The 54,833-nt window shown below is 69.7% G+C and carries 49 protein-coding genes and 1 riboswitch; of the genes, 31 read left to right on the top strand and 18 right to left on the bottom strand.

Going from position 1 to position 54,833, the window contains the following annotated elements:
- Nucleotides 1–208: 208 nt before the first annotated feature.
- Nucleotides 209–601, bottom strand: coding sequence for an RNA-binding regulator (rbp, locus tag AC1RCS_RS18015; protein ID WP_218297021.1), 393 nt, complete (start codon nucleotides 599–601; stop codon nucleotides 209–211).
- 296 nt (nucleotides 602–897) lie between these two features.
- Nucleotides 898–1,071: riboswitch (yybP-ykoY riboswitch) on the top strand.
- Nucleotides 1,072–1,094: 23 nt separating this feature from the next.
- Here rbp and AC1RCS_RS18010 point away from each other — a divergent pair.
- The 4 genes from AC1RCS_RS18010 to AC1RCS_RS17995 all read left to right on the top strand — a co-directional run bounded on the left by AC1RCS_RS18010 (nucleotide 1,095) and on the right by AC1RCS_RS17995 (nucleotide 4,837).
- Complete coding sequence (locus AC1RCS_RS18010) at nucleotides 1,095–1,661, top strand: TMEM165/GDT1 family protein (RefSeq protein ID WP_218297022.1); 567 nt, start codon at nucleotides 1,095–1,097, stop codon at nucleotides 1,659–1,661.
- 250 nt (nucleotides 1,662–1,911) lie between these two features.
- Complete coding sequence (metX, locus tag AC1RCS_RS18005; RefSeq protein ID WP_492246445.1) at nucleotides 1,912–3,042, top strand: homoserine O-succinyltransferase MetX; 1,131 nt, start codon at nucleotides 1,912–1,914, stop codon at nucleotides 3,040–3,042.
- Complete coding sequence (metW, locus tag AC1RCS_RS18000; RefSeq protein ID WP_492246444.1) at nucleotides 3,039–3,623, top strand: methionine biosynthesis protein MetW; 585 nt, start codon at nucleotides 3,039–3,041, stop codon at nucleotides 3,621–3,623. The genes metX and metW overlap by 4 nt, the downstream gene beginning before the upstream one ends.
- An 83-nt stretch (nucleotides 3,624–3,706) precedes the next feature.
- Nucleotides 3,707–4,837 (top strand): glycerophosphodiester phosphodiesterase, encoded by a 1,131-nt coding sequence (locus tag AC1RCS_RS17995; RefSeq protein WP_492246443.1) that lies wholly within the window; start codon nucleotides 3,707–3,709, stop codon nucleotides 4,835–4,837.
- A 52-nt stretch (nucleotides 4,838–4,889) separates the two neighbouring features.
- Here the strand turns inward: AC1RCS_RS17995 and AC1RCS_RS17990 are convergent, their stop codons facing one another.
- Nucleotides 4,890–6,224 carry an aminotransferase-like domain-containing protein gene (locus tag AC1RCS_RS17990; RefSeq protein WP_492246442.1) on the bottom strand — a complete coding sequence of 445 codons (1,335 nt, stop codon included), beginning with the start codon at nucleotides 6,222–6,224 and terminating at the stop codon, nucleotides 4,890–4,892.
- A 117-nt stretch (nucleotides 6,225–6,341) separates the two neighbouring features.
- On the opposite strand from AC1RCS_RS17990, the gene AC1RCS_RS17985 reads away from it, so the two are divergent.
- Nucleotides 6,342–6,941: a DJ-1/PfpI family protein gene (locus tag AC1RCS_RS17985; RefSeq protein WP_492246441.1), complete on the top strand. Its 600-nt coding sequence runs from the start codon at nucleotides 6,342–6,344 to the stop codon at nucleotides 6,939–6,941.
- Between the two features lie 15 nt (nucleotides 6,942–6,956).
- On the opposite strand, the gene AC1RCS_RS17980 is transcribed toward AC1RCS_RS17985, so the two are convergent.
- Entirely contained in the window at nucleotides 6,957–7,592 is a 636-nt protein-coding gene (locus tag AC1RCS_RS17980) for an NAD(P)H-dependent oxidoreductase (RefSeq protein ID WP_492246440.1), read from the bottom strand.
- 76 nt (nucleotides 7,593–7,668) lie between these two features.
- A complete protein-coding gene (locus tag AC1RCS_RS17975) occupies nucleotides 7,669–8,133 on the bottom strand; it encodes a MerR family transcriptional regulator (protein WP_218297028.1) in 465 nt (154 codons plus the stop codon).
- Between the two features lie 165 nt (nucleotides 8,134–8,298).
- On the opposite strand from AC1RCS_RS17975, the gene otnI reads away from it, so the two are divergent.
- The 5 genes from otnI (at nucleotide 8,299) to AC1RCS_RS17950 (ending at nucleotide 15,401) form a co-directional block, all read left to right on the top strand.
- Nucleotides 8,299–9,111, top strand: coding sequence for a 2-oxo-tetronate isomerase (gene otnI, locus AC1RCS_RS17970; RefSeq protein ID WP_492246439.1), 813 nt, complete (start codon nucleotides 8,299–8,301; stop codon nucleotides 9,109–9,111).
- Between the two features lie 217 nt (nucleotides 9,112–9,328).
- A complete protein-coding gene (locus tag AC1RCS_RS17965) occupies nucleotides 9,329–11,329 on the top strand; it encodes a methyl-accepting chemotaxis protein (protein WP_218339362.1) in 2,001 nt (666 codons plus the stop codon).
- Between the two features lie 130 nt (nucleotides 11,330–11,459).
- Nucleotides 11,460–12,704, top strand: coding sequence for a GGDEF domain-containing protein (locus AC1RCS_RS17960; protein ID WP_218297205.1), 1,245 nt, complete (start codon nucleotides 11,460–11,462; stop codon nucleotides 12,702–12,704).
- A gap of 174 nt (nucleotides 12,705–12,878) precedes the next feature.
- Nucleotides 12,879–14,366: a M20 family metallopeptidase gene (locus AC1RCS_RS17955; protein ID WP_218297031.1), complete on the top strand. Its 1,488-nt coding sequence runs from the start codon at nucleotides 12,879–12,881 to the stop codon at nucleotides 14,364–14,366.
- A 153-nt stretch (nucleotides 14,367–14,519) separates the two neighbouring features.
- The gene (locus AC1RCS_RS17950) at nucleotides 14,520–15,401 is read left to right on the top strand and encodes an alpha/beta hydrolase (RefSeq protein ID WP_218297032.1); all 882 of its coding nucleotides are present in this window, start codon (nucleotides 14,520–14,522) and stop codon (nucleotides 15,399–15,401) included.
- A 65-nt stretch (nucleotides 15,402–15,466) separates the two neighbouring features.
- Here AC1RCS_RS17950 and AC1RCS_RS17945 read toward each other — a convergent pair whose 3' ends face one another.
- Together AC1RCS_RS17945 and AC1RCS_RS17940 are read right to left on the bottom strand one after the other, a co-directional pair.
- Entirely contained in the window at nucleotides 15,467–15,952 is a 486-nt protein-coding gene (locus tag AC1RCS_RS17945; protein WP_218297033.1) for a YidB family protein, read from the bottom strand.
- A gap of 233 nt (nucleotides 15,953–16,185) precedes the next feature.
- Nucleotides 16,186–17,544, bottom strand: coding sequence for a M20/M25/M40 family metallo-hydrolase (locus AC1RCS_RS17940; protein WP_369640896.1), 1,359 nt, complete (start codon nucleotides 17,542–17,544; stop codon nucleotides 16,186–16,188).
- Between the two features lie 168 nt (nucleotides 17,545–17,712).
- On the opposite strand from AC1RCS_RS17940, the gene AC1RCS_RS17935 reads away from it, so the two are divergent.
- Nucleotides 17,713–18,636, top strand: coding sequence for a LysR family transcriptional regulator (locus AC1RCS_RS17935; protein WP_492246438.1), 924 nt, complete (start codon nucleotides 17,713–17,715; stop codon nucleotides 18,634–18,636).
- Here the strand turns inward: AC1RCS_RS17935 and AC1RCS_RS17930 are convergent.
- Nucleotides 18,633–19,808, bottom strand: coding sequence for an MFS transporter (locus AC1RCS_RS17930; protein WP_369640895.1), 1,176 nt, complete (start codon nucleotides 19,806–19,808; stop codon nucleotides 18,633–18,635). The genes AC1RCS_RS17935 and AC1RCS_RS17930 overlap by 4 nt on opposite strands.
- Nucleotides 19,809–20,004: 196 nt before the next feature.
- On the opposite strand from AC1RCS_RS17930, the gene ubiU reads away from it, so the two are divergent.
- From ubiU to ubiD, 7 genes are all read left to right on the top strand, one after another.
- Nucleotides 20,005–21,039: a ubiquinone anaerobic biosynthesis protein UbiU gene (gene ubiU / locus AC1RCS_RS17925; RefSeq protein ID WP_218339364.1), complete on the top strand. Its 1,035-nt coding sequence runs from the start codon at nucleotides 20,005–20,007 to the stop codon at nucleotides 21,037–21,039.
- A gap of 193 nt (nucleotides 21,040–21,232) precedes the next feature.
- Entirely contained in the window at nucleotides 21,233–22,162 is a 930-nt protein-coding gene (locus AC1RCS_RS17920) for a U32 family peptidase (protein WP_492246437.1), read from the top strand.
- An 18-nt stretch (nucleotides 22,163–22,180) separates the two neighbouring features.
- Nucleotides 22,181–22,801: a PAQR family membrane homeostasis protein TrhA gene (gene trhA / locus AC1RCS_RS17915; RefSeq protein WP_492246436.1), complete on the top strand. Its 621-nt coding sequence runs from the start codon at nucleotides 22,181–22,183 to the stop codon at nucleotides 22,799–22,801.
- An 18-nt stretch (nucleotides 22,802–22,819) separates the two neighbouring features.
- Complete coding sequence (ubiT, locus tag AC1RCS_RS17910) at nucleotides 22,820–23,347, top strand: ubiquinone anaerobic biosynthesis accessory factor UbiT (protein WP_492246435.1); 528 nt, start codon at nucleotides 22,820–22,822, stop codon at nucleotides 23,345–23,347.
- 3 nt (nucleotides 23,348–23,350) lie between these two features.
- The gene (locus AC1RCS_RS17905) at nucleotides 23,351–23,761 is read left to right on the top strand and encodes a putative zinc-binding protein (RefSeq protein WP_218297041.1); all 411 of its coding nucleotides are present in this window, start codon (nucleotides 23,351–23,353) and stop codon (nucleotides 23,759–23,761) included.
- On the top strand, nucleotides 23,754–24,350 hold the full coding sequence (locus tag AC1RCS_RS17900; protein ID WP_218297042.1) for a UbiX family flavin prenyltransferase: 597 nt from the start codon (nucleotides 23,754–23,756) through the stop codon (nucleotides 24,348–24,350). The genes AC1RCS_RS17905 and AC1RCS_RS17900 overlap by 8 nt, the downstream gene beginning before the upstream one ends.
- Nucleotides 24,351–24,428: 78 nt before the next feature.
- On the top strand, nucleotides 24,429–25,916 hold the full coding sequence (ubiD, locus tag AC1RCS_RS17895) for a 4-hydroxy-3-polyprenylbenzoate decarboxylase (protein ID WP_492246434.1): 1,488 nt from the start codon (nucleotides 24,429–24,431) through the stop codon (nucleotides 25,914–25,916).
- Between the two features lie 33 nt (nucleotides 25,917–25,949).
- Here ubiD and AC1RCS_RS17890 read toward each other — a convergent pair whose 3' ends face one another.
- Both AC1RCS_RS17890 and AC1RCS_RS17885 read right to left on the bottom strand, forming a co-directional pair.
- Entirely contained in the window at nucleotides 25,950–26,756 is an 807-nt protein-coding gene (locus AC1RCS_RS17890; protein WP_492246433.1) for a VOC family protein, read from the bottom strand.
- 34 nt (nucleotides 26,757–26,790) lie between these two features.
- Nucleotides 26,791–27,390 (bottom strand): OsmC family protein, encoded by a 600-nt coding sequence (locus AC1RCS_RS17885; RefSeq protein WP_218297045.1) that lies wholly within the window; start codon nucleotides 27,388–27,390, stop codon nucleotides 26,791–26,793.
- A 300-nt stretch (nucleotides 27,391–27,690) separates the two neighbouring features.
- Here AC1RCS_RS17885 and AC1RCS_RS17880 point away from each other — a divergent pair, with 300 nt between their 5' ends.
- The 7 genes from AC1RCS_RS17880 (at nucleotide 27,691) to AC1RCS_RS17850 (ending at nucleotide 35,559) form a co-directional block, all read left to right on the top strand.
- Complete coding sequence (locus AC1RCS_RS17880; protein ID WP_492246432.1) at nucleotides 27,691–29,400, top strand: TIGR04028 family ABC transporter substrate-binding protein; 1,710 nt, start codon at nucleotides 27,691–27,693, stop codon at nucleotides 29,398–29,400.
- A gap of 147 nt (nucleotides 29,401–29,547) precedes the next feature.
- Nucleotides 29,548–30,486, top strand: a complete 939-nt coding sequence (locus AC1RCS_RS17875) for an ABC transporter permease (RefSeq protein ID WP_492246431.1) — start codon at nucleotides 29,548–29,550, stop codon at nucleotides 30,484–30,486.
- Nucleotides 30,487–30,497: 11 nt separating this feature from the next.
- Entirely contained in the window at nucleotides 30,498–31,478 is a 981-nt protein-coding gene (locus AC1RCS_RS17870; protein ID WP_218339375.1) for an ABC transporter permease, read from the top strand.
- Nucleotides 31,475–33,184 (top strand): dipeptide ABC transporter ATP-binding protein, encoded by a 1,710-nt coding sequence (locus AC1RCS_RS17865; protein WP_492246430.1) that lies wholly within the window; start codon nucleotides 31,475–31,477, stop codon nucleotides 33,182–33,184. The genes AC1RCS_RS17870 and AC1RCS_RS17865 overlap by 4 nt, the downstream gene beginning before the upstream one ends.
- Entirely contained in the window at nucleotides 33,126–34,259 is a 1,134-nt protein-coding gene (locus AC1RCS_RS17860; RefSeq protein WP_255594847.1) for a putative FMN-dependent luciferase-like monooxygenase, read from the top strand. The genes AC1RCS_RS17865 and AC1RCS_RS17860 overlap by 59 nt, the downstream gene beginning before the upstream one ends.
- Nucleotides 34,256–34,954: a CMD domain protein gene (locus AC1RCS_RS17855; RefSeq protein ID WP_492246429.1), complete on the top strand. Its 699-nt coding sequence runs from the start codon at nucleotides 34,256–34,258 to the stop codon at nucleotides 34,952–34,954. The genes AC1RCS_RS17860 and AC1RCS_RS17855 overlap by 4 nt, the downstream gene beginning before the upstream one ends.
- The gene (locus AC1RCS_RS17850) at nucleotides 34,951–35,559 is read left to right on the top strand and encodes an alkylhydroperoxidase domain protein (RefSeq protein ID WP_492246428.1); all 609 of its coding nucleotides are present in this window, start codon (nucleotides 34,951–34,953) and stop codon (nucleotides 35,557–35,559) included. Before AC1RCS_RS17855 ends, AC1RCS_RS17850 begins: the two co-directional genes overlap by 4 nt.
- Nucleotides 35,560–35,585: 26 nt before the next feature.
- Here AC1RCS_RS17850 and AC1RCS_RS17845 read toward each other — a convergent pair whose 3' ends face one another.
- Nucleotides 35,586–36,326 (bottom strand): SOS response-associated peptidase, encoded by a 741-nt coding sequence (locus AC1RCS_RS17845; protein ID WP_492246427.1) that lies wholly within the window; start codon nucleotides 36,324–36,326, stop codon nucleotides 35,586–35,588.
- Between the two features lie 196 nt (nucleotides 36,327–36,522).
- Here AC1RCS_RS17845 and AC1RCS_RS17840 point away from each other — a divergent pair, with 196 nt between their 5' ends.
- The gene (locus AC1RCS_RS17840; RefSeq protein WP_492246426.1) at nucleotides 36,523–37,824 is read left to right on the top strand and encodes an acyl-CoA dehydrogenase family protein; all 1,302 of its coding nucleotides are present in this window, start codon (nucleotides 36,523–36,525) and stop codon (nucleotides 37,822–37,824) included.
- Between the two features lie 83 nt (nucleotides 37,825–37,907).
- Here AC1RCS_RS17840 and AC1RCS_RS17835 read toward each other — a convergent pair whose 3' ends face one another.
- The 3 genes from AC1RCS_RS17835 to AC1RCS_RS17825 form a co-directional block, all read right to left on the bottom strand.
- Nucleotides 37,908–39,062: a diguanylate cyclase gene (locus AC1RCS_RS17835; RefSeq protein WP_255590965.1), complete on the bottom strand. Its 1,155-nt coding sequence runs from the start codon at nucleotides 39,060–39,062 to the stop codon at nucleotides 37,908–37,910.
- Between the two features lie 131 nt (nucleotides 39,063–39,193).
- Nucleotides 39,194–39,955 (bottom strand): 16S rRNA (uracil(1498)-N(3))-methyltransferase, encoded by a 762-nt coding sequence (locus AC1RCS_RS17830; RefSeq protein WP_492246425.1) that lies wholly within the window; start codon nucleotides 39,953–39,955, stop codon nucleotides 39,194–39,196.
- Nucleotides 39,956–40,047: 92 nt separating this feature from the next.
- Nucleotides 40,048–41,190 carry an aminoglycoside phosphotransferase family protein gene (locus AC1RCS_RS17825; protein ID WP_370627750.1) on the bottom strand — a complete coding sequence of 381 codons (1,143 nt, stop codon included), beginning with the start codon at nucleotides 41,188–41,190 and terminating at the stop codon, nucleotides 40,048–40,050.
- A 106-nt stretch (nucleotides 41,191–41,296) separates the two neighbouring features.
- On the opposite strand from AC1RCS_RS17825, the gene AC1RCS_RS17820 reads away from it, so the two are divergent.
- From AC1RCS_RS17820 to rsmA, 3 genes are all read left to right on the top strand, one after another.
- Entirely contained in the window at nucleotides 41,297–43,732 is a 2,436-nt protein-coding gene (locus AC1RCS_RS17820; protein WP_492246424.1) for an LPS-assembly protein LptD, read from the top strand.
- A gap of 11 nt (nucleotides 43,733–43,743) precedes the next feature.
- Nucleotides 43,744–45,162 (top strand): peptidylprolyl isomerase, encoded by a 1,419-nt coding sequence (locus AC1RCS_RS17815; protein WP_492246423.1) that lies wholly within the window; start codon nucleotides 43,744–43,746, stop codon nucleotides 45,160–45,162.
- A gap of 187 nt (nucleotides 45,163–45,349) precedes the next feature.
- Complete coding sequence (gene rsmA, locus AC1RCS_RS17810) at nucleotides 45,350–46,129, top strand: 16S rRNA (adenine(1518)-N(6)/adenine(1519)-N(6))-dimethyltransferase RsmA (protein WP_218297057.1); 780 nt, start codon at nucleotides 45,350–45,352, stop codon at nucleotides 46,127–46,129.
- A gap of 377 nt (nucleotides 46,130–46,506) precedes the next feature.
- Here the strand turns inward: rsmA and AC1RCS_RS17805 are convergent, their stop codons facing one another.
- The 5 genes from AC1RCS_RS17805 to aptA all read right to left on the bottom strand — a co-directional run bounded on the left by AC1RCS_RS17805 (nucleotide 46,507) and on the right by aptA (nucleotide 53,187).
- Entirely contained in the window at nucleotides 46,507–46,932 is a 426-nt protein-coding gene (locus tag AC1RCS_RS17805) for a barstar family protein (RefSeq protein ID WP_010464776.1), read from the bottom strand.
- A 140-nt stretch (nucleotides 46,933–47,072) separates the two neighbouring features.
- The gene (locus AC1RCS_RS17800; RefSeq protein ID WP_218297058.1) at nucleotides 47,073–47,480 is read right to left on the bottom strand and encodes a guanyl-specific ribonuclease; all 408 of its coding nucleotides are present in this window, start codon (nucleotides 47,478–47,480) and stop codon (nucleotides 47,073–47,075) included.
- Nucleotides 47,481–47,634: 154 nt separating this feature from the next.
- Entirely contained in the window at nucleotides 47,635–49,980 is a 2,346-nt protein-coding gene (locus AC1RCS_RS17795) for an NADP-dependent malic enzyme (protein WP_218297059.1), read from the bottom strand.
- A 235-nt stretch (nucleotides 49,981–50,215) separates the two neighbouring features.
- Complete coding sequence (locus AC1RCS_RS17790) at nucleotides 50,216–51,736, bottom strand: CoA-acylating methylmalonate-semialdehyde dehydrogenase (protein ID WP_218297060.1); 1,521 nt, start codon at nucleotides 51,734–51,736, stop codon at nucleotides 50,216–50,218.
- Between the two features lie 86 nt (nucleotides 51,737–51,822).
- A complete protein-coding gene (aptA, locus tag AC1RCS_RS17785; protein ID WP_218297061.1) occupies nucleotides 51,823–53,187 on the bottom strand; it encodes an omega-aminotransferase AptA in 1,365 nt (454 codons plus the stop codon).
- A 209-nt stretch (nucleotides 53,188–53,396) separates the two neighbouring features.
- Between aptA and AC1RCS_RS17780 the strand changes: the two genes are divergently transcribed.
- Both AC1RCS_RS17780 and AC1RCS_RS17775 read left to right on the top strand, forming a co-directional pair.
- Nucleotides 53,397–54,299 (top strand): LysR family transcriptional regulator, encoded by a 903-nt coding sequence (locus AC1RCS_RS17780; RefSeq protein ID WP_218297210.1) that lies wholly within the window; start codon nucleotides 53,397–53,399, stop codon nucleotides 54,297–54,299.
- 78 nt (nucleotides 54,300–54,377) lie between these two features.
- Nucleotides 54,378–54,683, top strand: a complete 306-nt coding sequence (locus tag AC1RCS_RS17775) for a flagellar basal body protein (RefSeq protein ID WP_218297062.1) — start codon at nucleotides 54,378–54,380, stop codon at nucleotides 54,681–54,683.
- Nucleotides 54,684–54,833: the final 150 nt, after the last annotated feature.

Raw genomic sequence — 54,833 nt, 5'->3', positions numbered from 1 at the left:
CAATGACGCTCTCAGCGCGAAACTGACGGATCACCGCAAACTTGGAAACGGGTTGCACCCGCCAACCCATTATGCGCCACACTTTTGCCGAAAAAGCAAGCGGTGATGCCGACTGTGGTGGCGATACCGCGCGGCCATGAAAAAAGGAGCCCTGGGGCTCCTTTGTCTTGCCTTCGGCAGGCCGCGAGGTCTGCCGATGAGGTCTTTTTTAGTAGCTGCTACGGCCACCGCCGTAACCACCACCACCGCCGCCGCCGCTACGGCCACCGCCATAACCGCCGCCACCACCACCGCCGTAGCCGCCGCCACCACCGTTGCCGCCGCCGAAGCCGCCGCTACGGGGAGCACGGGGCTCCATGGGGCGGGCTTCATTGACCACGAGGTCACGGCCGCCGAAGTTTTGGCCATGCACGCCTTGGATGGCGGCTTGGGCTTCTGCATCGCTGCCCATTTCGACAAAGCCGAAACCCTTGGAGCGGCCGGTGTCGCGCTCCATCATGACCTTGGCGCTGCCAACCGAGCCGTACTGGCTGAAGGTCTGCTGCAGATCTTCGTCGCGGAAAGAGTAGGGCAGGTTGCCCACGTAAAGTTTGTTGCCCATGAAGGACTCCTGAAAAAACATGAAAACGCGATGGAGCCCGACGCAATCAACAAACCTGTGACGACTTCAAAGACGCGAAACTGACCATTCACCGCTAAGCTAACTGCTCTCCTGCAAGCAGAAAAGCGAACCCATTATTAATCACTTTATGTGGCGCGTGGGGTTTTATTTCTGGGGAAAGCCGCCCGTCGTGCACAAATCAGGGGTTTTCACGCGTGCGCGGAAGGGTTTTCCCGAGGAAAAAAGACAGGCGGTCACGGCCGGGGCACCCCCGCCAGGCTGGCGCAGGGTAAAATACGCGGGTCTTTGGGGAGTAGCCCGCCCGGTGCGCAATGCGCCGGGGGCATGCGTCAACAAACTTGGGTCCGGTGGACCTATGGCGTATGCGGTTTTCTAGCTGGGCGAGACCATTGACTGCATGCCGATCCAAATGGCCGGAGTCGGGGTGCAGTCAATGCGTTTCGAACAACATCCGGCCGGACAGGACCCCCACATGGAACCGTTTTTCATCTCCACCGCCATCGTCGCGCTCGCCGAAATGGGCGACAAGACGCAGCTTCTGGCGCTCGTGCTCGCCGCACGCTTTCGCAAACCCTGGCCCATCGTCCTCGGTATCCTGGTGGCCACGCTGGTCAACCATGGCCTGGCCGGCGCAGTGGGCTCGTGGGTGACGACGTTCGTGGGGCCGCAGATCCTGCGCTGGATCCTGGGGGCATCGTTCATCGCGATGGCCATCTGGATGCTGATCCCCGACAAGCTTGACGAAGGCGAGGCCGACGGCTCGCCGCGCTGGGGGGTGTTCGGCACCACGCTGATCGCGTTCTTCCTGGCCGAGATGGGCGACAAGACGCAGATCGCCACCGTCATGCTGGCCGCGCAGTACAACGCCTACCTGTGGGTGGTGGCAGGCACCACGCTGGGCATGATGATCGCCAACGCGCCCGTGGTGTGGCTGGGCGAGCGCATCACCCGCCGGGTGCCGATCCGCGCGGTGCACATCGTGTCTGCCGTGATCTTCCTGGTGCTGGGGCTGCTGGCCATCTTCACGCCGGTCGGCTGAGGGAGGCTGCGAAAAGCAGGAGCCATCCGCAGGCGCTTTTGGTATATTTGCCAGACGCGCCGATTTGCCACAGCTTGCGGGCGCTTTATAAATCCTGCTAAAGACTCGTCCGACCTATGTACCCGGCCTCGTTTTTAGCGACGCCGGGTTTTTTTGTCCTGGGGCGGCGCTCCAGGCCAGGGCGGCTTCCTTGTTTGTGGAGCAGCGGCGCGCGCAAGCGGTGGAACATGAGGGCTCACCAGTTCCAACTATGTCGTTCATCGCAACACCTCAGACCATGCACTTTGCGGAGGTGCTGCCGCTGCAAAGCGGTGCGTCCATCCGCGACTACCACCTGGCCTACGAGACCTACGGCAGGCTCAACGCCGACCGCTCCAATGCCGTGCTCGTGTGCCACGCGCTCAACGCCTCGCACCACGTGGCCGGCGTCTACGCGGGGCAGGACAAGAGCGAAGGCTGGTGGGACAACATGATCGGCCCGGGCAAGCCGGTGGACACCGACCGCTTCTTCGTCATCGGCGTGAACAACCTGGGCTCGTGCTTCGGCTCCACCGGCCCCATGCACAACCACCCCGACACGGGCGAGGTCTACGGCGCGGATTTCCCGGTGGTCACGGTGGAGGACTGGGTCAACGCCCAGGCCCGCCTGCTCGACCGCCTGGGCATCCAGCAGCTCGCCGCCGTGCTGGGCGGCAGCCTGGGCGGCATGCAGGCGCTCTCCTGGACACTGCAGTACCCCGAGCGCATGCGCCACGCGGTGGTGGTGGCCAGCGCGCCCAACCTCACGGCCGAGAACATCGCCTTCAACGAGGTGGCCCGCCGCGCCATCGTGACCGACCCGGACTTCCACGGCGGCCACTTCTACCGGCACGGCGTGATCCCCAAGCGTGGCCTGCGCATCGCCCGCATGATCGGCCACATCACGTACCTGAGCGACGACGTGATGAACGAGAAGTTCGGGCGGCAGCTGCGCGAGGGCCTGGAACTCAAGTACAGCACGCAGGACATCGAATTCCAGATCGAGAGCTACCTGCGCTACCAGGGCGACAAGTTCAGCGACTACTTCGATGCCAACACCTACCTGCTGATCACGCGCGCGCTGGACTACTTCGACCCCGCGCGCACCCAGGGCGGCAACCTCACGCGGGCGCTGGCGCGGGCCACGGCGCGGTTCCTGCTGGTGAGCTTCACCACCGACTGGCGCTTTTCACCTAAGCGCAGCCGCGAGATCGTCAAGGCGCTGCTCGACAACCGCCGCAGCGTGAGCTACGCCGAGATCGACGCGCCCCACGGGCATGATGCATTTTTGCTCGATGACGCCCGCTACATGGGCGTGATGCGCTCTTACTTCGATAGCATTGCAAAGGAGCTGCAGCCATGACCGAAAAAGCGGCGATGCAAGCCCTGGCACGCCTGGTGCCCCCCGGCTCGCGCGTGCTCGACCTGGGCTGCGGCAACGGTGCCATGCTCGACTACCTGCAGCGCGAGCGCGGCTGCAGCGGCTACGGCGTGGAGATCGACGACGCCAACGTGCTCGCCTGCGTGCAGCGCGGCGTCGATGTGATCCAGCTCAACCTCGACGAGGGCCTGGCCATGTTCGGCGACAACTCGTTCGACGTGGTGCTGCAGATCGACACGCTGCAGCACCTGCGCAATGCAGAAACCATGCTGCGCGAGACCGCGCGCGTGGGCCGCACGGGCGTGGTGGCCTTCCCCAACTTCGCGCACTGGCCCAACCGCCTGTCCATCCTGCGCGGTCGCATGCCCGTCACGCGGCGCCTGCCCTACCAGTGGTACGACACGCCCAACATCCGCGTGGGCACCTACAAGGACTTCGAGGTGCTGGCCACCAAGAACAGCCTGCGCATCCTGGATGCCTTCGGCCTGCAGGATGGGCAGGAGGTGCGCTGGCTGCCGAATGCGCGCGCGGGCACGGCGGTCTTCCACTTCGAACACGCGTAGCGCTTGTGCGTGTGTGCGCCCCGGCGACACGCCGCTGTCAAGCGCATCGGCTAAGGTGCGGGCTCTGTTTGTAGGAGACCCGCATGAAACGCATTGCACTGCGCGCCACGACTGCTGCCGCGTTGCTCGCCACCTGGGCGCTGGGCGCCATGGCCCAGGCCTGGCCGCCCACTCCCACTGTGATCGCCCACCGGGGCGCCTCGGCGCTGCGGCCCGAGCACACGCTGGCGGCGTACCAGCAGGCCATTGACGATGGCGCCGACATCATCGAGCCCGACCTGGTCATCACCAGGGACGGCGTGCTGGTGGCCCGGCACGAGAACGCCATTGCCATCCTGGGCGCCGATGGCTCGGTGAAGGAAGCCACCACCGACGTGGTGGACCGCCCCGAGTTCGCGGGCCGCAGAACCACCAAGACCATCGACGGCCAGTCCATCACCGGCTGGTTCACCGAGGACTTCACGCTGGCCGAGCTGAAAACCCTGCGCGCCCGCGAGCGCATCCCCGCGCAACGCCCCGCCAACGTGGCCTACAACGGCCAGTTCGAGGTGCCCACGCTGCAGGAGGTGATCGACCTGGCCAAGGCGGCGACGGCCAAAACCGGCCGCGTGGTCGGCATCTACCCCGAGACCAAGCACCCCACCTATTTCCAGTCCATCGGCCAGCCGCTGGAGACGCCGCTGCTCGCCGTGCTGGAGAAGAACGGCTGGAACCACAAGGACGCCCCCGTGTTCGTGCAGTCGTTCGAGGTGGCCAACCTGCAGGCGATCCGCAGGCTCAGCAGCGTGCGCCTGGTGCAGCTGGTGGCTCCCTCGGGCCGGCCGTATGACTTTGTGGCCCAGGGCGCGGCCAATGCGCGCGGTTATGCCGACCTGATCACGCCCGAAGGCCTGAAGCAGGTGGCCACGTATGCCAATGCCATCGGCCCTTTCAAGACCCTGGTCGTGCCGGTGAAGGACGGCCTGCCCGGCGAACCCACGCCGCTGGTCGCGCGTGCCCGCGCCGAAGGCCTGGCCGTGCACATCTGGACGCTGCGGCCCGAGAACGCCTTCCTGCCCGCCGGCCTGAAGAAGGCTCCGGCGGCGGATGGCACGGCGCGCGGCGACAGCGCGGCCGAGATCACGGCGTATCTGCGCGCGGGCATCGACGGCTTCTTTACCGATGACCCCGCCGTGGGCCGCGCCGCGGTGCGGGCGTTCACCGGCAAGCAGTGAAGCCGGGCGGCTGCCCCGGAAGGCGCGGCGTGTCGCGGCGCGGCCATGCCGCTCAGGAAGAGTCGCTTTCCACGACCGCCTTCACGGCGGCCAGGGCCCGTGGCAGGTCCTCGCAGGGGATGGAGCCCAGCGCCAGGCGCAGCGCATGCGGCACGTGTGCCGTGGTGGCAAACCCTTCGGCGGTGGACACCGCAACGCCGCGCCGCGCGAGCGCCCCGGCCACGCGGTCCGCACGCTGGTCGTCGCCCAGCGGCAGCCAGGCAAAGTACGAATGCGGGTGCCGCACCAGCGGCAGCCCGGCCAGGGCCTCGCTGGCGATGGCCTGGCGGCGGGCCGCGTCGGTGCGCTTTTCGGCCTCCAGGCGCGCCACGGTGCCGTCCTCGATCCAGCCGCAGGCGATGGCAGTGATCACGCCCGCCGTGTTCCAGGAGGTGGCACGCACGGCGCGCTCGATGGGGGCGATCAGCGCCGGCGCGGCCGCGACAAAACCAAAGCGCAGGCCCGTGGCCACGTTCTTCGACAGGCTCGACAGGTAGACCGTGCGCTCGGGCGCCAGCGCGGCCACGGGCGGCGGCGTGTCGGCCGCCAGGTAGGCGTAGGGGGCGTCCTCCAGCACCAGCAGATCGTGGGCGCGCGCCAACGCCACCAGGCGCTTGCGGGCCCCCGCATCCATCACGCAGCCCAGCGGGTTGTGCAGCGTGGGCATGGTGTAGATGGCGCGCACGGGCCGGGCCTGGCACAGGCGCTGCAGGGCGTCCAGGTCCGTGCCGCCCGGCCCGACGGGCACGGGCGCCAGGTCCAGCCGCATGCGCTCGGCCAGCACGCGAAAACCGGGGTAGGTGAGGGCATCCACCGCCACCACGTCGCCGGGGCTGAGCAGCCCCAGCGCCGCCACCGCCATGCCGTGCTGCGCGCCGTTGACGATGAGCACCTGCTCGCCGGTCACCCACAGCTGGCGGGTGGCCAGGTGCCGGGCGACGATGGCGCGCTCGTGCGGCCGCCCGCCGTAGGGGTGGTAGTGCAGCAGGGATTCCAGGTCGCCCGATGCCGCCAGCCTGCGCAGCGCGTCGCGCAGCAGGTCCGCCTGCCCCGGCACGCCGGGGCTGTTGAACGACAAGTCCGCCGAGCCGGGTGCGGGCGTGGCCAGGTCGGCGCCCAGGCCGCGCGGGCAGGAGCCATCGCGCACGAAGGTGCCGCGCCCGGTTTCGCCCACCACCAGGCCAATGGCCTCCAGCTCGGCGTACACGCGGCTGGCGGTGGCCAGCGCCAGGCCGTGGCGCTGCGCCAGGGCGCGGTGCGTGGGCAGGCGGGTGCCGGGCCGCAGCCGGCCCGCGCGGATGTCGGTGGCCAGCGCATCCACCACCTGCTTGTACCGGACCTGGCCCATGGCGCCTCCGCAGTGTATTCATGACAATTTTTTGATTGTATTGAACACCGCCGATACCATGGGTTCCACTGTTCATCCACCGCCGGCGGGGGCCGTTTTCCCGCCAGGAGAAGCGCCATGCGCATTGCCATACTGACGTTCGAAGGTTTTAACGAGCTGGACTCGCTCATCGCCCTGGGTGTTCTCAACCGGGTGAAGAAGCCGGGCTGGCAGGTGTGCCTGGCCTGCCCCGCGCCCCGGGTGCGATCCATGAACGGCGTGGTGGTGGAAGCGCAGGCGCCGCTGTCCTGGGCCCGCACGGCCGTGCTGGTGGGCAGCGGCATGCAGACGCGCGAGGTGGTGAACGACGCATCCCTGATGGCGCAGATGGACTTCGATCCTGCCCGCCAGCTGCTGGGCGCCCAGTGTTCGGGCACGCTGGTGCTGGCCCGCCTGGGCCTGCTTGGCGGCGTGCCCGCCTGCACCGACCTGACCACGAGGCCCTGGGTGCAAGAGGCCGGGGTCACGGTGCTGAACCAGCCCCTGGTCGCGCACGGCAACATCGCCACGGCCGGCGGCTGCCTGGCCGCGCCGTACCTGGCCGCGTGGGTGATCGCCCGGCTGGAAGGCGTGGAGGCCGCGGAAAGCGCGCTTCACTACGTGGCCCCGGTTGGCGAGAAGGAGGCGTACGTGGCCCGCGCCATGGGCCAGCTTGAAAAGTACCTGGCCCCGGCCTGAACGGGCGCCGCGGCGTCAGGGCGATGCGGGGGCCTGCGGCGCGGGGCTGGCGCTCGCGGTACCGGGTTTCGCACCCCCGCGCCGCCCCAGGTCCCGCGCGTGCGCCACCCAGCCCGCCAGCCGCTCCTTGCTGGCGGTGCGCACCGGCCCGAAGCTGTGCACCCGCACGGGCCGGATGCCGCAATACTCCAGGATGGCCTTCTTCATCTGGTGATGCCCCGGCATGCGCGTGACCCAGCGGAAGTACCAGGGCGGTGAATCCATGGTCACCAGCAGTTCGCCCGAGCGCCCTGCCAGCAGCCTGTCCCACAGCGGCGAGCCGGCGCGGTACTTGAACGCGTAGCCGGGCAGGAAGGTGCGGTCGATGAAACCCTTGAGCAGCGCGGGCATCGCGCCCCACCAGATGGGGTAGACCCACACGAGGTGTCCGGCCCAGCGGATGTCGGCCTGTGCGGCGGCCAGATCGGGCTCCAGGGGCTGTGTGGCGCCGTAGCCCAGGAACAGCGGATCGAACGCCAGCTGCCCCACGTCCAGGAACCGCACCTCGGCGCCCGCGTCCAGCGCCCCTTCGGCATAGGCGCGGGCCATGCCCGCGCACAGGCTGGCGGGCGCCGGGTGGCCCAGGATGACCAGAATGCGTTGTTGTGCCACAGAACCTCCATCACACACGTTGTTGTCGATGGCGCCATGGTCACCTTGCCCCACGGGGCAGAGTCAAGCAGCTGGATCAAGCCGGCGCGCGATGCGGCGCGCCCCGCGCCACCGGGGCGGTGAATTGCCGGGCGTCGCGGGCCGCGGGCGGAACCGGCGCGGCCACGGCGCAGGCCTGCGCCGTGGCGGGCACGGCCATGCCGTCGCAGGCATGCAGTTGCGCCTGCAGCTGCGCCAGTTCGGCATCGAGCGCCTGCAGCCGCAGCAGCTCCTGCGCCACCGCCACCCGCCGGGCCGCCACCCGCTGCGCCATGCGGTCCCCGCCCTCGGCGGTGTGCATCTGGTCCAGGCCATCGAGTTCCGACAGCCGAAAGCCCAGGGCCTGGGCCTGGCGGATCAGCCGCACCTGGGCCACATCGGCCTCGCCGTACTGGCGGTAGCTGCCGTTGCGCGCCACGGTGCCCAGCAGGCCTCGCCCCTCGTACAGGCGGATGGCCTTGGGGGTGGTGCCGGTGCGTCGGGCGAGTTCTCCAATGCGCATGCGTGTGTCCTTGGTGTACCGTCAGGCTGCTATTGAATATATAGCTGTTCGCGCTTGTCCATGTAGCGCCAGGGGCTGTTTTGAGCCTATTGCTTCGCAGCGGTGCGCCCAGGCCCCCATGCCGCGCGATAAGCTGCCGGGTCCCGACGCCCTCCACCGCCTGCCATGCCCCAGTTTGCCGCCAACCTGAGCCTGATGTACACCGAGCTGCCGTTCCTGCAGCGCTTCGAGGCCGCCGCGCGCGACCGGTTCACCGCCGTGGAGTTCCAGTTTCCGTACGCGTTCGCGCCCGCCGAGGTGGCCGCGCGGCTGCAGGACAGCGGCCTGCAGCTGGTGCTGTTCAACGCCCCGGCGGGCGGCACCGACCGCGCCGGCATGGCCGCCGCCTGGGAACACGGCGCACGCGGCACGGCCGCGCTGCCGGGGCGCGAGGCAGAGTTCCGCGCGGGAGTCGAGGAAGCCCTGCGCCATGCCGAGGTGCTGGGCTGCCCGCGCATCCATGTGCTCTCGGGCACCGTGCCGCCGGGCGTCGAGCGCGAATCGCTCAAGGACCTGTGCGCGGGCAACCTGCGCTGGGCGGCAGCGCAGGCCGCGCGGGCCGGGCGCGAGATCCTCATCGAGCCCATCAACCTGCGCGACATGCCGCGCTACTTCCTGAACCGGCAGGACCATGCCCACGAGCTGCTGGATGCGGTGCAGGCCGACAACCTCAAGGTGCAGATGGACCTGTACCACTGCCAGATCGTGGAAGGGGACCTGGCCGCCAAGCTGCGGCGCTACCTGCCCACGGGCCGCGTCTCGCACATCCAGATCGCCGGCGTGCCCGGCCGCCACGAGCCCGACACCGGCGAGCTGAATTACCCCTACCTCTTCGACACCATCGATGCCCTGGGCTACCGCGGCTGGGTCGGCTGCGAATACCGGCCGGCGGCCGGCACCTCCCAGGGCCTGGGCTGGATGAGGGGGAAGACCCCCTGATCCGCATTGGGCCGTCCCCCCGGGGGGGCCCCGTTTCGCACGCTATGGTCCATGCACGGGCCGCGTCGAGGTACGCAGCTTTGCGTAAGGGAATGCGTGAATAAATGTAACAAGCCTCCGGACTTAGAGTGAAGCAGCGTGTTCTCAGGCGTTTGAGAACCCTTTCTGAGACCGGCCCAGCCGGCTTTGGGCTTTCAATCTCCAGGAGACATACCGCATGGCCGCTTCCCTTGCCAACAACCGTTCCGTCGCCCGGCAGGTCACGCTGGCGGCCATTGCGCTGGTGGCCCTGGTGCTCGTGTTCGTGGGGCTGGCCATCGCCGTGCTGACCGAGCGCAGCACGCGCGCCCAGGTGGTGGCCAGCGTGGGCGACACGGCGCAGAGCGTGGCCCAGTCGCTGGACGCGGCCGACAACACCAACCGCGAACTGGTGCAGCTCACCATGCGGGGCTTTCAGCGCTACTTCGAGGGCGTGATGCACCTGGACGAGGCCACGGGCGAGCTGCGCAGCTACGGCGCGCTGGTCAACGAGGACTACGGCTCGGTCGACAAGTTCGCCAGCGAGACGGGCGGCATCGCCACGGTGTTCGCGCGCAAGGGCGAGGACTTCATGCGCGTGACCACGTCGGTCAAGAACGACAAGGGCGAGCGCCAGCAGGGCACGCCCCTGTCCCGCGACGACCCGGCCTACGCCACGGTGGCCAGGGGCGAGCCCTACACCGGCGTCACCGTGGTGGGGGGCAAGCCCTACATGGGCCACTACCTGCCGTCCAAGGACGCCTCGGGCAAGGTGATCGCGCTGCTCTTTATAGGCAACGACATCAGCGTGTTCCACGCCATGCTGCAAAAGCAGGTGGCGCAGACAAAATTCTTCGAGCACGGCGGCACCTACGTGGTCAACCCCGGCGCCTCGCTCGACAAGGCCGTGTTCGTGTACCACCCCACGGCGCGCGGCAAGCGCGTGCTGGAGGCCTACCCCGAGGCGCGCCCCTTCTTCGAGGCGCTGGCCGCCTCCGGCGACGGCTTCGTGCGCGAGGCCGCGCCCGTGCTGGGCGCGGGCGCCACCGACCCCTGGGCGCTGGTGCGCAAGACGGGCGGGGGCTGGTGGGTGGTGGCCGAGGTGGCCGACGGCGAAGCCATGGCCAGCCAGCGCCGCGTCACGCTGGCGGTGTGGGGCCTGATGGCCCTGGCCGTGGTGCTGCTGGCCATCGGCCTGTTCCTCATGCTGCGCCGGGGCGTGAGCCGCCCGCTGCAGGACCTCACGCAGGCCATCACGCTGGTGGCGCAGGGCGACCTCACCGAGGAATTCCGCACCACGCGGCGCGACGAGATCGGCGCGCTGGTGCAGGAGGTCGAAGGCATGCGCCAGCGCTACACGCAGATGCTGCAGCAGGTGCGCACGGCGGTGGACAGCATCACCACCGCCAGCGCCGAGATCGCCAGCGGCAACCAGGACCTGTCGGCCCGCACCGAGGCCACGGCCAGCAGCCTGGCCCAGACGGCACAGAGCATGGAGCAGCTCACGTCCACGGTGCGCCAGTCGGCCGATGCCGCGCGCCAGGCCAACCAGCTGGCCAGCACCGCCGCCGCCGTGGCCGCGCGCGGCGGCCAGGTGGTGGGCGAGGTCGTCACCACCATGGGCGACATCAACCAGAGCTCGCGCAAGATCGCCGACATCATCAGCGTGATCGACTCCATCGCCTTCCAGACCAACATCCTCGCGCTCAACGCGGCGGTGGAGGCGGCGCGCGCGGGCGAACAGGGCCGGGGCTTCGCGGTGGTGGCCAGCGAGGTGCGGTCGCTGGCGGGGCGCAGCGCCGAGGCGGCGCGCGAGATCAAGGCGCTCATCGGCGCCTCGGTGGAGCGCGTGGAGTCGGGCGCGCGCCTGGTGCAGAACGCGGGCAGCACCATGGACGAGATCGTGGGCTCTGTCCAACGCGTGGGCGACATCATTGGCGAGATCACGGCGGCCTCGGGCGAGCAGTCCGACGGCATCGGCCAGGTGAACACGGCGGTGAACCAGCTCGACCAGATGACCCAGCAGAACGCCGCGCTGGTGGAGCAGTCCGCCGCCGCCGCCCAGAGCCTGCGCGACCAGGCGCAGCGGCTGGCCGGGGCGGTGCAGGTCTTCAAGCTCTCGCGCGGCCCCGGCGGCGAGCCTGCGCCCGCGGACCGGCCGGCCTTGGCCGCGTCCCCCGCCCCCGCCCGGCTGCGCTGACGGGCCCGGGCCTGCGGGGGCCGGTGGCGGGCCCGGCGCGGGCGGCTTGGCAATTGATCGGTTCTCGCGCCCGATTCCATGGTTTATGCTGGGCTGAACTTCCTTGTCCGCACAACCCCACCTGCCCGCCATGGCCGCCCATGTTCCCACCATGCTGGCAATGATCATTGTCAGCTCGCTGATGATGGCGGCCTCCATGGCCGTGGTGGGCTGGGGGCGCCGGCGCGACGGCCTGGGGCGGTGGGCCGCCGCCCTGCTGGTCAATGCCATGGGGCACCTGCTGATCATGCTGCGCGGGCAGGTGCCGGACGCGCTGTCCGTGGTGGTGGGCAACCTGCTGCTGTCCTGCGTCTTCGTGGGGATGATCGCGGCGATCTACCAGTTCCAGGGCCGTCCGGTGCGGTGGCTGCTCTTGCTCACGCCGTCCGCGCTGGTCACGGGGTTCGTCATCGCATTCATCGACAACTTTCCGGCGCGCGTGAGCTTCGTGGGCCTGGCCATCGGCCTGCAGGCCGTGTGGGCCCTGGCCGCCGCGCTGGAGCGCCGCCATGCCACCGTGGGGCGCGGCCAATGGCTGCTGGTGGCGGGGCTCGGGCTGGAGGCGCTGGTCCTGGGCGGCCGCGCGCTGCTGGCCCTCAGCGCCAGCGAGGCGGCCACCGGCATCCTGCAGGGCAGCGCCCTGCAGACCCTGACCTTCATGGGCACCGTGTCGGTGGTGCTCATCAGCTCCATGGGCTTCGTGTTCATGTCGCGCGACCGCGCGGACGAAAACAACCGCATCATGGCGGCGCTCGATCCGCTCACGGGCGTGGCCAACCGCCGCGCGCTGATCGCCGCGCTGGACCGCGACGTGGCGCGCGCCGTGCGCACGCGCGAGTCCATCGCGCTGATGATGGTGGACATCGACCATTTCAAGCGCGTGAATGACCGCCACGGCCACCCCGCGGGCGACCAGGTGCTGTGCAGCGTGGTCAGCGTGCTGAAGGAGCGCGTGCGGGCGCAGGACCTCGTGGGCCGCTACGGCGGCGAGGAATTCATGGTGGTGCTGCCCGACACCACCCTGCTGGGGGCCGAGCAGCTGGCGCGCGAGCTGTGCAAGGCGGTGGAGGAATCGCGCTGCCGCGTTCGCCCCGCCGGCGCCGCCGATGCCGATGCGGGCGTGGGCATCGCCGTCACCGCGAGCATCGGCGTCTTCGGCGGCCGGCTGGAACCCGGCGACAGCTGGGACATGCTGATCGCCGCCGCCGACCGCGCGCTCTACCAGGCCAAGGAGAACGGGCGCAACCGCGTGGAGGTGGCCACGGCCCTGCGGCGCCCCGCCTCCCAGATGGCGGCGCGGGACAACCCCGAGACCCACCCGGCTTCCAGATATTGAAATGCCTCCCCGCGCGCCCTCCCTCAGGGGGCGGCGCCCGCTGCGCGGGGGCTGGGGCGCGTGCGGCGTCCGCGCCCGCCGTGAAGGTCTCTGCGCGCCCACCGTGGCGTCCGCGCGGGGGTTGTGTTGGAATGCTGTTTTTGGTCCCCCAGAGACTTTTTCAGGAGAGCCCCCATGAATGCCCGTGTCCCCCACCAGATCCTGCAACCTGCACTCGCGCTCGAGCGGGTGAGCCAGGCGTGGGACGACGACATTGTTCGCCAGTTGACCGACTACATCGCCATCCCCGCCAAGTCGCCCATGTTCTCGCCCGACTGGGCCGAGCAGGGCCTGCTCGACACCGTGGTGCGCAACGCCGCCGCGTGGGTCGAATCGCAGAAAGTCGAAGGCCTCACGCTCGACGTCGTGCGCCTGGAAGGCCGCACCCCCGTGCTGTTCTTCGAGATCGCATCCACGCAGCCCGGCGCGACGGACACCGTGCTCATGTACGGCCACCTCGACAAGCAGCCCGAGTTCTCGGGCTGGCGCGGCGACCTGGGCCCCTGGACGCCCAAGTACGAGGACGGCAAGCTCTATGGCCGGGGCGGCGCCGACGACGGCTACGCGGTCTATGCCAGCATCGCGGCCGTGCAGGAATTGAAGCGCCAGAACGTGCCCCACCCGCGCATCGTGGGCCTGATCGAGACCTGCGAGGAAAGCGGCTCGCGCGACCTGCTGCCCTACATCGATGCCCTGAAGCCCCGCATGGGCAACGTGGCGCTGGTGGTGTGCCTGGATTCGGGCGCGGGCAACTACGACCAGCTGTGGCTCACCACCAGCCTGCGCGGCATGGCCACCGGCACGCTCAAGGTCGAGATCCTGACAGAAGGCATCCACTCGGGCGACGCCTCGGGCCTGGTGCCCTCGTCGTTCCGCATCATGCGCCAGGTGCTCGACCGGCTGGAAGACAGTGCCACCGGCCGCCTGCTGCCCCAGAGCTTCCACTGCGAGGTGCCCCCCGACCGCCTGGCCCAGGCCCGCGCCACGGCCGCCATCCTGGGCGAAGAGGTGTACAAGCGCTTCCCCTGGGCCCACTACGACTGCGGCGGCGCCACCACCTTCGCCCTGCCCACCACCACCGACCCGGTGCAGGCCCTGCTCAAGCGCACCTGGGAGCCCACGCTCAGCGTCACCGGCGCCGAGGGCTTCCCGGCGCTGCAGGACGCCGGCAACGTGCTGCGCCCCTACACCGCGTTCAAGCTCAGCCTGCGCCTGCCGCCCCTGGTGGATGCCGGCCAGGCCGTGCAGGAGCTCAAGGCCCTGCTCGAAGACAACGCGCCCTACCAGGCCAAGGTCACCTTCCAGGGCACGAGCGGGGCCACGGGCTGGAACGCGCCCAGCGCCACGCCCTGGTTCGAACAGGCGCTGAACGAGGCCTCGCAGGCCCACTTCGGCGCGCCGTGCGGCCATATCGGACAGGGCGGCACCATCCCGCTCATGAACATGCTCAGCGAAGGCTTTCCCACCGCGCAGATGATGGTCTGCGGCGTGCTGGGCCCCAAGAGCAACGCGCACGGCCCCAACGAGTTCCTGCACGTGCCCTACGCCAAGAAGCTCACCGCCGCCGTGGCGCAGGTGATCGCGGCCATGGCGGCGCAGCAGGCCACCGCCGTGGCGGCCTGAACCCCACCGCGCGCATCGCCGTCCCCGCGCATGTGCCCTGGCGCTGCCTCCTCCCCCGGTGTGTGGATGCAGCCGCCCGCCTTCCCCCGCACCGCAACGCGCGCCGCCAGGGCGCTGGCCCGGCCGGCCGCGTTGCCTTGAGCCCGTTCCACCATGTCCTCTGACTCCATTGCGTCCACCCTGAGCACCTTGACCACCTTCACCGCGGGGGATGGGGAAAACCTGGCGGTGCAGGACTGGCCCCTGGTGGGGCGCGGCGTGCCGGCACGGGGCACCGTGCTGCTGGTGCACGGCCTGGGCGAACACGTGGGCCGCTACGACGCCCTGGCGCGGCGCCTGAATGCCTGGGGATTCGCCGCGCGCGGCTACGACCAGTACGGCCACGGCGAGTCGAGCGGCCCGCGCGGCGGCCTCACCTCGGACATGCGGCTGCTGGACGACCTGGCCGACATGGTGGACGCCACCCGTGCCCGCATGCCGGCCGGCCAGCCCCTGGTGCTGCTGGGCCACAGCATGGGCGGGCTGGTCGCCTCGCGTTTTGTGTCCCTGAACCTGCGGCCGGTGGATGCGCTGGTGCTCTCATCCCCCGCGCTCGACGCGGGCTTGGGCGCCGTGCAAAAACTGCTGCTGGCCACGCTGCCGCGCATCGCACCGAACCTGCGCGTGGGCAACGGGCTGGATGCGCAGTACCTCTCCCACGACCCGGCCGTGCCCGCGGCCTACCTGGCCGACCCGCTGTGCCACGACCGCATCAGCGCGCGCCTGGCGCGCTTCATCGCCACGGGCGGCCCCGCCACGGTGGCCCGCGCCGCGCACTGGAGCGTGCCCACGCTGCTCCTGTGGGCGGGCAGCGACAAGCTGGTCAATCCCGCCGGCAGCCGTGCCTTCGCGGCCGCCGCGCCCCGGGCGCTGGTGCAGTCGCACGGCTTCGAGCCCTTGTTCCACGAGCTGTTCAATGAAAGCCCCGAACTGGCCGCGCCGGTGTTCGACATGCTGCGGCAGTGGCTGGAGCGGCGCTGCCCGGCGGCGGGGTGAGCGCCGCCGCAGTGGTTTCGGGCCAGAGTGGCCGGTAGCGCTTGTCCATCAAGCGCTGAAAGCTACTATTTTTGTAGCAAACCGCCCAGCATTCCAAACAGGTCGCTGGACGTTCCAAACCCGCCCTGCGGCGCCTCGCCGCGCGGGCTGAGCTGGTCGATCAGGCCCGGCAGCACCTGGGCCAGCTGGCCTGCCGCCGCGCCGGAGCCCACGCCCAGCTGCGCGGCGATCTGCGACAGCGGGCCGCTGCCCAGCACGTCCGAAAGCTGCTCGCCCGAGATGGCCTGGTTGGGCCCCGCGCTGAGCCAGGAGGCGATCACGTTGCCCAGCCCGGCCTGCTGGAACCGGGCCATCAGGCCCGGCAGCCCTCCCACCGGGCCGTCGTTGCTGATGAGGGACATCACGGCCTGCACCAGCTGGGGGTTCTGCGCGGCCAGGCTCAGCAGGCCACCCAGCCCGCCTGCGGCACCGCCGCCGCCGGCGGAGCCCTGGGGGCCGCCCTGTGATGCGCTATTGATGACGGCACCCAATACGGAATCGAGCAAACCCATGGTGATCTCCTGCAGAAGGGGGTAAAAAACGGCCGAGCGCCGGCCCGGGGCCGCTCACGGCCCTGGGCCCGGTACCAGCGATGGTACGCATCCGCGCCCTGGCCCCACTGTCAACAATCGTGAATTCCCCTACCGCCCGTGCGTGGGCGACGGGCTGGGCCGGCAAAGTTGGCAAGGCTGGCAGGTGCCGGGCCGCCGGCCAGGGCGTGGCGGGAGGGCCCGCCGCCCGCCGTTCACTGGCTGCGCGCCGGGCGTTTCTCCAGCAGGGGTTCGCTCACGCCCTGCACCCCCACCAGGCCCAGCACCGTGACCAGCGAGGTCTGCGCCCCCTGCCAGGCATCGGTCAGGTCGATCCACTCCGACAGCGCATGGAAACCACCGGTCTTGCCCCCGCCCCCGATCACGATGGCCGGGATGCCCAGCGACATGGGCACGTTGGCATCGGTGCTCGCGCCACCCAGCACCGTCTTGCGGCCGAACGCGGTGTTGGCGCGCACGGCGGCTTCCACGATCAGCGAGTCCGCCGCCGTGCGGCCGCCGGGGCGGTCGCCGATGAGCCTGGTGGAGGCGGAGAGCGTGTTCACATTCCAGCGTGCGTTCTCCTCGGCCACGGCGGTATCGATGGCCGAGAGCACCTGCTTTTCGGTGGCCAGCAGCGGGGCCATCTCGTCGGAGCGGATGTCCACCGCCATGCGCGCATCGGGCGCGATGGTGTTCACCGAGGTGCCGCCGCCCACCGTGCCCACGGTGAAGGTGGTCTTGGGGCTCTTGGGGGTGCGGATCTCGGCGATCCTGGCGATGGCGCGGCCCATGCCGTGAATGGCGCTGGGCACCTCGCCAAACGCTGCGTAGCTGTGGCCGCCCGGGCCCTTGAAGGTCACCTCGTGGCGGTGGCTGCCCGTGCCCAGCACCAGCACCGTGCCGTCGGGCGCGGGCTCCAGCGCCACCAGGCCGTCAATGTCCAAGTGCTCCTTGAACAGATGCTTCATGCCGCGCAGGTTGCCCAGCTCTTCCTCGCCCACATTGCCCACGAACACCAGGTCGCCCACCGTGGCGACCTTCTGGTCGTTGAGCACCTTGAGCCACGACAGCAGCACGGCCAGGCCGCGCGTGTTGTCCGAGATGCCGGGCGCATAGAGCTTGCCGTCGCGCTCCTTCACCTTCACGTCGGTGCCGGCGGGGAAGACGGTGTCCAGGTGGGCCGAGATCACGAGCTTGGGCCCGCTGCCCGTGCCCTTGCGGATGCCGACCACGTTGCCTTCGGCGTCGATGGCGGCGCTGGCCAGGCCCAGGGCCTTCAGGCGTGCGAGGAAGGCCTCGGCGCGCCTTTGCTCCTTGAACGGTGGCGCCTCGATCTCGGTGAGCATGCGGAGGTCTTGCGCCGCGCGGTCGTGGTCGGCCTTCACCGCGTCGAGCAGCTTCAGGATCTGGGGCGCCGCCATGAGCTGCGTGTAGGCCTGGTCCACGGCCGGGCGCAGCGTGGTGGGCGTGGCGGCGACGGCGCCTTGCGCGTGGGCGGCAGGGCCCAGCAGCGCGGCGGCCAGCGCCACGGCGCCGGGAGTGAAGCGGAAGATGGAGGCAGGGTTCTTCATGGTCGGGATGATGGAGAGTGCGGAGTTGCGAAGGAAGGGGGGCCCGGCCAGACGCGGGCCGCGGCATCCGGTGCGCGCGGCGCCTGGCACGCAAGCGCCCTGCAATTGTTGGACCGATTGGCGGGGCGCGGTTCTGCTTTAATCTGCCGGGCCGACAGTTTTTCTTACATGCGCCAGCACATTCCCAGCACCCGCGCCCTGCTCGTTTTCGATGCCGTGGCGCGCCACCACGGCGTGAGCAAGGCCGCCGAAGAGCTGTGCCTCACGCACAGCGCCGTGAGCCAGCAGCTGCGCCTGCTCGAAGGCCAGCTGGGCCTGCAGCTCGTGCAGCGCGGCGCGCGCGGCTCCACGCTCACCGAGGCGGGCCGCCGCTACCACGCGCAGGTGGTGGGCGACCTGCTGCGCCTGCAGAACCACACGCTCGAAGCCATGGCCCAGCGGCCCGACGGCGCGCGGCTGCTGGTGGGCTGCGTGCCCGTGTTCGCCGAGCGCTGGCTGCTGCCGCGCCTGCCCGCCTTCCTGGCCACGCACAGGGGCTGCAGCCTGCACCTGCAGGTGTACCCCACGCACACCTACATGCAGGAGATCCCTTTCGACGTGGCCGTGCAGTACAACGACGCCGCCTGGCCCGGGGTGCAGCCCGTGCCGCTGATGAGCGAGGTGTGCGTGGCCGTGTGCGCTCCCGGCTCGCGCCACCGGCGTGCGATGGAGCGCGGCGACTTCCGCGCGGTGCCGCTGCTGCAGCTGAGCTCGCGGCTGGGCGCGTGGGATGCGTGGTTCACCCGCGCGGGCATCACGCGCGTGCCGGCGCACAGCCTGGGCGGCCACCGGTTCGACCTGTTTTCCATGCTGGTCGAGGCGGTGCGCGCGGACCTGGGCATCGGCCTGGTGCCGCACTACTTCGTGGAGCGCGAGCTGCTGTCCGGCGAACTGGCGCTGGCGCATCCCCACCATGACAGCGGCCTGCGTGGCTACAGTCTCTTCGTGGCGCAGGGGCGGCAGGAAGACCCCGCCGTGGCCACGTTTGCCCGGTGGCTCGCCCACGCGGTCGCGGTGCCGGGCGGTGCCGGCACCGGAGCCACGCGGGCCTAGACGGCGCGCCGCCGCCGGGCCGCGAGCCAGGCGAGCGCCAGGCCCGTGACCACGATGGGCACCAGGGACCCGGCATTGAGCAGCGTCCAGCCCTGCGTGGTGACCAGCACGCCGGACGAGAACGAGCTGAGCGCCAGCGTGGCGAACACGCAGAAGTTGATGGCGGCCTGGGCGCGGTCCTTTTCCTCGGGGCGGTAGGCGGTCATGGACAGCGTGGTGGCCCCCGTGAACAGGAAGTTCCAGCCCACGCCGAGCATGAACAGCGCGATGCCGAAGTGGTGCAGCTCCACGCCCATGAGCGCCACGGCCACGCAGGCCAGGTTCAGCAGCACGCCGGCGCCCATGATGGACAGCACGCCAAAGCGCTTGATGAGGTGGCCGGTGACGAAGCCGGGCGCGAACATGCCGATCACGTGCCACTCCAGCACCAGCGCGGCTGCATCGAAGTTGAAGCCGCACACCTGCATCGCCAGCGGCGTGGCGGCCATCAGCAGGTTCATCACGCCATAGCCCAGCGCCGCGCCCAGGATGGCCACCACGAACGCGGGCTGGCGCATCAGCTCGGACAGGGGGCGGCCCGCGACGGGCTGCCCCGCGGCGTCGCGCCGCGCGGGCTGCGCCTCGAAGCGGATCGCCGCCATGCACAGCATGGACAGCAGGGCCACGCCCATGAGCACCACGTAGGCGCCCGCGAAAGGCACCGGAAACAGCGTGCGCGTGGCGCTGGCCAGGTTCGGCCCGGCCACGGCGCCCAGCAGGCCGCCCGCCAGCACCAGCGACACGGCCTTTTCGCGGTAGGCCGCGGGGGCCAGCTCGGCGGCGGCAAAGCGGTAGAGCTGGCCATTGGCGCTGTAGTAGCCCGCCACCACGGTGGCGGCGCACAGCAGCCAGAAACTGGCGCTGAAGGCCGCCCACGCGCACAGGCCGCACGACGCGACCGCCACGGCCAGCCCGATCTGGAACGACACCTTGCGGCCCCACCGGGCCTGGCTGCGGGCCACGAGCGCGGTGGACAGGGCCCCGCCCACCACATAGCCCATCACGGGCAGCGTGGCCATCCAGCCAAAGGGGGCGAGCTGCAGGCCCACCAGGCCGTTGATGGCGATGAAGACCACGTTGTTGGTCAGGAAAAGGCCCTGGCACAGGGCCAGCAGCCACAGGTTCTTGTTCACGGCGAAGGGTGTTGTTGGAATGGGGAAGGAAAGGGTCGAGGCGGGCATGGGCGGCCGGGCCGCGTCAAAGTCCGACTGCATTGCTCTGGCATTGTGCACTCCGGTTGATGAAGATCAGCCGGCGCGCGCAGCGGCCTCGGTATGGTGCCACCCAGTGCTTGGGCTCCCACCGGGGGCCTGCGTTTGAACCAGAGCCATGGAACCCCACAACCCTGCAGAGGCCGCGCCCGCCCTCGAACTCGTCTGCCCCGCCGGCAGCCTGCCCGCGCTCAAGGCGGCGGTGGACCATGGTGCCAGCTGCGTCTACCTGGGCCTGCGCGACGCGACCAACGCGCGCAACTTCGCGGGCCTGAACTTTGACGAGGCGGCCATCGCCAGCGGCATCGCCCATGCGCATGCGCGTGGCTGCAAGGTCTTCATGGCGCTCAACACCTACCCGCAGGCCGCCAACCCGGGGCCGTGGCGCAGCGCCCTGGACAAGGCGGTGGACCTGGGCGTGGACGCGGTCATCCTGGCCGACCCGGGCCTCATGCAATACGCGGTGCAGCGCCACCCCCGGCTGCGGCTGCACCTGTCGGTGCAGGGCTCGGCCACCAACTACGAGGCCATCAACTTCTACCGCGAGCAGTTCGGCATCGTGCGCGCCGTGCTGCCGCGCGTCCTGTCGATGGAGCAGGTGCGCCAGGTCATCGACCGCACGCCCGTGGAGATCGAGGTGTTCGGCTTTGGCAGCCTGTGCGTGATGGTCGAGGGGCGCTGCGCGCTGTCGTCGTATGCGACGGGCGAATCGCCCAACACGCACGGCGTGTGCTCGCCCCCGAAGGCCGTGCGCTGGGTGGAAACGCCGCAGGGCCGCGAGTCGCGCCTGAACGGCGTGCTGATCGACCGCTATGCGCCCGGCGAGAGCGCCGGCTACCCCACGCTGTGCAAGGGCCGCTTCGACGTGGGCGGCGACGAGAACTACTACGCCATCGAGGAGCCCACCAGCCTCAACACCCTGGAGCTGTTGCCCCAGCTCGTGAAGATGGGCGTGCGCGCCATCAAGATCGAAGGGCGCCAGCGCAGCCCGGCCTACGTGGCCCAGGTCACGCAGGTCTGGCGCGAGGCCATCGACCAGTGCCTGGCCCACCCCCACCGCTACGCGCCCAAGACGCGCTGGATGGCCAGCCTGGACCAGGTGGCCGAAGGGCAGCAGCACACGCTGGGCGCCTACCACCGCCCCTGGAAATGAAGAACAACCCCCTGATGCGCTTCGCGCCTTCCCCCTTCTCTCGCCTCGCTTGCGCGATGCGGGAAGGGGGACACCGCCAGCGCGGCGGGGCGGCCCTTGCGCGGCGGTCGCTGGCTTGGGCCGCGCCAGATTCGAACTCCATGCGCCGCTCCCAGCATCTGGATCCCACGATCAAACCCCTGAAGCCCGCCCCATGAAACTCTCTCTCGGCCCCCTGCTGTACTACTGGCCGCGCGACACCGTGTTCGCGTTTTACGAAGCCATGGCCGCCACGCCCGTCGACGTGGTGTACCTGGGCGAGACAGTGTGCTCGCGCCGCCATGAGCTGCGCCTGGCCGACTGGCTGGCGCTGGCGCGCATGCTGCGGGACGCGGGCAAGGAGGCCGTGCTGTCCACCCAGGTGCTCATCGAATCCAGTGCGGACGTGGGCCTGCTGCACAAGATCACGGCCAACGGCGAGTTCACCGTGGAGGCCAACGACATGGGCGCCGTGCACTGCCTCTCGCGGCCACCCACCGGGCCGCGGGCCTTCGTGGCCGGGCCGCACCTGAACCTGTACAACGCGCACTCGCTGCAGTGGATGGCGCAGTTCGGCGCCACCCGCTGGGTGATGCCGGTGGAGATGTCGCGGGACGCGCTGTCGGCCGTGCTGGCGCAGCGCCCGCAGGGCCTGGAGACCGAGGTCTTCGCCTACGGGCGCATGCCGCTGGCGTACTCGGCGCGCTGCTTCACCGCGCGCCACCGCAACCTGCCCAAGGACGACTGCCAGTTCAGCTGCCTGCAGCATGCCGACGGGCTGCCGCTGCGCACGCGCGAGAACGAGGGCTTTCTCGTGCTCAACGGCACGCAGACGCAATCGGCCCGCGTCTACAACCTGGCCAACGAACTGGCGGGCCTGCGCGCCTGCGGCGTGGACGTGCTGCGCCTGAGCCCGCAGGCGCAGCACATGCCGCAGGTGGTGGCCGCGTTTGACGAAGCCCGCCACGCGCGCGCCCCCGAGGCGGCCAGCGACCTGGTGGAGCGCATGCAGCCGCTGATGCCCGACCTCCCCTGCGACGGCTACTGGTTCGGCCGCCCGGGCCTGGAGCAGGGGCGCGTGCGGAGCGCCGTGGCGCAGTCCTGACCCGCGGGCCCCCATCGCATGTACGCCGGAGAACGCTTCAACAGCATCAGCCACCTGGCCGGGGCCGTGCTCGCCACGGCGGGCGCGGCCGTGCTCATCACGCTCGCGGCGCGCCTGGGCGACCCGTGGAAGGTGGTCGCCTTCAGCATCTACGGCGCCATGCTGGTGGCGCTGTACGCCGCGTCCACCGCGTACCACAGCGTGCGCCGGCGCGCCATCAAGGCCGTGCTGCAAAAGCTCGACCACTGCAGCATCTACCTGCTGATCGCCGGCAGCTACACCCCGTTCGCGCTCGTGTCGCTGCGCGGCCCCTGGGGCTGGTCGCTGCTGGGCGTGGTGTGGGGCCTGGCGCTGCTGGGCATCGCGCAGGAGATCTGGTGGGCGCGCGGCGCGCGGGCGCTGTCGCTGGCCATCTACGTGCTCATGGGCTGGCTGGCGCTGGTGGCCGTGGTGCCGCTGTGGCGGGCGCTCACGCCCGGGGGCTTTGGCTGGCTGCTGGGGGGCGGGGCCTGCTACACGCTGGGCATCGTCTTTTACGCGCTGGACCACCGCGTGCGCCATGGCCACGGGCTGTGGCACCTGTTCGTGCTGGGCGGCAGTGCCTGCCATTTCTTCACCGTGTTCTTCTACGTGGCCTGAGCGCCCGATTCCTACCCTATGGCTGCTTTCTCCTCTTCGCCTTCGAACCCGCGGGTGGTTCCCCCTCCCGTGGGGGCCGTGCTGTCGCGCCTGCCCGCCTACCCGGGCTCGGTGCTGCTGGTGACGGCGCTCAACCTCGCGCTGGCCCGGCACCTGCCCCCCGACGTGGGACGCCTGCTGTTCGACAAGAAGATGCGGGTGCAGGTGCGCGATGCGCGCCTGGCGTTCGACTTTGCCTGGACCGGTCAGCGTTTCGCGCCCCATGCCCCGCTCGCGGCGCCCGCCGCGGCGGACCTGACGCTCAGCGCCACGGCCCACGACTTCCTGCTGCTCGCCCAGCGCCAGCAGGACCCCGACACGCTGTTCTTCAGCCGCCGCCTGTCGATGGAGGGCGACACCGAACTGGGCCTGGTGGTGAAGAACGCGCTCGACGCCATCGAGCTGCCGGTGCTGGACCCGCGCCAGTGGGCGCAGAGGCTGGCACCGCGCCAGGTGCTGGACCACCTGCGGCGCCGCCGGGGCCCTGCGCCACGCCACGGAGGGTGAGCGATGACCCCCCACCAGGCCCTGAATCATCCCCTCGTCTACTCCTGCTCGGGCTGCTCCAGCGCCGCGCAGCTGGCCAACCACGTGGCGCTGCGTCTGGACCGGCACGGCGTCGCCGAGATGTCGTGCATCGCCGGCGTGGGCGGCGATGTGCCGCACCTGCTGAAAACCGTGCGCTCGGGCCGGCCCATCATCGCGCTCGACGGCTGCCCGCTGGTCTGCGTGAAAAGCACGCTCGCGCGCCACGGCATCACCGCCGACCGGCACTACCAGCTGCAGCACTACGGCGTGAAGAAGCGCGCGCACGAAGACTTCGACCCCGTGCAGGCGGCGCTCGTGCTGGAGCAGGTCGAGGCCGACCAGCAGGCGCAACCCCTGCGCGCCCGGGCGGCCGAGGGCGAGCCCCATGGCTGAGCCCGTGCCCACCCGCCGCATCATCGTCGCCATCTCGGGCGCCAGCGGCGCCGTGTACGGCGCGCGCCTCCTGCAGGTGCTGCAGGGCCAGGGCGGCATCGAGACGCACCTGGTCGTCTCCGACGCGGGCTGGCGCAACCTGCAGCACGAGCTGGACCTGGACCGCCCCGCCGTCGAGGCCCTGGCGCACCGCGTGCACGACGTGCACAACGTGGGCGCGGCCATTGCCAGTGGCTCGTTCCAGTGCCATGCGATGGTGGTCGCACCCTGTTCCATGCGCACGCTGGCCGCCATCGCGCATGGGCTGGCCGACAACCTGCTCACGCGCGCGGCCGACGTGGCGCTCAAGGAACGCCGCCGCCTGGTGCTGATGGTGCGCGAATCGCCGCTGCACCTCACGCACCTGCGCAACATGGTCGCCGTGACCGAGATGGGCGGCATCGTCTGCCCGCCGCTGCCGGCCTTCTACCTGCGCCCGCAGACCGTGGGCGAGGTGGTGGACTACAGCGTGGCGCGCGCGCTCGACCTCATCGACGTGCCCCACGACCTGGCGCCGCGCTGGTCGGGGCTGGAACTGGATGCTCATTAATTGATAGCTATTGGCGCAGCATTTATAAGCGCTACAGGCTGATTTCATTCAAATTCAAAATCAAATTCTGGTACTGATATGGCCTACCGCGACCTGCGCGACTTCATGGCCCAGCTCGAAGCCACGGGCGACCTGCGCCGCGTGCGCGAGCCCGTGTCGCCGCGCCTGGAGATGACGGCGCTGAGCGACCGCGTGCTGCGCGCGGGAGGCCCCGCGCTGCTGTTCACGCAGCCCACGGGCCACGCGCTGCCCGTGCTCACCAACCTGTTCGGCACGCCCGGCCGCGTGGCCCGCGCCATGGGCGTGGCCGACCTGCATGGCGTGCGCGCCCTGGGCGAACTGCTGGCCACCCTCAAGGAGCCCGAGGCACCCCGCAGCGTCAAGGACATGCTGGCCATGGGCCCCTTCCTCAAGACGCTGTGGCACATGGCGCCGCACACCGTGGCCCGGGGCGCGCCCTGCCAGCAGGTGGTGTGGGAAGGGCCGGACGTGGACCTGGCCCGCCTGCCCGTGCAGCACTGCTGGCCGGGCGACGTGGCCCCGCTCATCACCTGGGGCCTGACCATCACGCGCGGGCCGCGCAAGGCGCGGCAGAACCTGGGCATCTACCGCCAGCAGGTGCTCTCGCGCAACCAGGTCATCGTGCGCTGGCTCGCCCACCGGGGCGGCGCGCTCGACTTCGCCGACCACTGCGCCGCGCACCCCGGCCAGCCCTACCCCGTGGCCGTGGCGCTGGGTGCGGACCCGGCCACGCTGCTCGGCGCGGTCACGCCCGTGCCCGACTCCTTGAGCGAATACCAGTTCGCCGGCCTGCTGCGCGGCGCACGCACCGAGGTCACGCCCGCGCTGGGCGTGCCGCTCTCGGTGCCCGCCACCGCCGAGATCGTGCTCGAAGGCCACATAGCGCCGGACGCGAGCCACGCGAGCGGCTGGCAGCATGCGCTGGAGGGGCCCTACGGCGACCACACCGGCTACTACAACGAATGCGCCGAGTTCCCCGTGCTCACCGTGGACCGCATCACGATGCGCAAGGACGCGATCTACCACAGCACCTACACCGGCAAGCCGCCCGACGAGCCCGCCGTGCTGGGCCTGGCGATGAACGAGCTGTTCATCCCGCTCCTGCAAAAGCAGTTCCCCGAGATCGTGGACTTCTACCTGCCGCCCGAGGGCTGCAGCTACCGCATGGCCGTGGTGAGCATCCGCAAGGCCTACGCGGGCCACGCGCGGCGCGTGATGATGGGCGTGTGGAGCCACCTGCGCCAGTTCATGTACACCAAATTCATCGTGGTGGTGGACGACGATGTGGACGTGCGCGAATGGAAAGATGTGGTCTGGGCCATCACCACCCGCATGGACCCGGCGCGCGACACGCTGCTGGTGGAACACACGCCCATCGACTACCTGGACTTCGCCTCCCCCGTGAGCGGCCTGGGCAGCAAGATGGGGATGGACGCCACGAACAAATGGCCCGGCGAAACCCAGCGCGAGTGGGGCCGGCCCATGCGCATGGCCGACGCGGCCACGGCCCGTGCGGAGCAGTTGTTCGCGGCGCTGGGGCTCTAGGACCGCCAGCCGCGCAGCCACTCGGGAGGACTCTTACGCCGCCGCGAATTCGATGGCCGCGCCATGGGTGCGGTCTGCCGTGGGAGGCGCCGGCGTGGCACCGTCGGTGGCCAGTACCAGTGCGTATGGGCCCTCGCCCCGCGTGCCCAGCTGTGTGCTGGCCGCATGGCCTGCCGTGCCCGGCAGCGGCCCTGCCTGCGTCAGCACCAGGGTGCTGCGCCCGAGGGTGACCGTGCCCACCCGCGCGCCCGTGCCGGGCTGCAGGAAGGGCGCGCTCACGTTGGCGGCCTGGGCCTCGCCCAGCAGGGCGCGGTAGTGGGCCAGGCTGGCATCCAGGTCCTTCACGGCCAGGGCCAGGCTGGCCACGCCGCGGGCGCCGTTGGGGTGCACGCGGGCGTTGCCTTCGGGCACGCGCAGCGCGCGCGGGGTCTGGTCGCCGCACAAGAAGGGCAGGTCGTGCGACGGGGGGCGCGCCGTCTGCCACCGCAGGCGTTCGCCATCGGGCCGCACGCGGCCGCCGTCGTGCGGGCCGCTGTAGGCCAGGCCCCGGTCCTTGGCGCCGGCCACCGTGGTGGTGGTGTCGGGTGGCAGCAGCGCAAAGTCCACGATGCCGTCGCCGTGCGCGTTCAAGAGCTCCCACCAGCGCTCGCCGGGCGATGGCGAGCGCCAGGCGATCAGCTCGAAGTAAGCGCTGTCCGCGAAGACGACCAGCGCGTTGTAGGTGGGTCGGCCGGGGTGCTCCCCGCCCTGCAGCACGTTGAATCCGAGGGCGCGGTAGTCGGCGATGGTCTGGTCCAGATCCTTCACCGCGATCACGATGTGGTCGAGTGTCAATGCCATGGTGGCTGGGTTCCTTGCGTGGTCAATCGGCGGGTCAGGCGGGCACGGCTTCGGCGGCTGCGGAGGGCTGTGCGGCAGGCAGCGGTGCGGCGGCGCCGGAGTTGGTGAGCGCCACGCTGGCGCGCACCTGCTGCGGGTTGCGCAGCAGGTTCAGGATGGGGCAGGTGCGTTCCACCGCCTCGAACAGTGCGTCGATGTCGGCCCGGCTCGCGGGCGAGTCGATGTGCACCGTGTAGGCGATGTCGTGCGGCCAGATGGGCGTCTGTTCGTGCCCGGGCTTGCCGCCGCGCGGGTCGATCACGCCGCTCACTTCCACCTCCAGGCTGGTCAGCGGCACCTGGCGCGAGGCGGCCTGGATCAGGAAGATGTGCGTCACGCAGCTGCCCAGCACACCGAGCTGCAGCTCGGGCGAACTGGGGCCCAGGTTGTAGCCCGCGAAATCGGGCGGGCTGTCGCTGATCACCTGGTGGTCGCGGATGCGGATGCGGCGCACGCCGCTGCGGCCTTCGGCGCTCACGCGGGCTTTCAGGGCCGCGGGCTGCGCCGTGCCGCGCTCGATGGCCGCGTCGCGCGCGAGCACGGCGGCGCGCTTCTCGGCCAGGTAGTCGTTGAGGGGGGCGGGGGAGTGGGACATGTGGCGGTGTTCTTTCCAACCGCTTGCGGCCTCGGACATCGGGCACGGAACAAGCAGTGTCGTGGGGAGATTGTTGGAAGCCGCACCCGTGAAGCCAACAAAGAAAACCGTGCTCGCATATGCAGGTTCCAGATAAGCGCGGCGAGCGGTTTGCTGCATCGTTTTCCGCATATCGATGCTACTTAATACATGCATGCCCGGGCCTGTGCACCGATAGCATGAATACACATGAACTGGCTCCGCCGCAGTGTGCACACCGTGCCGCTGCCTGCGACGAAGGGGGTCGGATGTGTCATTTCAATGCCTGTGCGGCGACGAGGTCAAAACGTGTTTCTTGCAAAGAAAAAATCGGTGGGATGGTGGGCAGTGGGCGTATCGGCCGTGACCCTGGGCGTGCTGGTGGCGGGCTGCTCCAGACAGGCCAGCGAGCCAGCCGCCTCCACCAGCGTGGTTGCCGACCAGCCCGTGCAGGGCGGCACGCTGGTGTACCTGGAGCAGCAGGCGCACACCAACCTGTACCCGCCGGCGGGGGGCTTCTACCCGAACGGCGGCATCCTCAACCAGATCACCGACAAGCTCACCTACCAGGACCCGAAAACGCTGCAGATCCAGCCCTGGATCGCCGAGTCCTGGACCGTGAACGACACGGCCACCGAGTACACCTTCAAGCTGAAAAAAGGCGTGACCTTCTCGGACGGCACACCGCTCGATGCCGCCGCCGTGGCCAGGAACTACGACACCTACGGCCTGGGCAACAAAGAGCTCAAGCTGCCGGTGTCCGAGGTGATCAACAACTACGACAGGAGCGAGGTCGTGGACCCGCTCACCGTCAAGTTCTACTTCAAGAAGCCCTCGCCGGGCTTTCTGCAGGGCACGTCCGTCATCGGCTCGGGCCTGGTGTCGCTGGCCACGCTGGCGCGGCCTTTCGAAGAGCTGGGCGACGCGACCAAGATCATCGGCTCGGGCCCCTTCGTGGTGACGGCCGAGACGCTGGGCAAGGAGCTCACGCTCACCGCCCGCAAGGACTACGCCTGGGGCCCGGCCCAGCACGCCCACCAGGGCCGGGCGCGGCTCGACGAGATCAAGCTCATCGTCACGCCCGAAGACAGCGTGCGCATCGGCGCGCTGCTGTCGGGCCAGGCGGGCTTCATCCGCCAGGTGCAGGCCTATGACGAAAAGCGCGTGTCGGACCAGAAGTTCGCCATCTACGCTCCCTCCACGCGCGGCGTGAACAACAGCGTGGTCTTTCGCCCGGACAACGCGCTGGTGGCCGATGTGAAGGTGCGCCAGGCGCTGCTGCACGCCACCAACACCAAGGAGATCGTGCAGACCCTGTTCTCGGCCAACTACCCGCAGGCCACCTCGGTCATCGCGTCCACGGCCTTGGGCTACGTGAACCTGTCGGCCAAGCTGGGCTACGACGAGGCCAAGGCCAAACAATTGCTGGACGACGCCGGCTGGAAGATCAATGCCAACGGCCTGCGCGAGAAGGATGGCAAGGAGCTGGTGCTGGCCGCGTACGAGTCGCTGCCGCAGCCGCAAAACAAGGAAACCCTGCAGCTCGTGGCGCAGCAGTGGGCCAAGGTGGGCGTCAAGCTCAACGTGCTGGCGGGCGACTCCGGCAGCCGCACGGTGGACAGCCTCGACCCCGAGAAGACCCCTGTGGCACCCGGCATGGTGGGCCGCGCCGACCCCGACGTGATCAAGAGCAACTACTACCCGACCAACCGCAACGTGCTGCTGCAAAAGGGTGGTGTGAGCAGCAAGGTCAAGTCGTTCGAAGACACGAAGCTGAACGGTTTGCTCGAAGCCATCGCCGCCGAGACCGACCCGGCCAGGCGCCTGGCGTTCACGGCCGATGTGCAGAACTACCTGATCGACCAGGCCTATGTGATCCCGGTGTTCGAGGAGCCGCAGGCCTTCGCAGGCGCACCTTCGGTCAAGGGCGTGGAGTTCGAGGCCGTCGGCCGCCCCAGCTTCTACGGCACCTGGGTCGCGGCAAAACATTGACCCCCCTGAGTCGCTGCGCGCCTTCCCCCTGAGGGGGACGCCACCGGTGGCCCGGCGGAGCCGGTTCCACGGTGGCACTCGCATGGGCGTTGCGCCGGTTTCAAACGTTGTGCCGCTGCAGTTGCTGCTGCTGAAGGAGTGAATTCCATGTTCAAGTACCTTGCCCATCGCACGGGCCAGGCCCTGTTGGTGCTGTGGGCGGCGTTCACCGCGTCGTTCGTGTTGCTGCAGCTGTTGCCGGGCGATGCGATCCTGATCAAGTTCCTGAACCCCGAGTTCGGCCTGGGCCCGCAGGAGATCGCGGACATCCGTGCGGCCTACGGCGCGGACACGTCGGTGTGGCAGCAGTACCAACACACGCTGCTGGGCTTCCTCGGCGGCAACTTCGGGTATTCGGTGCAGGCGGGCGTGCCCGTGAGCCAGGGCTTGGCGACCAACCTGCCGCCCACGCTGCGCCTGGCGGGGCTGGGCTTTGCGGCCGCGCTGCTGCTGGCGGTGGTGCTGGCCTTTGCCTCGCAGCTCACGCGCTGGGGCTGGCTGCGTTCGGCGCTGCAGTCGCTGCCCTCGCTGTTCATCTCGGTGCCGGTGTTCTGGCTGGGGATCATGCTGATCCAGGTGGTGTCATTCCGCCTGGGGTGGATTCCGGTGATCAACCCCGGCAAGTGGCAGGGCCTGGTGCTGCCCACGCTCACGCTCGCCATTCCCATTGCCGCGCCGCTGGCGCAGATCCTGATCCGCAACATCGACGAGGTGCTCACGCAGCCCTTCGTGGCCGTGGCGCGGGCCAAGGGCGCGACGCGCCAGTGGGTGCTGTGGAAGCACGTGGCGCGCAACGCCGTGCTGCCCACGCTGACCATCGCGGGCGTGCTGTTCGGCGAACTGCTGGCGGGCGCCGTGGTGACCGAGGCAGTGTTCGGCCTCAACGGCCTGGGCAGCCTCACGCAGCAGGCGGTGGGCAACCAGGACACCGCCGTGCTGCAGGCGGTGGTGGTGGTCTCGGCCACGGCCTTCGTGTTCATCAACCTGGTGGTGGACCTGCTCTACCCCGTGTTCGACCCCCGCCTGCGTTCGCGCCTGGGCACCTGAGGAGATCCCGCATGACCACCACGTCTTCGACCGCCGACCTGGGCGCTTTCACGGGTGCCGCACACCCGGCCCCGCACCGCTTCGAGCGCGCCGTGGCGGCGCCCGCCGCCGTCGTGGTGCCCACGGCGCCCATCCTGGCCGCCCCGCCATCGCGCGCGCAGGGCGGCACCTGGGGCCGCCGCATCCTGCAGCGCGCGCGCAGCGCACCCCTCAGCCTGTGGCTGGCCTGGGGCGTGATCGCGCTGGTGGCGCTCTGGGCGGTCGCGCCCGGTGTCTTCACCAGCTACAGCGCCACCGTGGGCGTGGCCGGCCAGCAGCTGCAGACGCCGTCGGCCGCGCACTGGCTGGGCACGGATGCGCTGGGGCGCGACGGCTATGCGCGGCTGGTGTTCGGTGCGGTGCATTCGCTGTCAGGCGCGTTCCTGGCGGTGGCGGTGGGGCTGGTGCTGGGCACGCTGCTGGGCGTGCTGGCCGGGTCCATCGGCGGCTGGGTGGAGGACGTGATCATGCGCACCGTCGATGTGCTGCTGTCGGTGCCGTCGCTGCTGCTGTCGCTCTCCATCATCATCATCCTGGGCTTCGGCACGCTGAACGCGGCGGTGGCCGTGGGCGTGGCGTCGGTCGCCAGCTTTGCGCGGCTCACCCGGTCCGAGGTGGTGCGCGTGCGCCGCTCCGACTACGTGGAGGCAGCCTTTGGCAGCGGCGGGCGGTTTGGCGCGGTGCTGTGGCGCCATGTGCTGCCCAACTCGCTGACTTCGGTGATCGCCATGGCGGCGCTGCAGTTCGGCTCGGCCATCCTGTCGATCTCGACGCTCGGCTTCCTGGGCTACGGCGCGCCGCCGCCCACACCCGAGTGGGGCCTGCTCATCGCCGAAGGGCGCAACTACATCTCGACGGCCTGGTGGCTCACCACCGTGCCGGGGCTGGTGGTGGTGGCCGTGGTGCTGGCGGCCAACCGCATCAGCGCGGCGTTGACGAAGGGGCGCGCATGACCACCATCGCCCAGGCCGTGGCGCAGCCGCCGGTGCTGGAGGTGGAGAACCTCTCCATCGCCTACCGTGACAAGGACCACGAGCAGCGTGTGGTGCACGGCGTGTCGTTCGCCATTGCGCCCGGCGAGGTCGTGGCGCTGGTGGGCGAGTCGGGCTCCGGCAAGACCACCACCGCGCAGTCCATCATCGGCCTGCTGGCCGACAACGGCCGGGTGGAGCACGGGGCGATCCGGCTCAACGGGACGGACATTGCGGGCTGGTCGCCCGACCGCTTCGACACCGTGCGCGGCCGCGTGGTGAGCCTTATCCCGCAGGATCCGACCAGCTCGCTCAACCCCGTGCGCACGGTGGGCGAGCAGGTGGGCGAGATCCTGAAAATCCACCGCTTTGGCGACCGCCAGGCCATCGCGCGGCGCGTGGTCGAGCTGCTGGCCAAGGTGGGCCTGTCGCAGCCCGAGCTGCGTGCGCGGCAGTACCCGCACGAGCTGTCGGGCGGCATGAAGCAGCGCGTGCTGATCGCCATTGCCATTGCGCTGCAGCCCGCGCTCATCATTGCCGACGAGCCCACCAGCGCGCTCGACGTGACGGTGCAGCGGCGCATCCTCGACCTCATCGACGAGCTGCGCAGCGAGTTCGGCACCGCCGTGCTGCTGGTCACGCACGACCTGGGCGTGGCGGCCGACCGCGCCAACCGGCTGGTGGTGCTGCAGGGCGGGCGCATCCAGGAGCAGGGCGACACGGCCAGCGTGCTGCGCAACCCGCACAGCGCCTACACGCGCAAGCTGCTGGCCGATGCGCCGTCGCTTGCGCAGGGCGCTTTTCGCCCTGCCCGTGCCGCCGCCGCCAACGACACGCCCGAGCGGCCCGAGGACTTCGCCATCGTGGTGGAGGGCCTGGTGCACGACTTCGACGTGGCCGGGCGCAAGCAGCCTTTCCGCGCGGTGGACGGCGTGTCGTTCCGCGTGCGGCGCGGCACCACGCACGCCATCGTGGGCGAGTCGGGCTCGGGCAAGACCACCACCATCCGCGACGTGGTGGGCTTTCGCCAGCCCACGGCGGGCCGCATCGTCATCGAGGGCACGGACCTCACCACCCTGCGCGGCGAGGCGCTGCGGCAGTTCCGCCGCACGGTGCAGCTGGTCTACCAGAACCCGTTCAGCTCGCTGGACCCGCGCCAGACCATCTTCCAGATCATCGAGGAGCCCCTGCTCAACTTCGACCCGTTGCCCGCCGCCGAGCGCGCGCGCCGCGTGCACGACATCCTGGCGCGCGTGGGCCTGCCGCCGGCCGTGCTGGAGCGCCGCCCGCGCGCCCTGTCGGGCGGCCAGCGCCAGCGCGTGGCCATTGCGCGCGCCCTGGTGCTGCAGCCCCGCGTGCTGGTGCTCGACGAGGCGGTGTCGGCCCTGGACGTGACGGTGCAGGCGCAGATCCTGGCGCTGCTGGAGACGCTGCAGCGCGACCTGGGCCTGACCTACCTCTTCATCTCGCACGACCTGGCCGTGGTGCGCCAGATCGCGGACACCGTCTCGGTGCTGCAGGGCGGCCGGCAGGTGGATGCGGGCCGCGTGGACGACGTGTTCCTGCGCCCCGGCAGCGACTACACGCGTGAACTCATCGACGCCATTCCCGGAAAGAAAAACCAGCACCATGACCCTCTCCCTGACCTCCCCAACGAAACGCCTCGGGTTCTTCAGCAGGCTGCTTGACGATGCGCCGGCCGGCGAACGCTACCGGCTGGTGACCGAGCAGATCGCCCATGCCGAGGCCTTCGGCTTCGACTCCGCCTGGGTGGCGCAGCACCACTTTCACGAACACGAAGGTGGCCTGCCCTCGCCTTTCGTCTTCCTGGCCCACGTGGCGGCGCGCACGCGGCGCATCCGCCTGGGCACCGGCATCGTGACCCTGCCCATGGAAAACGCGGTGCGCGTGGCCGAGGACGCCATCGTGCTCGACCTGCTCTCGGGCGGGCGGCTGGAGCTGGGCGTGGGCACGGGCGGCACGCCCGAATCGTTCGCGGCCTTCGGCATCACCAGCGATGACCGCAGCGCGGTCTATGCGCGCCACCTGGCCCTGGTGCGCGAGGCCTGGGCCGGCCGACCCCTGCCGGGTGGCGACCGGCTGTACCCGGCGGCCGAACAGCTGCTGGGCCGCATCTGGCAGGCGACGTTCTCGGTGGCGGGCGGCGAGCGCGCGGGGCAGGCGGGCGACGGGCTGATGCTGTCGCGCACCCAGCCGCGCACGGCCGAGGCGCCGGGCGCCGCGCTGCACGACCTGCAGCACCCCATCATCGACGCCTACCTGGCCGCACTGCCCGGCGGCGCCACGCCGCGCATCGTCGGCTCGCGCAGCCTGTTCGTGGCCGACGACCGCAAGGAGGCTTTGCGCCTGGCAGACACCGGCCTGCGCCGTGCCGCCGCGCGTTTTGCCGCGGCCGCGCTGCAACCCGGCCAGGCGCCGCGCCCCGGGCCCGACGCGTCCCTGGAGGCATTGATCGCCGCGTACGACGTGCATGTGGGCACGCCCGACGACGTGATCGCCTCGCTGCAGGCCGACACGGCGCTGGCGCGCGCCACCGACATCGTGTTCCAGGTGCATTCGGTGGACCCGCCGCATGCGCACATCCTGCGCTCCATCGAACTCACGGCCACGCGCGTCGCGCCGGCGCTGGGCTGGGTGCGCAAGCACACCGGCGCTGCCACCACCACTCCCATCACTGCAGCCGCAGCCACCACGACACACACACCAACAGCATCCTCCACCTGCACCGAGGCCATTGCATGAGCACCCCTGCCCCCATTCCCTCCCCCGGCGCTACGCCGCTCGCTGCGGCATTGCCCGACGTGATCGACCTGCTCGCCGGCATCGAGCCCGGCGACCACCTGGACACCATCCGCCGCCACCGCCTGGAGGCGCGCACCCATGCGCAGGAGAGCTACCGCGCGTTGTTCGCGCCCACCGCCCCGGCGCCGGGCACCGTCACGCTGGCCGAGCGCCTGGCGGTTGCGGCCTTCGTCGCAGGCCTGCACAAGCAGCCGGACGCCGCGGCGTTCTATGCCGCGGCGCTGGTGGCGCAGGACGCGGGTGGGGGACTGGCCTCCGCCATCGCCGCCGAGGTCAGCCGGGGCGCGGCGCAGGGCCCGTACGGCCACTACCCCGCCGGTCCGCTGAGCCGCGAAAACACCGACGGCCCCGCTTACGCCGTGGGCGAGGCGCAGCGCGCCGTGCTGGGCGCGCGGCTGTCGGCGGGCCTGGCGCATGCGCACCTGCTGACCTTGCACCCGCGCGACGCGAGCCCCGAAGCCTTGCAGGCGCTGCTGGACGCAGGCTGGTCGGCCACCGACATCGTGATCCTGTCGCAGCTGGTGGCTTTCCTGTCGTTCCAGATCCGCGTGGTCGTGGGCCTGCGCCTGCTCGCAGCGCATCCGGCACCTGCCACGCCGTCATCCACCCCCCGCACCGCAGAGGCCCAGCCATGAGCGATACCGCCGTCATCACCCACCCCGGCAACCATGAGCCCACGGCCTTCACGCAGGCGCAGCTCGAATGGCTGCCCTGGCTGCCACCGCTGCCCGAGGACGAGTTGACCGAGCGCCACTACGCCGGCCTGGTGGACGCGGCACGCGCCAAGTCGCCCTACTTTCGCCTGCTGGCGCGCGACCCGGACACGCTGGGCGCACGCACCCGCACCGACAAGGACATCTTCTACAACCCGGATGCCGGCCTGCCCCGGGCGGAGCGCGAGCTGTCGGCCACGGCCACCTCGCGCGCCAACGGCTGCATCTACTGCGCGTCGGTGCATGCGCGCTTCGCCGCGCACTTCTCGCACCGCGGGGCCGAAGTGCAGCGCCTGCTGGACAAGGGTGTCGGGGCCGATCTCGGCCCGCGCTGGAACGCCATCGTCGGGGCCTCGGTGGCCCTCACCGCCACGCCGACGGCGCTGGACGGCACCCACATCGAAAGCCTGCGCGCTGCAGGGCTCGACGACTTCGCGATCTCCGACGCGCTGCATGGCGCGGCGTTCTTCAACTGGGCGAACCGGCTGATGCTGTCGCTGGGGGAGCCTCAGCAGCCCGCGGCCTGAGTGTCGGGAGCCTGTGGTGCGGGCGCTCAGTCCAGCCAGCCCCTGGGCACCTTGTCGGCTTTCTTCTCCACCGGGTTGGCCGTGAGCGCGGTGGCCGCGTACTGGCGCATGAATTCCTTGGCCTTGTCGGGGCGGGCCGTGAGCCAGGCGTCGTAGGCGCCTTCGTTCAGGATGGCGGGCATGCTCTTTTCGCTGCCCGGTTGCTGGTAGCGGTGCAGCAGCGCGTGGTTGTTGGCGTTCACGGTGAGCAGGCAGTAGCTCACGATCACCTCGCCATCGGCTCCCTGCCAGCGGGCCCACAGCCCCGCCACGCCCATGGGCTTGCCGTCCACGCGGGAGATGCGCGTGGGCACGGCCTTGCCGGAGCGAAAGTCGTCTTCATAGAACGCCATCATCGGCACGATGCAGCGCTGGCCGTTCAGCCAGGCATCGCGGAATGCCGTGCCGGTGGAGGCCAGGTCGGACTTGGCGTTGACCAGCTTGGGGGCGCGCAGCTTCGCGTCGGACGCCGACTTGACCCAGTGCGGCACCAGCCCCCACTGCGCGGGCACCAGCACGCGGGCGGCGGCTGCCTTGTCGTCCACAGCCGGTGCTGGGGCCTGTTCGCCCGGCGGGGTGGCCATGGCCGCCGCGGCGGCTGCATGCACGATGAAGCCGCCCGGCTTGCGCGGCCACAGGTGGCGCTCGCCGGGTGCCGGCGGAGGCTCCACCGCGAATGCCTCGCGGTAGACGTCGGCGGGGTGCAGGGTTTCGTAGTGCGTGCTCATCGTGCGATGGTACCGGCCTGCCGCGCGACCCATGGAAAAAATGTCCGCTATCGCCGGATTGGCAAGCGCTGTCAGCTATGAAATGAGGAGCATTCAAGAGCAGGCAGCGGGCCGGGGCCGCGGTGTGCGTGACCTGTGTCAAGCCCGGTGTCGCCTGCGTTGTGACGCGTGCCCGTGCGGTTTTCACAATGGCCGCATGGACTTCGCACCTTCGCCCCTGGCCCGTGAACTGAATGACCGCCTCGTGGCGTTCATGGACCGCTATCTGCTGCCCTACAACGCCGCCTGGCATGCGGCCGCGCTGGCGGGCGACTACCCGCCGCCCTTCGTGGAAGACCTCAAGGCCCTGGCCCGCGAGGAGGGGTTGTGGAACCTGTTCCTGCCCACGCTGGGGCCCGACGAGCCCGGCACCCGCCTGTCCAACCTCGACTACGCGCCGCTGGCCGAGGCGATGGGCCGCCTGCCCTGGGCCGCCGAGGTGTTCAACTGCCAGGCGCCGGACACCGGCAACATCGAGCTGCTGCACCGCTTTGCCACGCCCGCGCAGCGTGCATGCTGGCTGCAGCCGCTGCTGCGTGGCCAGATGCGCTCGGCCTTCGCCATGAGCGAGCCGGATGTGGCCTCGTCCGACCCCACCAACCTGCAGACCACGGTGCGGCGCGAAGGGGATGTGCTGGTGCTCAGCGGCCGCAAGTGGTTCATCACGGGGGCGGCGCATCCTCAGTGCCGGCTGTTCATCGTGCTGTGCCGCAATGCCGGCGCAGACGGTGGCGGCGGCGAGGCCCCGAGCCACGCGCGCCACAGCATGGTGCTGGTGCCCGCCGCCACGCCGGGCCTGAGGGTGGTGCGCAACATCAGCGTGCTGCACCACCACGCCCCCGAGGGGCATTGCGAGGTCCTGCTGCAGGATGTCCGGGTGCCGGCCGACCACCTCCTGGGCGACTGGGGGGCGGGGTTTGCGATGGCACAGGCGCGCCTGGGGCCGGGGCGTGTGCACCATTGCATGCGCACCATCGGGCAGTGCGAGCTGGCGCTGCGCCTGGCCACCGAGCGCGCGCTCGAACGCACGGCCTTCGGCAAGGCGCTGGCCGAGCAGGCCAACGTGCAGGAGTGGATTGCCGAGTCGCGCATCGAGATCGACCAGGCGCGGCTGCTGGTGCTGCATGCGGCCTGGTTGCTGGACCAGGGCGATGCCGCCGATGTCCGCCAGGTGCGTGCCCAGGTCGCGGCCATCAAGGTGGTGGCCGCGCGCCTGCAGCAGCGCGTGGTGGACCGCGCCATGCAGATCTTTGGCGCCATGGGCCTGTCGCCCGACACGCCGCTGGCAGCGTTCTGGACCTGGGGCCGCGCGCTGCGCCTGATGGACGGGCCCGACGAGGTGCACCTGCGCAGCGTGGCGCGCCACGAGCTGGCCCAGGTGCGCGGCCAGCTGGGCGCGTCGACCGCCTACTTCACCACGCCGGAGCAGATGCGCGCCCCGCCCCGCCTGCGGGCCTGAAAGCGCCCGCAGGGGGGCGGCTTTGCCCGCGTCCTTCGCGGCGCAGGTCGCGGTCGTGGGCACGCGCGGCATGCCGCCCCATGTCAAGCCCGGGCGCCGAGCGAGACCGCGCCCCGTGGGCCGGACGGCGCCACCACGACGCGGTTGCGGCCCAGCGACTTGGCGGTGTAGAGCGCCTGGTCCGCGCGCTCCAGCGTGAGCTCCACCGTGTCGCCCGGCAGGTGCAGCGCCAGGCCGGCCGACACGGACAGGCGCAGCACGCCGGTGGAGTGCGGGATCTCCATCGCGGCCACGGCCAGGCGCACGCGCTCGAGCAGGTCGCGCGCATCGTCCAGATGGGTGTCCGACAGCATCAGCACGAACTCTTCGCCGCCCCAGCGGGCCAGCACGTCGGTGTCGCGCACGCTCGCGCGCACCACGCCGGCAAAGGCCTGCAGCGCGCGGTCGCCGGTGGCATGGCCGTGGCTGTCGTTGACACGCTTGAAGTGATCGATGTCAAGTTCCGCCAGCAGCATGGGGCGGCCGCTGCGCAGGCTGCGCCGATGCTCCAGGTCCATCAGGTCGAGCATCGCGCGGCGGTTGGGCAGGCCCGTGAGCTCGTCGCGCGTGGCCAGCTCGCGGTTGACGGCGAGGGCGTGGGCCAAGGCCTCGCGCTGCTCGCGCAGCCGCGCGCGGATGCGCTGGATGCGCAGGTTCAGCGCGATGCTGCCGCCCAGCACGATGAGCACCATGAGCGCATAGGCGGTGTCCAGGTAGCCGAATGGGCTGGCGCTGAAACGGGTGGTGGCGGCCACGGCGCAGGCAAAGGCCAGCAGCGCATATACGCCGATGCCGATGACCTCGGCCACGGTCAGCCCGAAGGTGCCGAAGAACAGGATCATGGCCAGCACGCTGGGCACCACGCCGCGCGCATCGCCTGCCAGCACGTAGGCCACGGCGCCGCTGGTGATGGTCCAGACCATCTGGGGCACGGTGAGCGAGGGGTCGTTGAGCCGGGCGGTCTCGCCCGAGCGGATGAACGCCGTCATCACCACGAGCCCGCCCACCGAAATGGCGGCCCACCACTGCACGGCGGCGGCGTTCACCGCGCTGCTCGCCATCGACACCAGCAGCATCACGCCCGCGCTGCTGGACATGAGCGCCAGCGCGAGCAGCGCCATGCTCACCAGCGTGCGCCGCCGGGGATCGGTCGACAGAACCACATCCCTGAGGCGGCGCCGGCGGGAAGATGTGCGCAAGATGGAAACTCCTGCCAGTGTGGTGGGATCGCGCGGAACGCGGGGCCAGCGGCGCGCGGGCGGGCGGCTGCCGGTGCTCTGCGGTTCATTCTAGGGCGGGGGCCGCCCTGCGTACAGCCTGGGTGAACCCCTCACGGGCCCGCGAGAAGCGTGAGCGCCGCCAGGGCCGCGAGCGGCGCCGTCTCGGCGCGCAGCACGCGCGGCCCCAGCGTGACCGGGGCGAAGCCGTGGAGCAGCGCCAGATCTTCCTCGGCGCCGGAGAGGCCGCCTTCCGGGCCGGAAAGAAACACCACGGGCCCGGCGGGGGCCGCCGCCGCATGCAGTGGCGCGGTGCCCGCGCGCAGCGACAGCAGCAGGCGCTGCGCCGCCGCTTCGGCCCCGGCGCCACCCGCCTGCCGCGCACGCACCCAGCTGGCCAGGTCCACGGCGCCGTGCACCACGGGCACGCGGTTGCGGCCGCACTGCTCGCAGGCGGCCACGGCCACGGCCTGCCAGTGGGCGATTTTTTTCTCGGCCCGCTCGCCCTTGAGCTTGAGCACGCTGCGCTCGGCCACCAGGGGCGTGATGCTGGCCACGCCCAGTTCGGTGGCTTTCTCGACGAGCCAGTCCATGCGCTCGTTGGCGGTGATGCCCGCCAGCAGGTGCACCGTGCGCGCGGCTTCGCGTTCGGTGGCATGGTGCGCGCCCACCAGCACGCGCACGTCGCTGCGGCCCATGCGCAGCACGGTGGCGTCGAACTCGCCGCCCGGGTCGCCCCCGTCCTGGCCGCCGTGGAACAGCGTGATGGCATCGCCCGGCTGCAGGCGCAGCACCTGCACATGGCGCGCGGCGCCCGGGGGCAGGTCCAGCTCGGCGCCGGTGGACAGAAGGGCCGGGCAGTGGAAACGGGGCATTTGCTACCTAATTTATAGCTGTTTGCGCTTGAAGGACAAGCGCTACAGCCTGATTGGACTCGATTTTTCCTGGCATGCGCCCGGTGGCGCCCCTACATCCGGCCGTAGGCAAATCCCGTGACCGGCTCGGTGCCCTCGATCTGGTCGAGCATCTTGAGCAGGGGCCCCAGCTGGCGGTAGCGGTTGGCCGTGGCGCGGATGTAGGCCATGAAGCGCGGCGCGTCGGCCAGGTACCTGGGCTTGCCGTCGCGCAGGGTCAGGCGCGCGAAGATGCCCGCGACCTTGAGGTGGCGCTGCAGGCCCATCCATTCCACCGCGCGGTAGAACTCGCCGAAGTCATCGCCCCAGCCGCTGGCGCTGCGGGCGCCCAGCAGCCCGGCCTTGCGCGCCTTTTCCCAGTAACGCACGGTAATGTCGATGACAAACTCCTCTTCCCAGCTGATGAACGCGTCGCGCAGCAGGCTGGCGATGTCATAGGTGATGGGACCGTAGACGGCGTCCTGGAAGTCCAGCACGCCCAGGGGCGCGCCTTCTTCGACGGGGGCCATCAGGTTGCGCGTCATGAAGTCGCGGTGCACGTAGACCTGGGGCGCGGCGAGGTTGTGCGCCACGATGGCATCGAAGGCGCTGCCCAGGGTGGCCTGCTGCTGGTCGTCCAGCGTGACGCCGCGATGTCGGCCCAGGTACCAGTCGGGGTACAGCGCCAGCTCGCGGCGCAGCAGCGCCTCGTCGTAGGCTGGCAGCACGCCGGGCTGGGAGGCCTTCTGCCAGTCCAGCAGCACATCGGTGGCCTGCTGGTACCAGGCGTAGGCGGCCTGGGGCTGCCCGGGGTCCAGCAGCTCGATCACCGTCCGGTGCCCCAGGTCGGACAGCAGCATGAATCCGCCGGGCTCGTCCCAGGCCAGGATCTGCGGCACGTTCAGGCCCGCGGACGCCATCAGGCCCTGCACCTGCACGAAGGGGCGGCAGTTCTCCTGGTGGGGCGGGGCATCCATCACGATGCGGCTGCTGCCCGTGGCGCTGTCGATGCGCAGGTAGCGGCGGAAGCTCGCATCGGCCGACGCCGGGCGCAGCGTGGCGGGCAGCAGCTGGTGCGGGCCCACCAGGGGGGCGAGCCAGGCTTCGAAGGCTGTCTGGCGGGCCGCGTCGGGCCAGGCCACGGTACAAGTTGCGGGGGTTGCCACGGCCATGCCCGGGGGCGGGCAGGCGGGAGAAGGGGAGGATGGGTGGCTCATGGATAATCCGATTTTACAAACCCGCTCCCCGCCTCCGTGGTGAGCGGGTCCTTCTTTCATCCGCCCCTGCCCATCGCCCCACGTGCCACGCCGCAAGCCCCCTACCGTGCAGACCCCTTCCCCCCGGACCCGGCCCGCCACGGCGAAGGCCGTGCGGCTGCGCGCGCCCGTGCCCCGGGCCCTGGCCTATGGCGTGGCGCTGGCCTGGTGCGGGCTGCCGCTCTCCGCGCTGGCGCAGGCGGCGGAGGCCCCCCCGCCCAGCGCCTGGGATGCACCGCCCGCGCTGCGCACCTCGCCGTTGCTGCAGGAAAAGATTCCGGACGCCGTGCGCCCCCAGCTGCCGGTGTTCGTGAAGGGTGACCACATCAGCGGCCAGACCGACCTGAACGCCGTCATCGAAGGCAATGCCGAATTGCGCCGGGGCGACACCGTGATCCGCGCCGACCGCCTGGACTACAACGTGCCCGAAGACCTGGCCAAGGCCAGCGGGCAGGTGCGCATCAACCGCGCGGGCAATGTGTACGAAGGCACGGCGCTGGAGCTGCGGGTGGATGCGTTCGAGGGCTTCTTCAGCGACGCGCGGTACAAGTTTCTGGCCACCCAGGCGCACGGCGATGCCACGCGCGTGGATTTCATCGACCGCGACCGGGCCGTGGTGCACAACGCCACGTACACCACGTGCGAGCGCGGCAATGAAGAAAGCTGGCGGCCCGACTGGGTGCTGCGCGCCGCCACCATCCGCATCGACAACGAGGAAGAGGTGGGTACGGCGGAAGACGCGGTGCTGGAGTTCAAGGGCGTGTCGCTGCTGCCGATTCCGTACATCACCTTCCCGCTGTCGGACAAGCGCAAGTCCGGCCTGCTGCCCCCGACCATCGGCCTGGACAGCCGCGACGGGGTGGCCTACATGCAGCCGTACTACTGGAACATCGCGCCCAACCGCGATGCCACGCTGCGCGCCGCCCTCATGACCAAGCGCGGCGCCAACCTGGGGGGCGAGTTCCGCTACCTGGAGCCGAGCTATTCCGGCCAGGTCAGCGCCGACGTCATGCCCACCGACCGCCTGCGCGACCGCATGCGGTGGAGCTTTTCGGGACAGCACCAGGGTGCTTTCAACACCGGCATCGGCGGGGTGGGGCTCAACCTCAACCTCAATCGCGTCAGCGATGACAACTACTGGCGCGACTTCGGCCGCGCCTCCGAGCTTCTGCGCCAGCGCCTGCTGCCCGGCGATGCCACGCTGTCCTGGGCGCGCAATGACATGTCCGCGAGCGTGCGCACCCTCAAGTGGCAGACGCTGCAGGACGTGACTTCTCCCATCGTGCCGCCTTACGACCGCATGCCCCAGCTGCAATGGCGCTATGCCCCCTCGCAGCTCGGTGGCGGGGTGGATGCCAGCGTGGAGCTGGACACCACGCGCTTCCAGGCGGCCCGCGAGCTGACGGGCCAGCCCAATGCCCACCGCAGCTATGCGATGGCGCAGATCAGCCGGCCGTTCCTGTCGCCCGGGGGCTTCGTCACGCCGCGCCTGCAGCTGCACGCCACGCAATACCAGTTCGATACCCCGCTGTCCAATGGCGAGCGTTCGGCCAGCCGCGCGCTGCCCACCTTCAGCCTGGACAGCGGCCTGGTCTTCGAGCGCGACGCCGCATACTTCGGCCGCGCCTTCCTGCAGACGCTGGAGCCGCGTGCTTTCTACACGTACACGCCGTACCGTGACCAGAGCCGCCTGCCCGTGTACGACACGGCGGCCAACGACTTCAATTTCGCCACCATCTACACCGAGAACGCCTTCGGGGGCAACGACCGGCTGGCCGACAACAACCTGCTCACCCTGGGCGTCACCACGCGGCTGCTGGACCCGAACACGGGCGCCGAGGCCGCGCGCTTCGGCGTTGCGCAACGCGTTCGTTTCTCCGACCAGCAGGTGACGCTGCCGGGCGGCGCGCCCGTGAGCGAGCGCCTGTCGGACCTGCTGCTGGGCGCGGGCATCACCTGGACGCCGCAGTGGGGCTTTGACTCCACCGTGCAGTACAACCCCAAGACCGGCCGTTCCATCCGCTCGACCATCGGTGCGCGCTACAGCCCGGGCAACTACCGCACCGTGAGCGCCGCCTACCGCCTGCAGCGCGGCACCAGCGAGCAGATCGACATTGGCTGGCAATGGCCGCTGGACGCGCTGTGGGGCAGCAGCGAGACCCACAACAACAAGCCATCTGGCGCCGCCGGCCGTGGCCAGGGCGGCGGGCGCTGGTACAGCGTCGGGCGCCTGAACTACAGCCTGCAGGATCGCAAACTCGTGGACACCGTGGTGGGCCTTGAGTACGACAGCTGCTGCTGGATCGGCCGCGTGGTCCTCGAGCGCCTGCAAAGCAGTGTCACCACGTCCAACACCCGCCTGCTGTTCCAGATCGAATTCGTGGGCTTCTCCCGCCTGAGCCTGGGCTCCAGCCCCCTGGATACCTTCAAGCAAAATGTGCCGCGCTACCAGAACCTGCGCGAGCAGGTGACAACGCCCAGCCGTTTCAGCAACTATGACTAACGCTTAACGCCATGAATCACCGTGTCATCGCACTGGCCATTGCCACCTTGGCTTCCCTGATGTCCCAGGGCACCCTGGCCCAGGGCCTGCGCCCTTCCGGCGCGCCTGCAGGCAAGGGGCTGACGGCGCGCCCGGCGGCCGCACCTTCGATCACGCTGCCCGCGGAGACGGCTGCGGGCAGCGGCGGCAATTCGGGGCCCCGTCAGGCGGATTTCATCGTGGCCGTGGTCAATTCCGAACCCGTGACCAACAACGAGGTGCGCTCGCGGCTCGCGCGCGCCGAGGCACAGCTGGCGCAGCAGGGGGGCGCCATGCCGCCGCGCGACCTGCTCGCCCGTGAAGTGCTCGAACGGATCATCCTGGAGCGCGTGCAGCTGCAGCAGGCGAAGGAGTCCGGCGTCAAGGTGGATGACTTCGCCGTGTCGCAGGCCGAGCAGGGCGTGGCCCGGCAGAACAACATGACGGTGGACGACCTCTACCGCCGCCTCGCGCGGGACGGCATGGGCAAGGAGCGCTTCCGTGAAGAGCTGCGCAACCAGCTGCTGCAGCAGCGCCTGCGCGAACGTGAAGTGGAGGCGCGCGTGAAGGTGTCCGACCTGGACATCGACCAGTACCTGCGCGAGCAGCAACGGGGCGCCGATGTGGCCTCGATGGAGATCAACCTGGGGCACGTGCTCGTCCTCGTCCCCGAGAATGCCAGCCCCGTGCAGGTGGCCGAGCGCCAGGCACGCGCCCAGCGCGCGGCCGACAAGGTGCGCGCGGGTGAGGACTTCGCGGCCGTCGCGCGCGAGTTCTCCGACGCGCCCGAAGGGCAGCGCGCCGCAGGCCTGCTGGGCCTGCGCCCGGCGGACCGGTATCCCGAACTGTTCGTGAACTCCACGCTGGGCCTGCCGGTGGGCAGCATCGTCGGGCCCGTGCGGTCGCCTGCGGGCTTTCACGTGCTCAAGGTGGTGGAGCGCGTCACGGCGGGCGTGCCCACCACGGTGGTGCAGAACCATGCCCGCCACATCCTGCTGCGCACCGGGCCGCAGCTGACGGAGTCCGCCGCGGCGGCGCGCCTGGCGGACTACCGGCGCCGCGTGCTGGCGGGCCAGGCCGACTTCGCGGCGCTGGCGCGCGAGCATTCCCAGGACGGCAGCTCCAAGGAGGGCGGCGACCTGGGCTGGGCCAACCCGGGCCGCTACGTGCCCGAATTCGAGCAGGCCTTGAACAGCCTCAAGCCCGGCGATGTCAGCGAGCCGCTGGTGTCGCGCTTCGGTGTGCACCTGATCCAGCTGCTCGAGCGCCGCGAGGCCAAGCTCACGCAGCGCGAGCAGCGCGACATGGCGCGCGATACGGTGCGCGAGAAGAAGCTGGACGAGGCCTACGCCACCTGGGCGCAGGAACTGCGCGGGCGCGCGTATGTGGAATACCGCGACCCGCCGCAATGAAGATGGAGTACGTTCCCCCGAGGCGCTGCGCACCTTCCTCCTCCTTCTTCCGTATCGCTGCGCGATGCGGGAAGGGAGGGACCCCCGCCAGCGCCCCCCGGCGAAGCGCCGCCTGCGCGGCTTGGCCGCCCTTGCACAGCTCGCATGCCGTCTCCCGGCATATCGACAGCACCAGCGGGCCAATGGCATGAAGCACATCCCCCGCAAGCGCTTCGGGCAGCATTTCCTGTCCGACAAGGGCATCATCGAAGACATCGTGCAGGCCATTGCGCCCCAGCCGGGCCAGCCCATGGTCGAGATCGGACCGGGCCTTGCGGCGCTCACGCAGCCCCTGGTGGAGCGCCTGGGGCGCCTCACGGTCATCGAGCTGGACCGCGACCTGGCCTTGCGCCTGCGGCTGCATGGCCAGCTGGAGGTGATCGAGTCCGACGTGCTCAAGGTGGACTTCACCGCGCTGGCGCAAGCGATGCGCGAGAAGGCCGCGCAGCCTGGCCTGCGGCTGCGCGTGGTGGGCAACCTGCCCTACAACATCTCCACGCCCATCCTGTTCCATCTGCTGGACCATGTGCAGGTCATCGAAGACCAGCACTTCATGCTGCAAAAGGAAGTGATCGACCGCATGGTGGCCCAGCCTGCCACCAGCGACTACGGGCGCCTGTCGGTGATGCTGCAATGGCGCTACGCGATGGAAAACGTGCTGTTCGTTCCCCCGGAGAGCTTCGACCCGCCCCCGCGCGTGGACAGCGCCGTGGTGCGCATGGTGCCGCACGCAGAGCCCGCGCCCTTGTCGGTGCCCCTTCTGGAAGAGCTGGTGCAGGTCGCCTTCAGCCAGCGCCGCAAGCTGCTGCGCCACACGCTGGGCCGCTGGCTCGAAGCGCGCCAGTTCGCCGGCACCTTCGACACCCAGCGCCGCGCCGAGGAGGTTCCGGTGAGCGAGTTTGTGGCCTTGGCACAGCAGTGCTCTTGAATCAATAGCTGCTCGCGCTTGATGGATAAGCGCTAGAGTCTGATTTGACTAAGATGACAGCCACTGGCACGGCCCGAGCGGAGGATGCCAGGCAAGGGGCGCCCCGCAGTGAGGGCATCCCCCCTTTCCGGCGACGCCGGGAGAAGGGGGAAGCGGCGCGCAGCCGCTCAGGGGGATGAGCCGCCAGACTCAGGCAGCCGAAAGCCAGTAGCCGGCGTTGAAAGGGCTGCTCATGCGCAGCGCCATCGGGGACACGTCGACGAGCTTGTCGGTCGGCATTTTCTCGGCGGGCTCCGCGGCGATCTCAATGCCCTCGACACCCTGGGTGCCGGTAGCCTCGTTCGCCCGTTCTGCTTGGCTGGTGGATGCAGAACGGGCTACAGAAAAGAATAGAAACAGCGGAAGGGGATTTTTCGGTCGCCCCAATAGTCGGCGGCGTCGCGGAAGATATCGAGCAGCTGTTCACGCGCTTCCTTGTCGAACTTGCCGGTGGCGGGGATCTGCTCCAGCACCACGATGAAACCAGGCTGCGGGCCCGATTTGTGCAAGGGATCCGTCATGCAGTCGTACAGCGCATCAAAATTCTTGCCGAAGTGCGACGGGAAGGTGAATTGCCCGGCAATCAGGTCCAGCACATCCTGCTTGGACTGCGCGTGGGCCAGGTTGGCGTACAAGAAATGGTGACCCATGGAGGTGGCGGCATCCTGCAGGTCCTGCACGCGGAAGGCGCGAATGGACTGCACGATGTTGGTGCGCACGCCACGCAGTGGCGTTTCCAGGTCTTTACGAAGTGGCGTCTGCATCTCCGCTACTCTTTCTTTATAAAGTCCACAAACTTCTGGCTTCTCGCAAGGCTGCGGAATGCGGCCTGCGCGTGGGGGATTCAAGGTGGCGCGGTGTGCGCTGCCAGGGTTCTTCTGGTCTGCGTGCACCGCATCGGGGGTCATTCGACGATCTCGCGAAAACTGGCGTAGTGGTCGCCGGTGTAGTAGCAGGCGTCCGGAACCCGGGGCTTGCCGCCGCACACGATGCGCCGGGCTCCCCGGTCGCGCGATCCTGGCGTTCTGACGGTGTACTCACGGTAATAGCCCCGCTTGTGGGCGGGCAACAGCCGCTCGCGATTACCAAAAACCGATCCGTCCTTGTCATACGGAAAGGGGCCCCCCTCACGGATCAGCGCATACGTCGCACGCCCTTGGGGCGGCAACTCGGCCAGTGCGATGGGGGTGAGGGAACCGTCGGTGGACGGGGATTTCCGGGCATGCCCCGCCACCGGGGACAACACGAACGCAACACCCAAAACACACAAAAACCCTGCTTTGCGCGCCCGGGTGGCTACAGCCTTCAGCATCAACGAACCTTTCAGAAACTACGGGTTAACCCGAAATTTCGAGCCGCTAGTGTCGCTCAACGGCCCCCAAAAAGCAAGCGTCTGCACAAAGATTGGGCAGACGCTGAAGGGGGCAAGCAGCTTTTTAAGTTAGTGCTTGCTATCTATTTTGGGCTTATCTCGACACGTTGGCATCCGCCACGGTCAGGGCTGTCATGTTCACGATGCGGCGCACGGTGGCGCTGGGCGTCAGGATGTGGACCGGTTTGGCCGCTCCCAGCAGCACCGGGCCGATCGCGATGCCGCCGCCCGCGGCGGTCTTGAGCAGGTTGTAGGCGATGTTGGCCGCGTCGATGTTGGGGAACACCAGCAGGTTGGCGTCGCCCGTCAGTTCGCTGCTGGGCATGAGGGCCGCACGGGCCTTGCCGTCCAAGGCCACGTCGCCGTGCATCTCGCCGTCCACTTCCAGCCAGGGCGCCTGCTGGCGCAGCAGTTCCAGCGTCTGGCGCATCTTCACGGCGCTGGGGTGGTTGCTGGTGCCGAAATTGGAGTGCGACAGGAGCGCGGCCTTGGGCTTGATGCCAAAGCGCATCATTTCCTCCGCGGCCAGCGCGGTGATTTCGGCCAGCTCCTGGGGCGTGGGGTCGTAGTTGACGTGCGTGTCCACCAGGAAGACCTGGCGCCCTGGCAGCATGAGGCCGTTCATGCAGGCATACACGGGCACGTCCTGCGCCGTGCTGTCGGCGCCGCCCGCGTGCTTGCCGATCACCTGGTCGATGTAGAGCAGGTGGTTGGCCGTGGTGCCCCAGGTGCCGCAGATCAGGCCGTCCACCTCGCCCTTGTGCAGCATCATGCAGCCGATGAGCGTGAGGCGCCGGCGCATCTCGATCTTGGCGACCTGCTGGGTGATGCCCTTGCGCTCGGTCATGCGGTGGTAGGTCTGCCAGAAGTCGCGGTAGCGGTGGTCGAAATCGGTGTTGACCACGTCGTAGTCCACGCCTTCCTTCAGGCGCAGGCCGAATTTCTCGATGCGCTGGGCGATGATGGCCGGGCGGCCGATCAGCGTGGGGCGGGCCACCTTCTCGTCCACCACGATCTGCGCGGCGCGCAGCACGCGTTCCTCTTCGCCCTCGGCGTAGGCCACGCGCTTGCGGGCCGCGGTGCGCGCGGCGTCGAAGATGGGCTTCATCGTCGTGCCCGAGGCGTAGACGAAGGTCTGCAGCCGGTCGCGGTAGGCGTCCATGTCGGCGATGGGGCGCTGCGCCACGCCGCTGTCCGCGGCGGCCTGGGCCACGGCCGGCGCGATCTTCATCATCAGGCGCGGGTCGAACGGCTTGGGGATCAGGTATTCGGGGCCGAACGTCAGCTTCTCGCCCACGTAGGCCGCGGCCACCACCTCGCTTTGCTCGGCCTGGGCCAGGTCGGCGATGGCGTGGACGGCGGCGATCTCCATCTCATCGGTGATGGTGGTCGCGCCGCAGTCCAGCGCGCCCCGGAAGATGTAGGGGAAGCACAGGACGTTGTTCACCTGGTTGGGGTAGTCCGAGCGCCCCGTGGCCATGATGATGTCGCCGCGCACGCTGTGCGCCAGCTCGGGCGTGATCTCCGGATTGGGGTTGGCCAGCGCGAAGATCACCGGCCGCTCGGCCATCGTGGCCACCATCTCGGGCTTGAGCACGTTGCCCGCCGACAGGCCCAGGAACACGTCCGCGCCCACCATCACCTCTGCCAGCTTGCGGGCCTCGGTCTTCTGCATGAACTGGCGCTTGTCGTCGTCCATCAGCTCTTCGCGGCCTTCATAGACCACGCCGGCCAGGTCGGTGACGAACACGTTCTTGCGCTGCACGCCCACCTTGAGCAGCAGGTTCAGGCAGGCCAGCGCCGCCGCGCCCGCGCCGCTGGTGACCAGTTTCACGTCCTCGATCTTCTTGCCCGCCACCTTGAGCGCATTCACGATGGCCGCCGCCACGGTGATGGCCGTGCCGTGCTGGTCGTCGTGGAAGACGGGGATCTTCATGCGCTTGCGCAGTTCGCGCTCCACGTAGAAGCAGTCGGGTGCCTTGATGTCTTCGAGGTTGATCGCGCCGAACGTCGGCTCCAGCGCGGCGATCACCTCCACCAGCCTGGCCGGGTCCTTCTCGTCGATCTCGATGTCGAACACGTCCACGCCGGCGAATTTCTTGAACAGCACGCCCTTGCCTTCCATCACCGGCTTGGAGGCCAGCGCGCCGATGTCGCCCAGGCCCAGCACGGCGGTGCCGTTGCTGATGACGGCCACCAGGTTGCCACGCGCGGTGTAGCGGAAGGCGTTGGCGGGGTCCTTCACGATCTCCTCGCAGGGCGCGGCCACGCCGGGTGAGTAAGCCAGGGCCAGGTCGTGCTGGTTCACCATCTGCTTGGTGGCGGCGATGGCGATCTTGCCGGGCTTGGGAAATTCGTGGTACTCGAGAGCGGCACGGCGCAGCTGGGCGCGCTTGTCGGAATCGTTGTTGTTGTTCTGGGCCGTGGTGTTCTCGGGCATTCAGTGTCTCCAACTCAGGGGGTGGGTGCAAAAACCGGGCTGCAGAGGCGCTGCAGTGGCTGTCAGCTTTGTAAGGGTCTGCGATTGTAGGGCGGTGGTCGTGAAAACCCTAGTAAGCGAATCTGCTTATATGGGTGGATCAGCCATGACCCCATCGGCTGCAATCCCCCACAAGGCAAGACGCCCCGCAGCCGGGGCGGCTGCGGGGCGTCTTGGCCTGGGCGCGGGGGCTCGGTCAGCGGCTGCTGGGGAAGCTGAACACCGCGCCTTCGCGCACGCCGGCCGAGGGCCAGCGCTGCGTGATGGTCTTGCGCTTGGTGTAAAAGCGCACGGCATCGGGCCCGTAGGCGTGCAGGTCGCCGAACAGGCTGCGCTTCCAGCCGCCGAACGAGTGGTAGGCCACGGGCACGGGCAGGGGCACGTTCACGCCCACCATGCCGACCTGGATGTGGTCGGTGAAGTAGCGCGCGGCTTCGCCGTCGCGCGTGAAGATGCAGGTGCCGTTGCCGTATTCGTGGGCGTCGATCAGGTTCATCGCCTCTTGCAGCGTCTTCACGCGCACCACGCCCAGCACGGGGCCGAAAATCTCTTCCTGGTAGATCTTCATGCCGGGCCGGACGTTGTCGAACAGGCACGCGCCCAGGAAGTAGCCGTTCTCATGGCCTGCGGCCACCTGCACGCCCCGGCCATCCACCACCAGGGTCGCGCCTTCGGCCACGCCGCTGTCCACATAGGACTTCACTTTCTCGAAGTGCTGCCGGGTGACCAGCGGGCCCATGTCGTTGCCGTTGTCCGTGCCGGGGCCGACCTTCATCCTGGCGATCTCGGCCTTCAGCCCGGCGACCACGGCGTCTCCCACCTCGTCACCCACGGCGACGAGCAGGGGGATGGCCATGCAGCGCTCGCCGCAGGAGCCATAGGCCGCGCCCATCAGCGCGCTCACGGCGTTGCCCACGTCGGCATCGGGCATCAGCACCGCGTGGTTCTTGGCGCCGCCCAGGGCCTGCACGCGCTTGCCGTGCTTGCAGCCTTCGGCGTAGATGTACTCGGCGATGGGCGTGGAGCCCACGAAGCTCACGGCCTTCACGCGCGGGTCGGCCAGCAGCGTGTCCACCGCTTCCTTGTCGCCATTGACCACGTTGAGCACGCCGGGCGGCAGGCCGGCTTCGAGCGCGAGCTGGGCCACGAACAGCGTCGAGGACGGGTCGCGCTCCGACGGCTTGAGCACGAAGGTGTTGCCGCAGGCCACGGCCATGGGCCACATCCACAGCGGCACCATGGCCGGGAAGTTGAACGGGGTGATGCCGGCGCACACGCCCAGCGCCTGGAATTCGCTCCAGGAGTCGATGGACGGGCCCACGTTGCGGCTGTGCTCGCCCTTGAGCAGCTCGGGCGCGTAGCTGGCGAACTCCACGTTCTCGATGCCGCGCTGCAGCTCGCCATGCGCATCGGCCAGCACCTTGCCGTGCTCGGCGGTGATCAGGGCGGCGATCTTGTCGGCGTTGTCCTCGAGCAGGACTTTCAGCTTGCCCATCACGCGCGCGCGCTTGAGCGGCGGGGTGTTGCGCCAGGCCGGGAAGGCGGCCTGGGCCGAGGCGATGGCCTGTTCCACCGTGGCCTTGCTTGCCAGGGCCACGCTCGTGTGGGACTCGCCGGTGGCGGGGTCGAACACCGGCTGGGTGCGCGCCGTGTCGGCAACGGGCTGGCCGTCGATCAGGTGGCCGATGGTGGTGGTGACGTTCTTGTCGTGGTTCATGTCTGGATATGATTAAAAAATGCTTCCAGCGCCCATGTGAAAAGCGCTAGAAGCTATCAATTTGGGAGCAAAAGGCGTGCCGCGTGTCAGGCGGTTTCCGCCAGGGCGTCGCCCAGGGCGTTCACCATGCGGTCGATTTCAGCCTCGGTGCTGATGAAGGGCGGGGCCAGCTGGATGGTGTCGCCGCCGTAGCGCACGTAAAAGCCCTTGTCCCAGCACTTCATGGCGATCTCGTAGGGCCGGCGGGCGGGCTCGCCCGGCAGCGCGGCGATGGTGATGCCCGCGGCCAGGCCGTAGTTGCGGATGTCCGCCACGTGCTTGGTGCCCTTGAGGCCATGCACGGCCTGCTCGAAATACGGTGCCAGCGCCTGGACGCGGCCGGGCATGTCTTCCTTTTGCAGGATGTCCAGCACCGCGTTGCCCGCCGCGCAGGCCACGGGGTGGGCCGAGTAGGTATAGCCGTGCGGGAACTCCAGCATGTACTCGGGGCCGCCCTGGCTGATGAAGGTGTCGTAGATCTCCTTGGTGGCGATCACGCCGCCCAGCGGCTGCGCGCCGTTGGTCACCTGCTTGGCGAAGTTCAGGATGTCGGGCGTCACGCCGAAGGCCTCGGCCCCCGTCCAGGCGCCGCAGCGGCCGAAGCCGGTGATCACCTCGTCAAAGATCAGCAGGATGTTGTTCTGCGTGCAGATCTCGCGGATGCGCTCCAGGTAGCCCTTGGGCGGGATCACCACGCCGGCCGAGCCCGAGAAGGGCTCGACGATCACGGCGGCGATGTTCGATGCATCGTGCAGCGCGATCACGTCCAGCAGCTTGTCGGCCAGCGCGCGGCCGCCGTCCTCGGCCATGCCTTTCTGGAAGGTGCCGGCCGGTGGCTGGGTGTGGGGAATGTGGTCGGCCTCGATGCCCTGGCCGAAGGTCTTGCGGTTGCCCACGATGCCGCCCACGGAGATGCCGCCGTAGTTCACGCCGTGGTAGCCCTTCTCGCGGCCGATCAGGCGCGTCTTGCTGGCCTGCCCCTTGGCGCGCCAGTAGGCGCGGGCCATCTTGAGCGAGGTGTCGGCCGACTCGGAGCCCGAGCCGGTGAAGAACACATAGTCGAGCCCGGCGGGGGTCAGCGCCTTGAGGCGGTTGGCCAGCTCGAAGGAAGCCGGGTGGCCGAACTGGAAGGCCGGGGAGTAGTCCAGCGTCGCGGCGGCCTTGCCGATGGCTTCGGCCACTTCCTTGCGGCCATGGCCCAGGCCCGAGCACCACAGGCCCGACAGGCCGTCGAAGATCTTGCGGCCCTCGGCGTCGGTGTAGTAGGCGCCCTGGCCGCTCACGATCATGCGCGGCTTGGCCTTGAAGTTGCGGTTGCCGGTGAAGGGCATCCAGTGCGCCTCCAGCCATTCGGCGTCCATGCGGGGGCCTTCGGCGCCAGCGGCGGTTTTTTCGATGTTGACGAAGCTCATGGGATTCTCCAGTGCAAGACGGCGGCAAAAGCAGGGGCAGGCCCGTCCATGCAGGGCGGGTGCGTGGCATTGTTGCGCTGGCGGTTAATCTCTAAAATAGTCCAATATCAATGTTTACTTGACGGTTCATGCAAGTAATGCCTGCCACCCCGCACGCCACCGCCACCCCAGCCGCTGCCCCGCCCGCCAGCGCGGCCCGGCACCGCGCCGTGCTGGGGCAGCTCAGCGACATGGACCTGCGCCTGCTGCAGGTGTTCAAGAGCGTGGCGGAGTGCGGGGGCATGTCGGCCGCCGAGCTGGAACTGAACATCGGCACCAGCACCGTGAGCCGCCACATGAAGGACCTGGAGACCCGCCTGGGCCTCACCCTGTGCCGGCGCGGGCGGGCCGGTTTCGCGCTCACGGCCGAGGGGCAGCGCGTATACGACGAAACCCTGCGGCTGCTGTCCGCGGTGGACGCGTTTCGCAGCAGCATCGATGACATCCACCGCCGCATGGGCGGCAGGCTGGAGGTGGCGGTGTTCGACAAGACCGCCAGCAACCCGGCCGCCCACATTGGCGATGCGATCGCACTGTTCGCCAGCCAGGCGCCCGAAGTGAGCCTGCAGATGCACGTGGCCTCGATCCCGGCCATCGAGCGCGGGCTGATCGACGGCAGCTTCCACGTGGGCATCATCCCGGCGCACCGCACATCGCAAAGCCTGGTCTATGCCGACCTGTTCGCCGAAACCATGCTGCTGTACTGCGGCGCGCGCCACCCCCTGCACGGCACCGACCATGCCGCGCTGACCTGGGAATCGCTGCGCGCCTACCAGTTCGCGGGGCTGGGCTACCACTCGCCCAACATGGAGCTGAGCCACAGCACGCGCCTGCCGCGCAAGGCCACGGGCTTCGACCAGGAGTCGATCGCCACGCTCATCCTCTCGGGCCGCTACCTGGGCTTCCTGCCGGACCACTATGCCGAGGGCTTCGAGCGCCAGGGGCTCATGCAGGCGGTATTGCCCGGGCGGTTCCACTACCGCTGCCAGTTCGTGAGCGTGCTGCGCAAGTCGCCGCAGCCCCCGCGCGCGGCCCAGGCCTTCGCGCAATGCCTGCTGCAGGCGCATGGTTGATGGCGCCTTCCTTGCCTGCGCAGCGGCGCGGGCGGACAATCCCCGTTCCTTGACTGGGCGCTGTGCGCGGGGTACGTGATGGCAAGCATTTCTTCGATCGGCAGCTCCGGCCTGCAGGCCGCCCAGTTGCGGCTGGACGCGTCGGCCAACAACGTGGCCAACATGAACACCCCGGGCTACCGCCGCGAGGTGGTGGCGCAGGAAGAGGCCGCCGACAGCGCGGGGGTGCGCGCCACGGTGCAGCGCGAGCAGGAGGCGCAAGGGGTGGCGCTGGAGAAGGAGGCCGTCGAGCAGATGTCGGCCACCTATGCGTTCAAGGCCAACCTGCAGACCCTCAAGACACAGGATGAGATGATGGGCTCGCTGCTGGACGTGAAGGCCTGACGGCCATCGCGGTCCACGCCCCCGACAAAGCCCCGCCAGCCGGGGCTTTTTTCTTTTCCTGTTTCCTTCCGGTGCCTAGCTGTTGATTCTCAGGAGGTTGTTCATGGCCGGAATGCGGCTCATGGGCGGCTGATGGCTGAGAGCGGAGTG

It is taken from the genome of Acidovorax sp. GW823-FHT01C06 (genome assembly GCF_058798375.1).
Note: the sequence above shows the minus strand (reverse complement) of the source record. Positions and strands in the feature narration are given on the sequence as shown.

What these genes read in the sequence shown, in the direction of transcription:
- rbp (WP_218297021.1), bottom strand. Translation starts at nt 601, where the DNA reads ATGGGCAACAAACTTTACGTGGGCAACCTGCCCTACTCTTTCCGCGAC.
- AC1RCS_RS18010 (WP_218297022.1), top strand. Translation starts at nt 1,095, where the DNA reads ATGGAACCGTTTTTCATCTCCACCGCCATCGTCGCGCTCGCCGAAATG.
- metX (WP_492246445.1), top strand. Translation starts at nt 1,912, where the DNA reads ATGTCGTTCATCGCAACACCTCAGACCATGCACTTTGCGGAGGTGCTG.
- metW (WP_492246444.1), top strand. Translation starts at nt 3,039, where the DNA reads ATGACCGAAAAAGCGGCGATGCAAGCCCTGGCACGCCTGGTGCCCCCC.
- AC1RCS_RS17995 (WP_492246443.1), top strand. Translation starts at nt 3,707, where the DNA reads ATGAAACGCATTGCACTGCGCGCCACGACTGCTGCCGCGTTGCTCGCC.
- AC1RCS_RS17990 (WP_492246442.1), bottom strand. Translation starts at nt 6,224, where the DNA reads ATGGGCCAGGTCCGGTACAAGCAGGTGGTGGATGCGCTGGCCACCGAC.
- AC1RCS_RS17985 (WP_492246441.1), top strand. Translation starts at nt 6,342, where the DNA reads ATGCGCATTGCCATACTGACGTTCGAAGGTTTTAACGAGCTGGACTCG.
- AC1RCS_RS17975 (WP_218297028.1), bottom strand. Translation starts at nt 8,133, where the DNA reads ATGCGCATTGGAGAACTCGCCCGACGCACCGGCACCACCCCCAAGGCC.
- otnI (WP_492246439.1), top strand. Translation starts at nt 8,299, where the DNA reads ATGCCCCAGTTTGCCGCCAACCTGAGCCTGATGTACACCGAGCTGCCG.
- AC1RCS_RS17965 (WP_218339362.1), top strand. Translation starts at nt 9,329, where the DNA reads ATGGCCGCTTCCCTTGCCAACAACCGTTCCGTCGCCCGGCAGGTCACG.
- AC1RCS_RS17960 (WP_218297205.1), top strand. Translation starts at nt 11,460, where the DNA reads ATGGCCGCCCATGTTCCCACCATGCTGGCAATGATCATTGTCAGCTCG.
- AC1RCS_RS17955 (WP_218297031.1), top strand. Translation starts at nt 12,879, where the DNA reads ATGAATGCCCGTGTCCCCCACCAGATCCTGCAACCTGCACTCGCGCTC.
- AC1RCS_RS17950 (WP_218297032.1), top strand. Translation starts at nt 14,520, where the DNA reads ATGTCCTCTGACTCCATTGCGTCCACCCTGAGCACCTTGACCACCTTC.
- AC1RCS_RS17945 (WP_218297033.1), bottom strand. Translation starts at nt 15,952, where the DNA reads ATGGGTTTGCTCGATTCCGTATTGGGTGCCGTCATCAATAGCGCATCA.
- AC1RCS_RS17940 (WP_369640896.1), bottom strand. Translation starts at nt 17,544, where the DNA reads ATGAAGAACCCTGCCTCCATCTTCCGCTTCACTCCCGGCGCCGTGGCG.
- AC1RCS_RS17935 (WP_492246438.1), top strand. Translation starts at nt 17,713, where the DNA reads ATGCGCCAGCACATTCCCAGCACCCGCGCCCTGCTCGTTTTCGATGCC.
- ubiU (WP_218339364.1), top strand. Translation starts at nt 20,005, where the DNA reads ATGGAACCCCACAACCCTGCAGAGGCCGCGCCCGCCCTCGAACTCGTC.
- AC1RCS_RS17920 (WP_492246437.1), top strand. Translation starts at nt 21,233, where the DNA reads ATGAAACTCTCTCTCGGCCCCCTGCTGTACTACTGGCCGCGCGACACC.
- trhA (WP_492246436.1), top strand. Translation starts at nt 22,181, where the DNA reads ATGTACGCCGGAGAACGCTTCAACAGCATCAGCCACCTGGCCGGGGCC.
- ubiT (WP_492246435.1), top strand. Translation starts at nt 22,820, where the DNA reads ATGGCTGCTTTCTCCTCTTCGCCTTCGAACCCGCGGGTGGTTCCCCCT.
- AC1RCS_RS17905 (WP_218297041.1), top strand. Translation starts at nt 23,351, where the DNA reads ATGACCCCCCACCAGGCCCTGAATCATCCCCTCGTCTACTCCTGCTCG.
- AC1RCS_RS17900 (WP_218297042.1), top strand. Translation starts at nt 23,754, where the DNA reads ATGGCTGAGCCCGTGCCCACCCGCCGCATCATCGTCGCCATCTCGGGC.
- ubiD (WP_492246434.1), top strand. Translation starts at nt 24,429, where the DNA reads ATGGCCTACCGCGACCTGCGCGACTTCATGGCCCAGCTCGAAGCCACG.
- AC1RCS_RS17890 (WP_492246433.1), bottom strand. Translation starts at nt 26,756, where the DNA reads ATGGCATTGACACTCGACCACATCGTGATCGCGGTGAAGGATCTGGAC.
- AC1RCS_RS17885 (WP_218297045.1), bottom strand. Translation starts at nt 27,390, where the DNA reads ATGTCCCACTCCCCCGCCCCCCTCAACGACTACCTGGCCGAGAAGCGC.
- AC1RCS_RS17880 (WP_492246432.1), top strand. Translation starts at nt 27,691, where the DNA reads ATGCCTGTGCGGCGACGAGGTCAAAACGTGTTTCTTGCAAAGAAAAAA.
- AC1RCS_RS17875 (WP_492246431.1), top strand. Translation starts at nt 29,548, where the DNA reads ATGTTCAAGTACCTTGCCCATCGCACGGGCCAGGCCCTGTTGGTGCTG.
- AC1RCS_RS17870 (WP_218339375.1), top strand. Translation starts at nt 30,498, where the DNA reads ATGACCACCACGTCTTCGACCGCCGACCTGGGCGCTTTCACGGGTGCC.
- AC1RCS_RS17865 (WP_492246430.1), top strand. Translation starts at nt 31,475, where the DNA reads ATGACCACCATCGCCCAGGCCGTGGCGCAGCCGCCGGTGCTGGAGGTG.
- AC1RCS_RS17860 (WP_255594847.1), top strand. Translation starts at nt 33,126, where the DNA reads ATGACCCTCTCCCTGACCTCCCCAACGAAACGCCTCGGGTTCTTCAGC.
- AC1RCS_RS17855 (WP_492246429.1), top strand. Translation starts at nt 34,256, where the DNA reads ATGAGCACCCCTGCCCCCATTCCCTCCCCCGGCGCTACGCCGCTCGCT.
- AC1RCS_RS17850 (WP_492246428.1), top strand. Translation starts at nt 34,951, where the DNA reads ATGAGCGATACCGCCGTCATCACCCACCCCGGCAACCATGAGCCCACG.
- AC1RCS_RS17845 (WP_492246427.1), bottom strand. Translation starts at nt 36,326, where the DNA reads ATGAGCACGCACTACGAAACCCTGCACCCCGCCGACGTCTACCGCGAG.
- AC1RCS_RS17840 (WP_492246426.1), top strand. Translation starts at nt 36,523, where the DNA reads ATGGACTTCGCACCTTCGCCCCTGGCCCGTGAACTGAATGACCGCCTC.
- AC1RCS_RS17830 (WP_492246425.1), bottom strand. Translation starts at nt 39,955, where the DNA reads ATGCCCCGTTTCCACTGCCCGGCCCTTCTGTCCACCGGCGCCGAGCTG.
- AC1RCS_RS17825 (WP_370627750.1), bottom strand. Translation starts at nt 41,190, where the DNA reads ATGAGCCACCCATCCTCCCCTTCTCCCGCCTGCCCGCCCCCGGGCATG.
- AC1RCS_RS17815 (WP_492246423.1), top strand. Translation starts at nt 43,744, where the DNA reads ATGAATCACCGTGTCATCGCACTGGCCATTGCCACCTTGGCTTCCCTG.
- rsmA (WP_218297057.1), top strand. Translation starts at nt 45,350, where the DNA reads ATGAAGCACATCCCCCGCAAGCGCTTCGGGCAGCATTTCCTGTCCGAC.
- AC1RCS_RS17805 (WP_010464776.1), bottom strand. Translation starts at nt 46,932, where the DNA reads ATGCAGACGCCACTTCGTAAAGACCTGGAAACGCCACTGCGTGGCGTG.
- AC1RCS_RS17800 (WP_218297058.1), bottom strand. Translation starts at nt 47,480, where the DNA reads ATGCTGAAGGCTGTAGCCACCCGGGCGCGCAAAGCAGGGTTTTTGTGT.
- AC1RCS_RS17795 (WP_218297059.1), bottom strand. Translation starts at nt 49,980, where the DNA reads ATGCCCGAGAACACCACGGCCCAGAACAACAACAACGATTCCGACAAG.
- AC1RCS_RS17790 (WP_218297060.1), bottom strand. Translation starts at nt 51,736, where the DNA reads ATGAACCACGACAAGAACGTCACCACCACCATCGGCCACCTGATCGAC.
- aptA (WP_218297061.1), bottom strand. Translation starts at nt 53,187, where the DNA reads ATGAGCTTCGTCAACATCGAAAAAACCGCCGCTGGCGCCGAAGGCCCC.
- AC1RCS_RS17775 (WP_218297062.1), top strand. Translation starts at nt 54,378, where the DNA reads ATGGCAAGCATTTCTTCGATCGGCAGCTCCGGCCTGCAGGCCGCCCAG.